Raw genomic sequence first — 57,671 nt, forward strand, 5'->3', positions numbered from 1 at the left:
GTTTAAAAAGCCAGATTTTTCCTGTTTTTGCAGTAATAGCTGAAGAGATTCATCCTGGAAATAGGGCCGAGCTGACTCATCTACATTGAAGCTATTACACCAGACCACCTGATGACCACATTCAGATAAAAGAGCTGAAATGACTCCGGAAAATAAGGTTTTTCCCAATACTGCGACTTTCATAATATTCCTTTTTATTATTTTTTCTTACAAAGCCAGTTCCTGAATCAATGCTTTAAACTCGCTACCGAGTTTAGGATGATCAACACCATAATGTAAAACAGCTTTTAGATAACCCAACTTGCTGCCACAGTCAAAGGTCTGGCCTTTCATACGATATGCTTCTACAGCTTCTGTTTGTTGCAGCATGGCAATTGCATCGGTCAGCTGGATTTCATTACCTGCCCCGCGTGGGGTCTGTTCTAAAAGTTGCATGATTTTGGCCGGCAGAATATAACGCCCGACCACAGACAGATTTGATGGTGCGGTGCCGACTGCCGGTTTTTCGACAATGCCTTGCATGACGATGCTTTCACCTTCCTCAGGCGATACAGCAACATCAACAATGCCATACTGGTCGACCAGATGTTCAGGCACTGCTTCCACCATGATTTGTGACGCTTTAGATTCTTCATAACGCTGAATCATACGCGCCAGGTCATTTTCAGGGTCTTGATCCTTGACTAGCACATCTGGTAGTAACACCGCAAAGTCATCATCGCCAATCACGGCTTTGGCACACAGTACTGCGTGGCCCAGACCCAGAGGCTGTGGTTGGCGTACACTAATCACACTCACACCTGTAGGCAAAATTTCAGTAATTTCTTTGAGTAAGTCCGTTTTGTTTTTTTGCTCAAGGGTGGTTTCAAGTTCAAAGTTACGATCAAAATAATTTTCAATCGATGCTTTAGAAGAATGGGTCACCAGAATAATCTGCTCAATTCCGGCAGCAACCGCTTCACGGACCACATATTCAATCGCAGGGCGATCCACGACTGTCACCATCTCTTTCGGAATGGATTTACTGGCAGGTAAGAAACGCGTACCTAAACCAGCCACAGGGAGAATTGCTTTCTTAATCATATCTATAAAAACCTAGTTCACTTTAATTTCGTTACCGCGTACATAACCATCCACATAATGTTCTAATTGTGCCAGCGCCCATTCAATGTCGGTTTGAGTCGCTGTAAGTTCATGTATGCGGTTAAATACTGCCAGAATTTCTGCTAATGGATAATGTTTTTCGACAGATCGTAGAATACGCGTATGTGAAGTAATTTCTGTATTTTCTTCGTCAATCAGCAGTTCTTCATAAAGTTTTTCGCCTGGACGTAGCCCAGTATATTGAATTTCAATATCACCATTCGGGTCTTTATTATCTCTGACTTTGAGTCCACTGAGGGAAATCATTTGTCGTGCCAGATCCTGAATCCGTACCGGCTCGCCCATGTCCAGCAAGAATACGTCTCCACCAGTACCCAAGGCACCGGCTTGAATCACCAGCTGCGAGGCTTCCGGAATGGTCATAAAGAAACGGGTCACTTCTGGATCAGTGACAGTAATCGGACCGCCTTTGGCAATTTGCTGTTTAAACAGCGGCACCACCGAACCCGAAGAACCGAGGACATTACCAAAGCGCACAATACTGATCTGGGTCTGGTTCTGGGCTTCCGCCATGGCCTGACAATACAGCTCGGCCATACGCTTGGTCGCCCCCATCACGTTGGTTGGACGTACCGCCTTATCGGTTGAAATTAACACAAACGTTTCGACGCCTTTCTTCACCGCTGCATTCACACTAAAGGCGGTTCCGACAGCGTTGTTTTTTAGCCCTGCCAGAGGATTACACTCGACCAGCGGTACATGTTTATAGGCGGCAGCATGATAAATAGTCTGTACGCCATATTGTTCAATCACCCGTTCCAGCTTGGATTCATCCAGTACAGAGCCCAGAATCGGAATAATTTCACAGCTTGCCGTGAGGCGTAACTCTTTTTCAATACTATACAGCGCAAATTCAGTCAGTTCATAAATGATAATTTTGGCCGGCTGGTTTTTAATGATCTGGCGGCAGAGTTCTGAACCAATCGAACCGCCCGCACCTGTCACCATGACCACTTTATCTTTAATGTTTCTGGCCAGCAGCTCGGGAACCGGCGGAACAGGATCACGCCCCAGCAAATCAATAATATCTACTTCCTGAATATCAGAAATTCGGATTTCACCATCCACCAGTTTGGTCAGCCCCGGAATCTCGGTAATTTTTAAATGTGCCGGCTCTAAAAACTTGATGATTTCACTTTTACGTACCCGTCCCACTGAGGGTAAGGCAATCAGAATTTCATCAATTTTTTGCTTGCGCATGAGTTTTAAGGCAGTCTGGGCATCATAGACTTTGAGTCGACCCAGCTGCTGTCCAGTCAAGGAGCGTTTGTCATCAATAAACATGACCGGCAAATGCTCATTGGAACGATACAGTGCAGCAGCGACCTGTTGGCCTGCATTACCCGCGCCATAAATCGCAATACGTTTTTTCTGTACGTCGGCCTGCAAATAGGAACGGATAATAAAACGGATGATGCCCCGGCTAAACCAGATCCAGGCAAACATCATAAAGCCGAACATCAGCGGAATAGAGGTCGGAATAAATGCCGGGGTAAAATAAGCCAGGGCATAAAGACCAGCGACAGTCAATGCCGTCGCCAGCCCCATCTTGATCATAAACACTTCATTATAAGTACGGACAATAAAGCGATAGACCCCACACACGAATAGGGATACGACTGCAATTACACTGACCCAAAGCGCACCAAAAGCCAGATCCGGCACCACTTCTGCGCCTAAATCAAAACGGCGAATGGCATAACACAGCCAGATCAAGACAGGAAAAGTACAAAAATCTAGAATAATTAAAAATGCAAGTTTGGCGGCTCGTGGTGATTCTACGAAAGGCGTAATGATCGATTTCACTGGATGCGTTGTCTCAATTCTAATAAATTTTTAATAAGTCACAATGCGATGAGTAACTTAAAAACATATTCTATATAAGTTAAATGCACCGAACACGGTGCACTTATATTCTTAAAGTTTAAGCAACTATTCTATTAATAACTTGTTGAATTGCGGTGACTGTTTTGTTAATACTTTCATCACTCAAAGTAGGATGAACTAAAAACATCAGACTGGTTTCACCCAATTGCTGCGCATTTTTCAAACGCTGTGCTGGACGCCAGGGCGTATCATCAAAAGCATGCTCCAAATACACCTCGGAACAAGATCCACTAAAACATGGCACACCCAAGGCATTCATCTCTGCCATAATCCGGTCACGTGACCAGCCTTCAGGCAACTGATCTGTATTGACCTGCACATAACATTTATATGCGGCATGGACATACTCATCGGATGGGCGATGCACGCTAAAATATGGACTGTCTGCAAATGCAGCATAAATTTTTTCCATATTGGCCATGCGTTTTGCAGTCCACTCCGGCATCATTTTAAGCTGAATACGTCCAATCACCGCCTGCATTTCCATCATGCGCCAGTTGGTCCCAAATGAATCATGCAACCAGCGGAATCCCGGTGGATGCTGCTTGTTATAGATGCTGTCAAAGTTCTTGCCATGGTCTTTATAAGACCACATTTTTTTCCACAGCTCTTCATCATTGGTGGTGACCATACCGCCTTCACCGCCTGTGGTCATGATCTTGTCCTGACAAAACGACCAGGCTGCGATATGACCGATGGAACCAGCCGACTTGCCTTTGTATTTTGCGCCATGTGCCTGTGCACAGTCTTCAATCACATACAGGCCTTTTGCCTGTGCCAATTGCATGATCGGATCCATGTCACACATCCAGCCAGCCAGATGCACACAGATAATCGCTTTGGTATTTGGGGTAAGTACTGCTTGGATGGTTTCAGCAGAAATATTCTGTGAATCCAGCTCAACATCAGCAAAAATAGGATTTGCTCCAGCCGTCACAATGGAACTGGCCGATGCCAGAAAGGTGCGTGAGGTGACAATTACATCATCCCCTGCTCCAACCCCTAAGGCTTTCAAAGCAACATCGAGTGCCACGGTTCCATTGGCTAAAGCCACTGCATACTGGGTTTCTGCAAACTGGGCAAATTCTTTTTCAAACTCACGGCATTCTTGCCCTGTCCAGTAGTTGACTTTATTCGACAATAAAACCCGGGAAACCGCATCCGCTTCTTTCTGAGTAAAACTTGGCCATGGTTCAAATGCAGTGTTTAACATATTAATTTTCTCTTAAAGCCTTTTGATACACAGTTAAAGTTTTATTCACCATAATATCACTGATGAAGTGCTCTAAAGCATAAGTTTGACCAGCTTGAGATACTTGATTTCTTAACTCTTTATTCTTAATTAGTTCTAAAAGAATATTTGATAATTCAGAATAATTTTCATTTTCAAAAATAAAACCAGTTTTACCATGGGTAATTTGCTCGGTCGCACCTTCAGTATTCGATCGAATAACGCAACACCCCATTAACATAGCTTCAATTGTAGCTAAAGGAAAACCTTCTAGACGTGATGGGAGTACTTTAATATCAATTGAAGGATAGATTTTTAAAGGATCCTGAAATGATAGAAAAGTACACTGTTCGCTTAGCTTTTTTTCTTTAAGTAAATTAATTACAAGATCTTTTTCACCATCTCCTAAAAATAAGATATGCACATTTGATTTAATATGAGAGGGTAATAATGAAATTGCTTTTATAAGAATATCATGACCTTTATTATAATTAATAGAACCAACTAATCCTATTACTATCTCCTCTTGAATATTATATATTTTTTTTAAATTTATAATTTTATCTATCTTTTTTTCAGGTTGATAAAAATCACGCGGAACACCATTATTAATTAAATCAATTGATTCCTCAGTATAATTATACTTATTTATTGCCTCAACATACAATTCTTTACTAATTACTATTTCATAATCTGCTTTACAGTTCAAAACAGAAAGATTTAAGTCCGCAGTATGGATAGTTCTAATAAACTTTCGTTTTAAAATTTTAGGAATAAATGATAATATAGGAGTATGAACATGAATAATATCAAATTCATACCTATCCAAGACTCTCTTAGAATCTATTAAAGAGTAAAGCAATGATAGTAAATATGTATATTTATTATTATTCTTTTTTGGGAAAGGAAGAATAATCGGAGTTACACCAATATCAATAAGATCTTGGAATAATTTCACATTAGCTTCCGATTTTTGATCTTCAGGGCCGGCAGTCATTATATAGACTTGATGCCCTCTCTCAATTAACCCTTTAGCTAAAGAAATTAAATGAGTTGTAACACCACTTAAAAAAATCACCCGAGATAATAATACTATTCTCATTATAACAAAACTCGACTTAAATCTTTAAAACTTTCAACCCAAAAATCCGGTTGATAATTAATAGTTAAACTTCTAGATGGTCTTACAATATTAAAACCATTATTACATATACCGATAGTTCTCCAACCAAGGTTATTTGGTGATATAAAGTCTTTTAAGACATTATCAGCAACATAGGTATATTTTTCACAATTAAATTTATTTTGAATTACTTCAAAGTTCTTTATATCTGGTTTTTCAGAACCTAACTCATCAGAGATAATACATTCATCAATAAAAGCCTCTAATTTTAGAGCTTTAATTTTATTTCTTTGAGTAATAGACCTACCATCTGTAATAATTGCTAAATAATAATTTTTCGATAGTTCATTTAAAAGTTCAACTACTCCATCGAAGGTCTGAATAGTCGGAAAGTGATTTCTATAAAGAAAAATCAAGTCACTTTTCTTATACTCTGGGTAATTATTCACAATATAATCAAATACATCACTTCCTGAGTAATATAAATCCAGCATTTTCTGGTGTATTTTTAGATATCTATCCCTTGCAACCAACAAAGAAATTTCTTTAAAAGCTGATTTCAAAAAATCAATTTCATTATATAAAGTATCATCCAAATCAAATACTATTACTTCATCCTTCATAATTATGAACCAAAACCTCAGCATCATAGCGTAGCATCAGCAAGTTATCACTCCATGCTGCAAACTCTTCAATTTTTTGATTTAATAAATATTCTCTAATAGCCCATTGACTATAGTTAGCACCAGCCAAATAACTGAGTGGATACCCCCCACCAAAACGTGGGTTAATTTCAATCCCTAGAATTTTATCTTCAGTTTTATGCAAGAATACTTGTATGGTTAAACAACCACGTGCACCTGGTATATGTTTTAACTTCTGATTAAACTCAGTCACAATAATATTTTTTTTAGTCACGCCTTTATTGACTTCACCCGCACGAACAAAAATACGCTTACGGGGTACCACACATTTCAATTCCGAAGCTTGATCATAGTAACAATCGACGGTGAACTCATCGTAATTCTCTGGCGCAATGTACTCCATAAACATTAATTTTGGATCTGCATGATGTTCAGGCTTAATGTCTTCTGTGCTATGTGCAGTGAAAATACCTTTGCTTAAACTGCCATCATAAGGTTTTACAAATACAGGGAATAGTAAACTGTCTAAATCATATTGCTGAGGAATACAAATTCCATGATTTTCAAAAAACTGATTAATTTGACGTTTATCACGGCATTGCTGTACTAGCTCAGTGTCGCTCACCAATAAGTGAATACCTCGTTGTTTAAAATATTCAATATTTTCACTTAAAACTAACAACTCTGTATCAATCGTTGGCACAACTAATTTAATCTGATTATTCAAGCAAAGGTGCAATAATTGATCAATATACTCAGGGCTTGTGACACGTGGTACAGTAAAACTTTGATCAGAAACATGGCATGCAGGAGCTAACACAGGGTTTAAATCAGTAGTGAAGACCTGACCATTTTCAAAATACTTTTTTAGTTCTGTTTGGAAAGAACGTACCAATGAAACTCGTTGTCCTGCTGAAGTGATTAAAATATTCATGTTTATTTTTTCAAATTTCCCGTAAATTTTGGCATTGTTGCATCACCCTCAGCACTAATATCGTCTTTAGCAATTACTTTTTTGACCGTTTTTAACATAATTTTAAAGTCTAACCAAAATGATTGGTTCTCAACATACCAAGTATCAAGCTTAAACTTTTCTTCCCAACTAATCGCATTACGTCCATTGATTTGTGCATACCCAGTCATGCCCGGGCGAACATTATGTCTTAATGCTTGTTCTTCGCTATACAAAGGCAAATATTCAACTAATAGTGGTCTTGGTCCCACTATGCTCATATCTCCTTTTATTACATTTATTAATTGAGGAATTTCATCTAAAGAAGTCTTTCTTATAAAAGAACCTACCTTAGTTATTCGCTGAAAATCTGGTAATAAATTTTCAGACTCATCTTTTGCATCATTCATAGTTTTAAATTTTATAATTTTAAAAATCTTTCCATTTTTACCTGGGCGTAATTGAAAGAAAAATGGTGACCCTTTATTAGCTGAACTTAAAACAATCATTACCAACATGAATATTGGACTTAATAAAATGAAGATAATCGTTGCAAAGACTAGATCTATAAATCGTTTTAGATAAAGATTATAAAACATCATCAATCCTTCATTGCTTCAAAAACACTAGAAAATTTATTTAAACTTGCTTGTTTTGATAAATTTCGCTCATAAAAAGCCTTTGAACTTAACCCTTTTTGATATAATTCTGACTTGCTTAACTGTGACATCCTAAGAATAGTCTCAGCGAGTTTATAAGGATTTGATGGTTCAACAATATAACCAGCTTCGGCACTTTCAATCAAATCTGCTGCATTACCTAAAACGGTACTTATTATAGGTTTCCCCAAAGACAAGTAAGCTTGTGTTTTTGAAGGTATTGTAATTTCAAATAATGGATCTTTTTTTAAACTAATCAATAAACAATCTGACTGTTTTAGATAATTTATTACCTCCGAGCTACTTACACGATCATAAAAAATCACATTCTTTAAACTTTTCTTGACCACCAAATCAACTAGACTGTCCTTTTCAAGACCATCCCCAATAAAATTAAATATAATTTCAGGGTGCTCTTTGCTAAGAACTTCTGCTGCATAAATCAGATTTGATAAATCCTGAGCTTTGCCCATATTTCCAGCAAATGTCACATTAAAAACATCGGTTGAATATTTTAATTGATGATTACCTGTTGGAGCCATCCCCTCTAATTCAGACCAATTATAAATAATTTCAATTTTACTTTCCGGAACATTGCGCTGAATTAGCAGATCTTTAAAACCTTCTGATATTACAGTGATTTTTTTTGAATTTTTGTAAGACCAATTACAACAATAAGAAACACATTTCAAAATTTTTTTATTATTAAGCATTCCAGTTGCTGACAAAGAATCAGGCCATATATCTTGTATATCACTCAGCACAGGTTTATTAAAAAGCTTCCCTAAAATTACGCCGACTAAACCAGCATTCAAAGGAGTAGCTGCCACATGAATCGCATCAAATTTCCTTACAATAAACAACCCTACAATTATTGCAGATACGAAAAAGCTGAAATAATTCAAAAATCTTTTGCACACCGAGTCACTATGATCAGGATATAAATAGGCGCGATGAACTTTTATTTCCCCCTGCATCTCTTGTTCATAAAATTTTAGCTTATACCCAGAATAACGCTTTCCGTGTGGAAAATTTGGAAAACCTGTAAGAACTTCTAACTCATGCCCTAGTTTTGACATTGACTCTACAAATCTCAAATCTTTATAGCTAGGCTCAGGATTAAAATATTGTGTAATAAATAAAATTTTCATCAATATGCCTTCCACACTACACGATTCACATAATCGGTATAGCTTAAGACAATACGCACAATTTTTTCACTCACATTTGGCATACTATAGTCAGCAACTAAACGTAATAAGCGTTCTTCACCACGTGATTGATGATCCAGAATATCTAAACCTTGCAAAATGCGTTCAGCAGTCAAGCCTACCATCATTACAGCAGCTTCCTCCATACCTTCTGGACGCTCATGTGCCTGACGCAAGTTCAAAGCAGGAAAGTTCAAAATTGAAGATTCTTCATTAATGGTGCCACTATCAGACAAAGTTGCTTTTGCAGAAAGCTGCAATTTGTTGTAATCACTAAAACCTAAAGGTTTAAGTAATTGTACCAACGGATGGAACTTAACATTAAGTTGTTCAATTCGTTTTCGTGTACGTGGATGTGTTGAGACAATCACAGGATATTGATATTTTTCAGCGACTGCATTCAGCATTTCAACCAGATCTAAAAAGTTTTGATCAGAGTTAATATTTTCTTCACGGTGTGCACTAACGATAAAGTATTGATGCTTTTTTAAACCTAAACGCTCTAGCACATCTGAAGACTCAATTTTTGCTTTATAGTGATTTAACACCTCAAACATAGGACTGCCTGTCTTAATGACTTGATCAGCAGGCAAACCTTCAGCAAGTAAATAATCACGTGCAATTGTGCTATAGGTTAAATTAATATCAGCAGTGTGATCGACAATGCGACGATTAATTTCTTCTGGCACACGCATATCAAAACAACGGTTTCCTGCTTCCATATGGAAGGTTGGAATCTTACGGCGCTTGGCTGGAATGACCGCCATACAGCTATTGGTATCGCCTAAGACCAGCAATGCTTCAGGTTGAACTTCTTCTAGAACTTTGTCGACCGCAATAATGACATTACCAATCGTTTCTGCACCTGTTGCACCCGCAGCATTTAAAAAATGATCTGGCTTACGAATACCTAAATCGGTAAAGAAAATTTCATTAAGTTCATAATCATAGTTTTGACCCGTATGTACCAAAACATGATCGAAGTACTGATCACACGTAGACATGACACGTGATAAACGAATAATTTCAGGACGAGTACCAACGACCGTCATTAATTTTAATTTTTTCACAATTTCCGCTCTTAATTCGTTAATGCCATAGCATAGGTATCTGGTTTTTCACGGTCAAAAATTTCATTTGCCCATAACATAACCACCATTTCTTCATTACCAATATTGGTAATGGCATGCGTCCAGCCCGGCACAGTTTCAACAACACGCGGCTCTTCGCCTGATGTTTCTAACTCATAGAATTCGCCAGTCACTACATGCTTAAACTTAAATAATGCCTTACCTTTAATCACCAAAAATTTTTCTGTTTTGGTGTGATGATAATGTCCGCCACGCGTAATCCCCGGATGTGCAGTAAAGTAGGAGAACTGCCCTGCATCCGGTGTTTTCAGCATTTCAACAAATACTCCACGCTGGTCGCCATATTTAGGTATGCTGTAGTCAAACTGTTCAGGCTTTAAAAAGCTTAAATAGGTTGAATAAAGTGCACGGGTTAAACCTGTTCCGACACGATCGGTAATTAAAGTGTTGCGAGACTCTTTAAAACCTTTCAATGTTCTAGCTAATTCACCGACAGTAATTTGATATTCTGGCTCAATAGTAAACAACTGTTCTATTTGCAACTTACCTTGGATAAGATTCCAGAATGATTCAACGACATCATCGACATACACTAGGCGAATAACCGCATTTTCATCATGAATCTGGATCGGTAAATCATGTGCCGTGTTATAACAGAAGGTTGCCACAGCCGAATTATAGTTTGGACGTGACCACTTACCAAATACATTGGCTAAACGGCAAATATAAACAGGATTGCCCTGCTTTTGCTGAAGTTCCAATAAAGCCTGTTCACCACCCAATTTACTCTGACCATAAGCATTGTCGCGTTCAGCCTGAATAGATGAAGAGAGAATAATCGGGGTTTGCTTTTTCGCTCGCTTAAGAATATCTGCAATTTTTTGCGTCAGCGTAATATTTCCCTCAATAAACTCTTGCTCATTTAAAGGGCGGTTTATTCCTGCTAAATGCACAATCCAATCTGCAGCAAGTACAGATTGCTCTAATTCTTCTGAACTAGACTCTCGGTTAAACTTTAAAATTTCGATTTCTGATTTTTCAGATAGGAATTGAATCAAGTTTTTTGCAATAAAACCATTGGAACCTGTGACTAAAATTTTCATATTTAAGCCTCAGGATCAATATATTGGCCTTGAGTTAAGGCACGAATAAATTCCAGCTTGAGTAAAAGCGTTTTCATGCCTTCAACATCTAAACGTTCAGTATTATGGGAGTTATAATCTTCATATTGAGTAATTTTTAAATCACCATCTTCAACATATTTTGAATAGTTGAGGTCACGCTGATCTGCAGGAACGCGATAATAATAACCTTGATCTAAGGCAACCACCATTTCTTCTCGACTGAGTAATGCTTCATAGGCTTTTTCACCATGACGTGTACCCATAATTGAAATTGGATGCTCTGGTACATTTAATAACTGAGTTAAAGCTTGCGCTAGAACATGAATAGTTGCTGCTGGTGCTTTTTGTACAAAAATATCACCGTTTTCACCATGCTCAAATGCATATAACACCAAGTCGACAGCATCATCCAAAGTCATCATAAAGCGAGTCATATTAGGATCAGTAATGGTGAGTGGTTTACCCTGACGAATTTGATCTACAAATAGAGGAATGACTGAGCCACGTGAAGCCATCACGTTACCATAACGTGTACAGCAAATGGTCGTATCTAATTCTTCTAAATTACGCGATTTGGCGACAATGACTTTTTCCATCATTGCTTTTGAAATACCCATTGCATTGATTGGATAAACAGCTTTATCTGTACTTAAACATACAATACGTTTCACATGGTTTTGAATGGCTGCTTCTAAAACATTTTCTGTACCGAGTACGTTCGTTTTAACTGCTTCCATTGGGTGGAATTCACATGAAGGCACTTGTTTAAGTGCAGCAGCATGATAAATATAATCTACGCCACGTGTCGCATTAAGCACACTATTATAGTCGCGTACATCACCAATATAAAATTTAAGCTTAGACGACTGGTATTTTTTACGCATATCATCTTGCTTTTTTTCATCACGGCTAAATATACGAATTTCTCTAATATCTGTTTCTAAAAAGCGCTTTAGAACAGCATTACCGAATGAACCTGTACCACCAGTGATGAGAAGGGTCTTTCCTTTAAACATTTATATCTCTCTATTTACACAATTAGTCCAAACCTTTTCATATTGGCGACATACTTTTTCTAAGGTATATTCACTTTTTACTTTCCAATATGCATTATCTGCAATTTTTTTAGCTTGATCTGGTTTTGAAATCATAAAATCAAGTGCTTCAGTTAGAGCTTGTACATTTTTAGGCTCTACAACCAATCCTGCAGGGTTAGAATGTCCATCATTTAACATAGTCGCTACAGCACCAACTTTTGTTGCCACTACAGGGCATTGCATAGCCATTGCTTCAATAATTACATTAGGAAAACCTTCTGTATAGCTTGGAAGTACGAGAACTGTAGCTCGTTTCATTGCATTCAGAACTTCAACTTTGTCTAAAGCACCAGTAAACGTAATTTTATCCGATTTTATACCCGCTAATTCAATAATCTGATTTTTAACCTCTAATTCAAAAGGTCCTATTAATATTAATTCATCAACATTACTTAATAAGGAAAAAGATTGGACTAGCTCAAATATACCTTTATTTTTTGTCACATGTCCTACAAAAAGAATGTTTCTATAAACACGTTTATCATTCCATATGCCATCTTCCTGAGTATTCATTACATTTTCTACTGAGTCTGAAATCGGATTAGGAATAGTATATATATGCTTAAAACCTTGATCTTTAAGCGTGTTCCATGAATTATCATCAAGAACAATGACTGATGAACTTAATGAAATAACTTTTTTTAAAATTTTCCACTCCCAATTATTTAATTTACTAATTTCAGGAATACGCCCAAAACGGAAATGTATAGTTAAAGGAATATTAAATAACTTAGCAATATAAACAAAAAGAATATCCTTCCATAAACCAAGGGAGCCACTACTAGTTAAGTGAATTACATCGGGCCTATATTTTAATAAAAAATAAATAAAAATAATAAATGCTCTTGCTCCATCTAGAATCCCAGAGATTAATCTCGAGAAAAAACTAAGCGTCGTGATCCTTCGAAAACGAATTGCTGTGTTTTGATGAATAATATTTACATCAGACTCTTTTTGTCCTTTTAATTCATAATATTTAAGTATATTCACAGTCCAAGTAGCGATTCCTCCAACAGGAGGTGGCAGTGGAGATAATAATAAAACTTTCACAATAATTTACTCAAAAAATTAACTCATTAGATCTAGATACTTATCTGAAATAACATTTCCATCAAAAAGTTCTATAGCCTTTCCCCTATTCTGAAGACCTACTAGTTGAAGTTCATATTTACTCATTTGTAATAGTTTTTTTAATAACTGGCTTAATTCTATTGGGCTCTCAGGATTAAAAATAAAATTTTTATCAATGAGCCTACCTACATCTGATACATTTGACGCTATAATAGGTTTTGAATTAACCATTCCTTCACAGACACTATTTGGAAGTCCTTCATAGAAACTGAATAACCCAACTACATCAGCCTGATTTACTATTTGATTAATTGCTGGAATAGGGTCATAGAAAAAGAATATCTGCTCCAAACTATATTCTGATATTTTTTTAAGTGCATCAGTATAAGAATGATCTTCTACACGACCATACCACTCAATATGCAATTGATATTTTTCCTCATTATTCAACAAATGAACAGCTTCAACCAATACATTTAAATTTTTAAGGTAATGATGTCTTGCTGCAACAACAATTTTTAACTTACCATTTTTTCTGAATATATATTCACTCGGATTAGGAGCCCATTTATCAAAATCTACCATATTGTAAATAACATGACATTTTGAGCTAGATAAATAAGGATTGACCTCTTTCACCATGCTTATATTTTCAAATGAGTTAGCTACTACTGCATCTGCCAAAAAATGAAATTTACGATATAACTTTAACTTTTTAGATGAAAATATTTTAGGGTTGGCACTACGCTCTCCGACAACCAACTTCCAATGCTTAGAAGGAAAGCTTGCTAGTTCGCAAATCAAATTTGGCACTTCTAGAAATGATAAAATAGAATCATAATGACCAGTACGAATAATTTTCCTTATCTTTAATATACGTTTTAAATAATTACTCTCGATAGCCTGAATAACATTTATTTTATTTTCTTCCAAGTAGTCTAAATAGAAATTATCTTTGTAATAAACTAAAAAATTAACATCATGGCCCTTTTTTTTAAAGGAGACTGCCAAGTTAACCAATTGACGCTGTGCCCCTCCTGATCCAAGACTATCAATAATACAAAGTATTTTCATAATTTTCAATCTTAAATTTTATGATTATGAATTTTACGATTTTTTTTACCAAAAACATAGCCTAACAATATCGCATTAAATATAGTTCCACTTGATGTGTAATACATAGAAAACATAGTTTGAAAAGAAGCAATAAGCAAAATTGTTATTAAAATTGTCTTATCTTCCTTACTCATCTTTTCATATAGCAAAAAATAGACAATACTACAAAAAACAGCTAGATAAGATGAAACACCAATCAAACCAAAATTTGTTAACAATTCCAGCCAATCATTATGAGCTAAAAGACCATAACCACTATAATAAATAGTAGATACAAATCCGAAACCAAATAAAACATTAATCACATTATCACTAGCATACCAATTGTTCCACAAATTTCTATATATAATCTCCCGCCCACTAGTATTAGAATCTATACTCTGTAATCTTTCTACTAAATATTCATTACTTTGATAGAATTGATATATTAAAAGTGTTAAAAAGGTTAGACCCACTAGAGATACAACGAATCCTATTTTTCTTTTTTTGGGATTCAGTGATGTTATTTGATAATATACAAATACTAATACTCCTAGCATTCCTAAAATAAACGCCCCTCTTTTAGCCCCCTGAAAAACAAAAAATATTATTAATAACATATTTATTATCGCTAATATTTTTTTCTCCCCCCAAAGAAATACATAGGGAATTAATATAATAAATAGATATGCTATATTTGAAACAACCCTTTCCTCATCTACCATAAATTCATCAATGAAATCTATTTTACTTATATAAAAATTTGCGATAATTATAGGTGTAATTAAAATAGAAAAAATCAGCAAATCTCTTCCTTGAAGATTATCTTTCAAAGAAAAATAGTAAAAAGCAAAAAATGGTAAAATAGCTATACATATATTTTTAATTTGAGAATAGTGCGTACCACTATAATTACCACCAGAGACAAATCCAAAAATATTAATAGATAATAAAAAAAGCCAAGCCCAATAAAATAAAGGTTTCTTATCAGCTCTTAATAAAGTTTTTAATAAATATATAGCAGATATACTCAATATAATAAGTAGTGAAATTTTTGCTATGAAAGAGCCACTTTCATAAATAACCCCCTGTGCAAAATATAGAAATATGAAACACAATATGACATTCTTGAAAAGAATATTAGAATTTACTTTCATTAAACATCCAGTCAACCATTCTTACTACTAAAAATATCTATTAAAATATATTTCAAAATAACTAATTAATATTTTTTTCAATATAACTTTTTAATGAAACTTCTTGAATCCAATACTTACCAGGTATAAATTGATAATTACTTTCATCAAGTCTTTTATATTTTCCTGAAACTCCATTTATACATAATTGCTCACAAGTATCTATACCAATAAATATAGAGGATTCAATAATAAAATATTTTTTCTTTTTTTCACTGTAAACAAAGTCTGTTGCCAGCATAGTAGAACCAAACTTTTCTCGAACCTTATACGCTAATTCTAATGCTTCATTAGGTATTTCTTTTTTTTCATAATTCCCAGCGCCAGATGCTCTAAAATCGCCTTTATTAGGGTAGCGATAGTACCCAAATAGTTCATCACCAATACATATTACACGTAAGTCAAAAGTCGCATCTTCAATATACTCTTGAAAATAAACATAATTTTTTTGGCTTTGATACTTAAAATAAGTATCCTTACCTTTATATGAAAATATTTTATCTACAACTTTTTTGGCTTCATTATAGTCATTAATTTTATCAACACCAAAAGAAGCTGATCCAGTAGAAATTTTTGAAATAATTGGAAACCTTACATGTTTTAGATAGTCTATGGTATCTTGTTTTGAGTGACTAATATAAGTTGGAATAGTTGGCAAATCATATAACTTATATAAATAATTTGCTCTAACTTTGCTTTCATAAGACCATATTTCATCATAGCTCGGAAAACATTTTATTCCCATTTTTTCCAAGATATATATCTTACTTTCAGCTATTTCTTGTGTTGAAGGGTCAGAATCAGTATGCCAAATTATGAGATCATATTTTTCTGCTTCTTCCATCCAGTTTGATCTAAATGGATCATAAAATGAATAAGAAATTTGATTATTTTTTAAGAATCTTTCGTATTTAGGAAAGTAAGCTCTTTCTGTAACTAAACCTTCATTAGCAAAGTTATCACTATCTCTGACTAATCCAACAGATATACAAATAGGCTTATCTAAAAAAAATTTTTCGGCTTCTTCTAAATAACTTTGTAACTCGATTTCATTCATTAAATCTTTTTTCTGTCTAATTCTTCTTTTTATGTAGATTTCTTTAAAAAAAGCATTTGAAAAAATTAATTTAAGTAAATATTTTTTTAACATTATAAAACCTGTACTCAATTGAAAAAACTAATAAGTTGGTCAGTGCTCAAGTTATCTAATCCTAAATCCTTTAAGGTTCTAGCATGCTGTTGAAAATTATACTTTACAAGTGAGGAAGCTATAAAAATTAATGAATCAGTAATTGGGGTTGGTATATTCATTTTTTTTCCAAGCATACTTAAAAGACATAAACCATTTGCAACATCTTCATGTAAATACCTTGTTGCTAAAGAGTCAGGGCCTTTTGGTCCGCCTGTTTCTGCATACCCTTTAAAAACTTCATAAGAATCCATATTCAAATCATCTGCATTACGGAACTTACAAGCATCAAGATAAGATAACTGTTCACCTTTGAATGCTTCAATTATTTTATTTTTTTCAGAGTCTAAATCATGAATAAGATTCCAGATAGCAGGTGAAAATGACTCCTTATACATCCAAAACTCCCCCTTCATCATCTCAATACGACTTGCAGACATAATTACACCTATCGTATGAACAACCAGATTAGGGTTATGCAAAGCTGATTCTACCAAGTTTTGTCTTTTAAACTTATAAGTATCAACTAGAGTAGAAATATACTGAAGACCTTCATCTGCTCTTGCTTTTGGTAAAAACGAAACAGCGTTACGTCTATTTTTAAATAATATTTTCACTACCCCAGGTTTCTCTAATCTTGCGTCATAAGGTGTTGATTCACCTTCAGCATAAATAACTTTATTACCTAGTTTTTTATATAAATATAATGAACCTAAATTTCCAGGAATTGTAAAAATAATTTTACAGGAATCTGGAATAAAAGAAGCTATTTTTTCAGCTACACTTTCATGATGAATACTTTGAGTTAAAATTATGATGATTTCATTATCCTGTAAACCATCTTTAATATCTCTTGTAATTTTAAAAATCTTAACAAAATTTTGACTATCATCTAAATCGTGTAACCAAATACCTTGTTGTTGACTAATTACATTAAAATTTTTTTCATGTAAAGATTTAGAAGTCTTAATTAAACTAACAATATGGCCTTGCTGAGTAAATTTTGCAGCCAATGCACAACCAGCATTACCCGTCCCTAAAATAGCTATTTTCATTTTACTATAACACTCCGTTGAATAGTTTTGGCTTTAAACATTATACTTAATCCAAGAATGGCCCTAGTTAATGCAACTGTAATAGCTGCGCCTAAAAAACTATAAAAATAGATTAATGGAAAACATAATGTAAATCCCATTAAAGAACTTACAATTGTAATATTTCTTAAAGATTTTTCATATCCATGTATAATCATGTAATTAACACCATAAGTATTACTCAATGCTAAAAACACCAAGGAGCATGCTATAATTTGCAAAACAACAATAGATTGATAAAATTCAGGTGTAAAGAAAATCTTTATAATAAAAGGAGCTATTAAAACTAGAATTATAGAAGAAACTATCGATATAGTAATATTAATTTTAGCGTAGACACTATGTTTATTTGACTTTCTTGATAAAAATGGGAAAAATACTCGTGATAATATATTAATAAATTGTTGGGCGATATTTGCAAATTTACTGCCTGCATCCAATAAACCATTTGCTATGCTTCCACCCCAGAAACCAAGAAGCACAGATGAAAAACTATTATAAAAGTTTGGAACAATATTATTTATAAATACATCTTTACTATTCTTTATAGTTATTATTATTTCTCGATATTTAGGGGATGATATTTTAACTTTCCACTTAACCACAATTAGGTAAAGTGAAACCAAGCCTACTAATATTGAGCCTAGACTTAAAAATAAAGGTTGTAAAATAAAGTCGGACTTTTCTTTAACAAATATAAAAATAAATAATGTAAAAATTAATTTAGAAATTAAATCAAAAATTGTAATAAATTTCATTTTTTCTATGGCTTGAAAAAACCAATCTGCAAATAGAATTCTTGCCGGTACAAGCATAAAAGTAATAAACAATAATGTCTGGCTTTCCTTTAAATAAGGAATAAACTCAGTAAGAATAAAAAGTATAATAAAAGAGATTGAAGCAAGTAAGCTTTTGGCCCAAAATACATTAGAAAAAATTTCAGATACTTTTTTTAAATTATCCCGATGACGTGCGACATCACGGGTAGCAGTATAATTAAACCCCCAGTCTGTAATCGTCTGAAACCAAACTACTATAGCTGCGGCAAAAGCAATTTTACCAAAACCCTCTACACCAATGACTCTCGCTAAATATGGAATTGTCATTAATGGGAAAATATAGCCAGCAATTTGCATTACCATCAGATAACCAAAATTACTCGCTAAAGCCTTCCCATCTTTACTGGCACTTACACGATTTTTAAGCACCTTAATTCTATTAAACATATTTACTTACTAAAGCTTATATACCAAGGCATTGCTTGATCAATTCCTTGCGCAATTACAAATTCTGGGCTATATCCCAGTAAACTTTTAATCTTTTCTATACTTGCCTGTGAATGTCGAACATCCCCAGCCCGAAAATCACGGTATACAGGCTCTTTCGTATATGTCACACCATTTTCATTTAAAGCAACTTTAATCGTATTAAACAAATCATTCAGCGTAGTACGATCCCCTACTGCGACATTATAAACTTGATTTTTAGCTTCATCATTTTGTGTAGTGGCTGCCAGAATATTGGCCTGAACCGTGTTCTCAATAAAACAGAAATCACGACTGGTTTCACCATCACCATTAATGAACACATCATCACCGGCAATCATGGCTGCGGTCCATTTTGGAATGACTGCAGCATAGGCCCCATTCGGGTCCTGACGCTTGCCGAAGACATTGAAGTAACGCAAACCAATCGTTTTAAAGCCATAAGTTCGGGCAAAGACTTCAGCATACAGCTCATTTACATATTTGGTGACCGCATAAGGTGAAAGCGGTTTGCCGATATTTTCTTCGACTTTAGGCAGTGCCGGATGGTCACCATAAGTTGAACTACTAGCAGCATAGGTAAAGCTTTTGACTTCTGCATCACGTGCCGCAGTCAGCATATTTAAAAAGCCGGTAATATTGGCTGCATTGGTAGTAATCGGGTCAGCAATAGAACGCGGTACAGAACCTAAAGCGGCTTGGTGCAACACATAATTCACACCTGCACATGCTGTCTGGCAGTCTTCAAAATTACGGATATCACCTTCATAAAACTTGAAGTTTGCCCATTGCTCAGGAGTTACCAAGTTTTTTACTTCATTCAGATTATGCTGATGACCTGTGGCAAAATTATCCAAACCGACTACATTTTGGTTCAGCTTTAATAAAGTTTCCAGTAAGTTTGAGCCAATAAAGCCTGCCACACCGGTAATTAACCAGGTTTTTGGTACTTGTTGTAATTGCTCGCATACAGTTTGATATTGGCTCATGTTTAAGGTCCTTATAATTACAGACGAAGGTCAGATTCAGATTGATCCAGTACATATTTCAGATCATATAAAATATGTGCTGGCTTACCCAGGGCACGTAATGCTTCAGCACCCATGGCTTTAAACTGATCATGTGCAACGGCTAAAATTACTGCGTCATACTGACCCTGTTCCACGTTTTTGACCGGATTAATCCCGTATTCATGTTGAGCTTCGCTTGCATCCACCCATGGGTCATACACATCGGCAACAATATTGTATTCTGTTAGTTCATTGACAATATCAATAATTTTGGTATTACGAATATCCGGGCAGTTTTCTTTAAAACTTAAGCCTAAAACCAGAACCTTAGCGCCTTCGACCTGAATCTTTTTCTTGATCATGGCCTTGACCAGCTGGGTAACCACATAAGCCCCCATACCATCATTTAAACGGCGACCTGCCAGAATAATTTCAGGATGGTAACCGATGGACTGTGCTTTATGGGTCAAATAGTACGGATCGACACCAATACAGTGCCCCCCCACCAGACCTGGACGGAATGGCAAGAAATTCCATTTGGTGCCGGCAGCCTGCAATACTGCTTCGGTATCAATTCCCATTTTATTAAAGATCACGGCCAGTTCATTAATCAATGCAATATTGACATCACGCTGAGTATTTTCAATCACTTTTGCCGCTTCAGCCACTTTAATACTGGTGGCTTTATGCGTACCTGCCTCAATCACCAGGTTATACACCTGATCGACAAATTCAGCGACTTCAGGGGTAGAACCTGAGGTAATTTTCAAAATATTGGTTACGCGGTGCAGTTTATCGCCCGGATTAATTCGCTCTGGACTATAACCGGCAAAGAAGTCCTGATTGAACTTCAGGCCTGACACTTGCTCCAGAACCGGAATACAGGTTTCTTCAGTCGCACCCGGATATACCGTAGACTCATACACCACCACATCGCCTTTTTTCAGTACCTGTCCAATACTGGTCGAGGCCTTAACAAGAGGAGTTAAGTCTGGCTGTTTAAACTCATCAATTGGCGTAGGTACAGTGACAATAAAGAAATTACAGCTTTTTAAATCTTCTAAATTTGCTGAATAGCTAAGCTGATTTGCCTGTTTGAGTTCTTCTTTCGATACTTCTAAGGTATGGTCTTGGCCACTTTTAAGTTCATCAATTCTTTTTTGATAGATATCAAAACCAATTACAGGTACTTTTTTCCCAAATTCAACCGCAAGTGGTAAGCCTACATAACCTAACCCAATGACCGCAATTTTTAAATCTGCAATAGATAGCATTTTAACGCCTTATTTATGTACTGTACTTATGAAGATTAAATCTTTCGGCAGGCATACTAGCAGAAAACTATGAAATTTCCGTTGTGATTTAACACCAAAAAACAAAAAAAATAAGAAAATATTTAACTAGGGCGTGTCCTCATTTGAAAAATTGGTTTTAAATACTTAAAATCCTCCTTTAAGCTCTTTTGATTTCTATATTTTTTCAATGGCACGTACTCTTCTCACCGATGATATCTGGCAGCAAATTCAAGATACTATGCGATTACACGGTTGTTACTGTTCAAAGAATAGTAGAAATATCATGGAAGCGATCTTATGGAAACTGCGTACAGGCGCCACATGGCGTGATATTCCCCAAGAATTTTGTCCTTGGCAAACTGCTTACAATCGCTTTAATCGTTGGGCAAGCAAGGGATTGTGGGATAAATTTTTTTTAGATTACGAGGCGTCTTGGATCAAGAATGGGTATTCATTGACGGAAGTTACATACGCGTGCATCAACATGCAAGTGGAGCTCGGCATGGTTTCGAAAGAGCAATTGGACAATCACGTGGTGGACGAACAACAAAAATACATCTTGCAACCGACGCGAATGGATTACCGATTGATTTTAAAATCACTGGGGGTGACGTCCACGACAGTCAAGTTGCAAAACAACTGATTGATACGGTAGACGAGGCAACTTATCTCATTGCTGATAAGGGGTATGATGCTGAGCACATTAGAATATATGCCAAGAACAAGAATATGATTCCCATTATTCCATTGAGATCAAACAGTAAGAGATCGAATAAGGAATTTGATAAATATCTATATAAATTAAGACATTTAGTTGAAAATGCTTTTGCGAGATTAAAACATTTCCGTGCTATTGCAACTCGATTTGATAAACTGGCACGCAATTATAAATCTATGATTCGTATAGCCTGTATATTTATTTGGTGCAAAGCCAAATGAGGACACACCCTAAGCTTATGAAAGAAGACTTTGGAAAAAGATTTTATTGAGCGAACAGGCTTTTCTCTCTTCATTCACTATTCAGTTAAAATCAGATACATTTTGTTATAATAAAATCAAAGTTCTCAGGTAGAATATCGCAGATTTAACAAATTAAATATTAAAAACGGGATTTCATGTGCGACAAATTCAACTGGCTTTTTTACTGACTTGCGGTCTCACTTTGACCGGTTGTGCAGTTACCTCTGGTCTGCAAACTTATGACCTACCAGCAGAAGGTGTTTATCAAACTGAACTCGGCACTTCAGTCAATGTGATTAAACTCACCCAGGACTCTATGCTGGCCGTTCAGCCTGCTGTACAGAATATTCAACAACAATATGCCCATCTGTTTAACACACAGCATCGTAACTACAGCCTGAGCCCAGGTGATATTTTGTCAATTTATTTATGGGCTTATCCTGAACTCACCTCTCCTAGCAATAGTATTAGTAATGATCAAGCTGCTCAGGCCAGTGGCTTCCAAATCGACTCAGAAGGTTATATTCAGTTTCCCATTATTGGCCGTTATAAGGCTGCAGGGAAATCACTGACACAAGTCAATCGTGAATTGCGCAGCCAATTATCACGTTACCTGAAAAACCCAGATGTGATTGCGCGAGTATTGTCTTATCAAGGCCAGCGTTACTCAGTACAAGGTAACGTAATGCAGGGTGGTCAATTTTACTTAAGTGATCAACCTGTGAGTGTTTATACTGCTTTAGGTATGGCAGGTGGTGTGAATGCACAACAAGGTGATAATGCCTCTATTACCCTGGTGCGTCAGGGACGTTCATATAGTTTAAACACCGTAGAACTAGAAAAAGCAGGTTTTTCGCTGCATAACTTATTGATTCAGCCAAATGACACATTATATGTAAACAACCGCGAAAACCAGAAAATCTATGTCATGGGTGAGTCGGGTAAAAACCAATCTTTGCCATTACGTGATCAAGGCATGAGCCTCAGTGATGTACTAGGCGAAAGTCTGGGCTTAAATCCACTTTCTGCCAGTCGTAGTAAGGTTTATGTGGTGCGTAGCCAACCAAATACTGCCCACACTGAAGTCTATCAGATGGACTTGACCAGCATTGCTGATTTTGGTCTGGCCAACCAGTTTAAAATGCATAGCAATGATATTGTCTATGTCGATGCATCCGGCCTGGCGCGCTGGCAGCGTGTCGTAAACCAGATTATTCCATTCTCAAATGCGTTGTATAATCTAGATCGTTTGGGGAATTAATGAAAATTAATAATATTTTGGTAGTCTGTATTGGCAATATTTGCCGTAGCCCCATGGCAGAATACTTTTTAAAACAGCAGTATCCGCACTTAAAGATTGAGTCTGCAGGTATTGCTGGCGTCGTCGGACATGCAGCCGATGAAAAAGCCAGTCTATGCATGCAACGCTTTGAGATTGATATGAGTGCGCATATTGCAAAAAAACTCAATGCTGAACTGATTAAAAAAGCCGACTTGGTTCTGGTCATGAGTCAGAACCAGCAAAAGCATATCGAACAGACCTGGCCATTTGCCAAGGGTAAAACCTTCAGGCTGGGGCATTGGCAAAGTAAAAATATTGCCGACCCTTATCAGCATGATCAGACATTTTTTGATGACACCTGTCAATTAATTCAAGACTGTATTGCTGACTGGAAAAAATATATTTAATTTTTTTAATATTTTCACTTTTTGATATTTAAATTATGAGCCAAACCGCCAACACCGAAGATACCATTGACCTCAAGGAATTGTTTTTTTCCTTAATTGCGCAATGGAAACTGATTGCCCTATGCATTATTTTAAGCTTGATCTGTGCCTTACTCTACTTAAGAACCACACCAGATACATATACAGTAGATGCCTTGGTACAAGTCGAAGATAGTAAAGGTACTTCAGCTGCACTACTGGGTGATCTATCAAGCATGATCGAACAAAAATCTCCAGCGCAAGCCGAAATTGAGATTTTAAAATCGCGTTTGGTGCTCGGCGAAGTCATCAATCATTTAAATTTAAATATTCGCATATCTGGTACAGAAGACAGTTTCTGGAACCGGTTAATGGCCAAGCATAAGTACAGCACTGAATACTCAAAAAAATCAGTATTATTTAAAGATAATCAGAATAGTTTTGATGTTCGCCAGTTTGATATTCCACAATATTTCCAAGATAAAAACTTAATTTTAAGTTTTAAAGAAGGCAAATATAGCCTGACTGATGAGACAACTGAACAGGTGGTTTTTTCTGCGCCTCTAAACCAGATCAGTCAATCCTCATCTGAATACGGCCTTTGGAAAGTAGGTGTTTTTAGTCAAGACCGTTTCGATGCCGCTTATAATATCCGAAAGCAAAGCTTGCCTGCTGCTATGCAGACTTTAACCGCCAGCTATTCCGTCGCTGAAAAAGGAAAATTGACTGGCGTATTAGGTCTCAATTATCAAGGTGAAGATAAAAAGCATATTACGCAAGTACTGAATGCTATCCTTACCGCCTATAGCCAGCAGAATATTGAGCGCCGCTCTGCAGAAACGGCTCAAACACTCAAGTTTTTAGAAGATCAGTTACCTGAGCTAAAACAGCAACTGGATGTTGCAGAGCGTGAATTTAACCGTTTCCGTCAACAATCAAATACAGTTGATGTCACTAAAGAATCAGAATTATATCTAACCCAGAGTATTGCTTTAGAAACACAAAAAGCTCAGATAGAACAGCAAGTTGCAGAAGCTTCATCCAAATATACCAATGAACATCCCATGATGCAGCAAATGAATGCACAACTCGGTGCAATCAATAAAAAAATTGCAGAGCTAGATGGGACTTTAAAACGTTTACCTGAATTGCAACGTCAATACTTACAATTTTTCCGTGAAGTTGAAGTTAAACAACAGCTCTATACAGGTCTATTGAATTCATACCAGCAACTTCGTATTGCCAAAGCAGGTGAAATCGGTAATGTCCGTATTGTCGATACTGCGGTCGAACCAATTCAACCGATTAAACCAAAGAAATTACAGATTCTGATTTTATCGATTTTCCTTGGTGGCTTCTTAGGCACATTATTGGCATTGTTACGCAATATGATGCGCTCAGGCATTAAAGATGCTGCTCAGATCGAGAATGAGCTGGATCTGCCAGTGTATGCCACCGTACCGCGTTCTTTAATTCAAGAAAGTTATATCAACCTGCTGAAAAAGAAAAAGAATATTCCTATTCTTGCGGTTAAAGACAGCGGTGATATTGCGATTGAAAGCCTGCGCAGTATGCGCACCGCAATTCACTTTGCCTTAATGAATGCCAGCAATAATGTGATTGCATTGTCAGGCCCTGCCCCTGAGATTGGGAAATCTTTTATTACTGTTAACCTTGCAACCATTTTGGCGCAAGGTGGAAAACGGGTACTCGTCATTGATGGTGATATGCGTCGTGGTTATTTGCATAAATATTTCAATGCAGAGCTAAGCCCTGGCTTAGCAGAACTGTTAAATCTTCAAAATAGCTATGAAGATATTGTCCAAAACTCGACTGTAGAAAACCTGTTCTTTGTTACTCGCGGCAAGAGTCCAGTCAATCCGTCTGAACTGTTAAGTACCGATAAATTCAAGGCTTTCCTGGATCAGGCATCTGCTCATTTTGATCACATCTTAATTGATACTCCGCCAGTACTTGCTGTGACTGATGGTATTATTATTGCGCAATATGCAGGGGTCAATTTATTGATTGCCCGTCATGCTCAGACGCAAATCAAAGAGCTTGAAATTACGGTGAATCGTTTTGAACAGGCCAATGTAAAAGTCAATGGCGTGATTCTCAATGATGTACAAAAAGGTGCAGCGGGTAGTTATGGTTATAATTATGCCTATGCCTATACTGCACATAAAGATAATGACTAATCTATTCTAAACTCAAATTTCACACTCTGTCTGAGCAGGGTGTGAAATTATCCTTCCTTACATTTATTGCAAATGATTGTTGTTGAAAAAATCAACTAAAAAACCTATCGTGGTTATAGTTTAAAAGTCCTGAGAATATACAAGAATGTTATCCAAAACACTGCTCGCTACCTTGGCATTAAGTTCTTCCTTCGCCTTTGCACAAGGCATCGTTTTAAATGACCAAAACTTACGTACCGATTTAAACTGGCTCAATCAGCAGGGTGTGATTCAAATCAGTACTTCCACTTGGCCCATCAGTGGTGATGAAATTCAACGTGCTCTTGCCCAAGCTAAAATCAACAATAATATTCAGCAAAAAGTCATTGATACTGTATTAGCACATTTGAATGCCAATAACCAGTCGCTCAAAGCATCCTTATTTGCAGAAACTGATCAAAAGAATATTCCTCAAGCCTTTGGCGATCAGCAAAAAGCGCAATATCAGGCAGGTATCGAGCTAAATGCGGGTAACGAGAACTGGGATGCCAGAATTCGTGTGAATGCAGAAAAAGATCTACAGATTGACAATGATCAAGATTTGAATCTTGAAGGCTCATATATCGCTGGAAAATTATGGAATCAATGGCTGATTGCTGGACAGATCCCGACCTACTGGGGTCCTGCACATGATGGCAGTTTAATTCGTGGTGATGCCAGCCGCCCTGTCTATGGCGTGACGATGCAGCGTGCCGAACAGAATGCTTTTGCAAACAAATGGTTGGCCTGGATTGGGCCTTGGCAATATCAAGCTTTTGCAGGGCAGTTGCAGGATTATGATGCTGTGCCTGATACCAAACTGATTGGCTTACGTATCACTGCACAACCTTTACCCTCTTTGGAGCTTGGTGCATCACGTGCTATTCAATGGGGTGGTGAAGGACGACCTGAAAATTTTAACTCATTTTGGGATGCATTAATTGGTAAAGATAATGTATATGGCGATACCATTAATCCGTCAAATCAAATTGCCGGTTTTGATGCACGCTTAAATCTACATCCCCTCATACAAGTCCCGATGGGTATCTATGCACAATATGTCGGTGAAGATGAAGCAGGCGGCTTGCCGGCCAAAAAAATGTATTTAGCTGGAGTCGATTATTCATCAAGTTATAACAATATGCCTTTCCAACTGTATACCGAATGGGCAGACACTCGTACCAATGGCAAGGTACAGGGCATTTCCTATAATCATAGTGTATATACAGATGGTTTTTACCAACATGGCTATCCCCTAGCGCATGCCATAGGTGGTGATGGTCAAATGCTGTCTGTAGGTGGCGATATTCGTTTGGATCATCTCAATCGTGTTAATACACGCATCCTATTTGCGAAATTTGATCAAGCAGCTAATCGACGTGATAGAGGCATTACTAATTTAGCTTTTCCAGCGCAGGATGAATTAAAAGCGCTAGATCTAACCTGGACACATTATCTACGCCCAGATATTCCACTTAAACTGAATGGGTGGGTGGGTGACTCTGATGTACACGGTAACGATGGCGGTGTATCAATTGGTATCGAATTCCCCTTAGAAAAGGGCTTATTTTCCTATTAAGACCTATTCAACACTCAAGTTCGGGTGATAGCGACAACTTTTCCATACCTTCCAAAATACTGATGAAACTGAAAATAAAAAAACCAGCACTTGCTGGTTTTTTTATATCTTCAAACTTCAACATAACTGCGGTGTCCACTTGCTAAAAAACCACCCATTCTGCAAGATTTCTCAAAATTTTCTGCTAAGATGGAATGAACCTCAACGATAACATTAGATTGGAATAATACATGAGCAAGGCCTTACCGATTGCTGTCGCTGTTCTTCTAGGCGGTGCCGCGCTAGTACCTGTTTACTATGCAACTCAAAACCCAGCTGCTCAAACGACTAAAGCATCTAAAGATGCCTCTGCTGTTTCTAAAATCAGCTATGCTCTCGGTTATGAAGTGGCTCATCAAACCCCACCTGAACTCGATATTAATAGCTTTGTGACAGGCGTACGTGAAGGACATGCGCGTACTGAACCGGCGTATACTGAAGAAGAATTACAGGCAGCTTACGAACAGTTCCAGAAAGAAATGCAGCAAAAGCAACTCGATAGCACTAAACAGGCACAAGCATCGAGTGACAGTTTCCTGACAGAAAATGCCAAAAAAGCGGGTGTAAAAACCACAGCTTCCGGTTTGCAATACCTAGTGACCAAAGAAGGCACGGGCAAACAGCCAGCTGCTTCTTCAATCGTGAAAGTCCATTACACCGGCAAACTGGTGGATGGTACTGTATTTGACAGTTCGGTTGAACGTGGCGAGCCGATTGAGTTTCCACTCAATCAAGTGATTCCAGGCTGGACTGAAGGTCTGCAACTGATGAAAGAAGGCGGTAAAGCGACCCTGTATATCCCATCTCAACTTGGTTATGGTGAACAAGGCGTGCCAGGGACGATTCCTCCACACAGTACTTTGATTTTTGATGTGGAACTCATTGAAGTCAAATAATCTATAAATAAGGAGAGCAATGCGCTCTCCTTTATTTTGAGAATAAATATGAAAATACAAATAAGCTTGATGGTTTTACTGCTAAGTTCTGGCAATCTGCTTGCCAAAGATGTGACCAATAAAAGCCCGGAAGCTGAACAGGTCGGTTATAGCTTTGGTTATCTGATGGGAAAAAGTAATGCCGACTCTTTGCAAGGGATTGATCTGGATGCTTTCAGTGCCGGTTTAAAAGCTGCTGCTGCCGGAAAACAATCCACTTTAACTGAAGAAGACATGGCTCGAGTGCTGACCCAGTTTAAACGTCAAAGTGAAGCCAAAGAGCTGATTGAATTAAAACAAAAAGCTGAAGAAAATACCAAAATCGGTCAGGCTTTTCTGACAGAAAATGCCAAAAAAGCAGGGATAAAAACGACTAAATCTGGCCTGCAATATCAGATTCTTCAGCAAGGCAAAGGCAAATCGCCAAAAGCCGATAGCAATGTCCGCGTACATTATGAAGGCCGTTTGATTGATGGTACGGTTTTTGATAGTTCAATTGCCCGCAATCAGCCTGTGGTCTTCCGTACCACCCAAGTGATTACCGGTTGGACTGAAGGCCTGCAACTGATGAAAGAAGGTGCCAAATACCGCTTCTTCATTCCTGCAGAACTGGCCTATGGACAAATTGGTTCAGGTGATGTGATTGAGCCAAACAGTACCTTAATTTTTGATGTGGAATTACTGGAAATTATGAAGTAATCAATACTGTTTTTTTAAATACTCAATCAGAGAGGCGCGATAGCGGCCTCTCTTTTTTATATGGATGAAGCATAATTAATCGAATGTTTTCATGTCACATTCAGATCAGTTTTGCTATGTTATATGTTAATTAAACGGTTCAACAAGAATAGAGGACGTCAGCATGGCAGCAATCAAGACCCGTGAAATTCATTATACTGCGCCGGATGGTAGCGTATTGATTGGCTATTTTGCCGCTCCAGAAACAGATGCACCCCTTGCAGGTGTGCTGGTCGCACCAGAATGGTGGGGTCGTAATGAATATACCGAACAGCGCGCTCGCGAACTTGCAGAACATGGCTATGCGGCCTTGGCGATTGACATGTATGGTGACAAAAAAGTGACCACCCATTCTGATCAGGCCTACCAGTGGATGATGCAGACCTTTGAAGATCCGGACACCATCGTTGATCGTGCGACAGCAGCTTTAAATACCTTGGCAGCACAGGATGAAGTCAATGCAGAGAAACTTGCTGCCATCGGTTTTTGCTACGGCGGTAAAGTAGTGCTGGATCTGGCGCGTGCCAATGCCCCTTTAAAAGCAGTGACCACCTTCCACGGGACACTTACTGCCAAAGCACCGGCTCAAGAAGGTCAGGTTCAGGCCGAAATACTAGTCTTGCACGGTGAGCTAGACAGCATGGTCACCTTAGATGATGTCGCCAGTTTCCGTGAAGAAATGCATGCGGCCAACGTCGAGCATGAGGTGATTGTCTTTGAAGATGCCAAACATGGCTTTAGCAACCCGCTCGCCGACGAACGGGCCAAAGCCAATGGCGTGGATCTTGGTTACAATGCTGAAGCGGAACAAAAAAGCTTGGCGGCGATGTATGCCTTATTGGAACGTCATTTGGCTTAAATAGATATAAGTGCTCGACTTGAAATCAAGCTGAGCACTTTAAAGAATCATTGAAGAAAAGAACGATAAATCCTACCAGAGGAGAATGCTGACTATGGCTGAAACCAACTGCCCTTACTGTAACTATGACGAATATGATGTCATTGCCAAAAATGATTATGGTGTAGTGCTGCCTGAACCGAATTCATTATCCGAAGGTCACTGTGTAGTGATTCCACTCCGGCATGTGGCTTCATTTTTTGAAGTGACGGACAAAGAACGTAAAAGCCTAATGTCTTTGCTCGAACAGGCACGTAATGAGCTCAATTTACGTTACCAGCCCGCCGGTTTCCATGTCGGTTTTATTGATGGTGAGGTATTTCAGGAAAAGGTCGAACATCTGCATATTCATATTATTCCGCGCTATAAAGACAAAGTATTGAAGCTGGATGAACGCTGGGGGATTAGCGACTAAATCTTTGCTGTTTTAAAATAAATGCTCTTCGGAGCATTTATTGTTTGTGTTATTAAGCTGATATTCATACACACTACTCGCGCAGTTTTTATCTACTTTTCACATTTCAGACCTGCCGATTCCGCTATAATGGCTGCTGCTTATTCGGTTGCTATTTATCCATGTTTGTATTTTCAGATGCCCTGTTAGAATGGTTTGATGTGCATGGTCGTCATGACTTGCCCTGGCAGGTGACAGATGATCCCTACAAAGTCTGGGTCTCTGAAATCATGTTGCAACAAACCCAGGTCAAAACTGTGCTGCAATATTATGAACGCTTTATCCAGCGTTTTCCCACTGTACAGGACTTGGGTCATGCCTCTTGGGATGAGGTCGCGCCGTACTGGGCAGGACTGGGCTATTATGCCCGTGCCCGTAACCTGCACAAAGCTGCCGGCATGGTGACAGCACAACAGCAGTTTCCACAAACACTGGAACAATGGATTGCCTTGCCGGGGATCGGCCGTTCCACCGCTGGTGCCTTAATGTCACTGGGTTTACGCCAATACGGCGTGATCATGGATGGCAATGTCAAACGGGTGTTGTCGCGTTTCTTCGCAATTGAAGATGATCTGTCCAAACCGGTGCATGAACGTGCTTTATGGCAACTGGCTGAAGAATTATGTCCGGTCGAACGTAATCATGATTATACCCAGGCGATTATGGATCTCGGGGCTACAGTCTGTACCCCGAAAAAACCACTGTGCCTATATTGTCCGATGCAGCAACATTGCAAAGCGCATCAGCAAGGTCTGGAAAATGAATTACCATTCAAGAAAGCCAAAAAACCGGTGCCAGTGCGCTCAGCACAAGTATTATTAATTCAGTCCGGTGAAGAATGGCTCTGGCAACAACGACCGAACAGTGGCCTGTGGGGCGGACTCTGGTGCTTGCCAATTATTGAAAATGCCCATGAATTCGAACAGCAATGTCAGCAGCTTGGCCTAAAAAATATCCTCAAAAAAGTCCAGATCAGCCACAGTTTCACCCACTTCACCTGGCAGCTTGAAGCAACCGTTTTCGCAGTGGATCAGGATCAGCAGGAACATCTGGCAATTGAACTGCAAGGCAACTGGATGCGTCCAGAGACAGCCATTGATTGCGGTCTGCCGACAGCAATGAAAAAATTGATCTCTGCCGTTAACCTATGACATAGTCTGGACAAAGCATCATATCGATCAGCTCAGAATGAGCATTGCCAATATTTAAGGATGAATAACGTGCGCCAATACCTTGCTTTGACCTGGGTGGCTTTGATTGCCATATTACTGACCGCCTGTAGCAGTACGCCAAAACAACCTTCTTCTGCACAGTTAAATCCGCTACTGGTACAAAAAATGCAAAATAAGCGAATGCCTTCTTCACTGCCCATCCCGGTGGCACGTGTACAAGCACGTGAATTACAGGATACCTGGGGTGCTTCGCGCAGTCACGGACGTTTGCATGAGGGCATTGATATCATGGCTCCACGTGGAACCAAAGTCTTTAGTGCCACAGAAGGTCTGATTGCAGATTTACGCAATAACAATTTGGGTGGTAAAGTAGTCTGGATTCTGGGTCCGGGCGGCTCCTGGCATTATTATGCGCATCTGGATGGACATAAACGCGGCCTGAAAGTAGGTGATGCTGTCAAAAAAGGCCAACTCATCGGCTATGTCGGCAATAGCGGTAATGCCCGACATACTGCACCACATCTGCATTATGGTATTTATTTACAGGGCAAGGGGCGCGGTGTGGTCAACCCCTACCCCTATTTACGTTAATTTTAGGATATTTACATGTCAGAAACGTTGATCAACCGTCTGGTAGAATTTGCTGAATCAGGCAATCAACAAAAAATCGTACTGAATGGTCAAAGCTATCAGGGCTGGGTGATGGAAATTACCGAAGATGCGCTGCTGATCAGTACCGGTTATGCCGACAAAAGTGGTAAAGACATGTGGATTCAATTTAGCGATCTGGATCAGGCTGAACTGTCTTACTGGGATAATCAGCAAGATCAATGGGCTGTGTTTAAATTATAAAACTATAAAAATAAGGAGCATGGCATGACTCTGCAACGCTGTGGCTGGTGCTCCAATGATCCGCTGTATATCACCTATCATGATCAGGAATGGGGACAAGCCCTGCTGGATGAAAATCGCCTGTTTGAAATGCTGTGTCTGGAAGGACAGCAGGCCGGTCTAGCCTGGATTACCGTACTCAGAAAACGTGAAGCGTATCGTGAACATTTTTTTCAATATTCCATTCAGTCGATTGCAGCACTTACAGATCAACAACTCGAACTCAAGCTTAAGGATGCTCGCCTGATCCGTCATCGTGGCAAGCTGCATGCCATTCGCGAGAATGCCCAAGCATGGCTCAGGCTGCAACAGCAAGACATCAATTTAGGGCAATGGCTCTGGTCTTTTGCCCAGCAACCACGACTGAATAATGATGTTGCGGATTATCGTCAGGCACCCGCACAAACCATTGAGAGCCAGATCATGTCAAAAGCCTTAAAAAAGGCCGGTTTTAAATTTGTTGGACCCACCATTTGCTATGCCTTTATGCAGGCCGTCGGTATGGTCGATGATCACGAAAATCATTGTCACTTTAAAACAATATCCTCCCATTCAAATAAGAGCTGAATTTATGTCGAATAATATTATCCACGCTTATGCTGCAATGTCAGCAGGTGCTGCACTCGAACCCTATCAATTCGATGCTGGTGAACTACAGCCACATCAGGTCGAAGTCAAAGTAGAATACTGTGGCCTGTGTCATTCTGATATTTCAGTCCTCAATAATGACTGGGGTTCATCCGTTTATCCGGTCGTGGCTGGACACGAGATTATCGGCATCATCATGCAACTGGGTGGCGAAGCCAAAGGCCTGAAAGTGGGACAACGGGTTGGCATTGGCTGGACTGCGGAAAGCTGCCAGTATTGCGATCCGTGTATTTCAGGTCAGCAGGTACTCTGTACTGGCGGCCAAGTGGCGACTATTGTCGGACATGCCGGTGGTTTCGCCGACAAGGTCCGTGCTGGCTGGCAATGGGTCATTCCTCTGCCTGAAGATCTGGATCCTGAAAGTGCCGGCCCTCTGCTCTGTGGCGGGATTACCGTATTTGATCCAATCCTGAAACATCAGATTCAGGCTATTCATCATGTTGGCGTGATCGGGATTGGGGGTCTGGGTCATATCGCAATTAAACTGCTCAAAGCTTGGGGCTGTGAGATTACGGCTTTCACATCAAATCTGGACAAGACCGATGAGCTGAAAGCCATGGGCGCAGATCATGTGGTGAATAGTCGTGATGTTGCTGCCCTAAAGGCACAGCGTGGCAAGTTCGATTTATTGCTGAGTACGGTCAATGTCACCTTGAACTGGCAGGCTTATCTGGCCACTCTGGCACCGAACGGTACAGTACATATGCTCGGTCTCCCTTTAGAACCGATGCAGATTCCGGCGGGCATGCTGATTGGTGGTGCCAAGTCAGTTACTGGTTCACCAACCGGTTCGCCGGCGGCACTGCGTCAGTTACTCCAATTTGCCGCACGTAAAAACATTGCGCCACAAATTGAAGTCTTCCCGATGTCACAGCTGAATCAGGCCATTGAACATCTGCATTCCGGTAAAGCGCGTTACCGGATTGTACTTAAAGCGGATTTTGAAGCTTAAACTCTGACTGTTTCAATCTGTCAAAAAGACCCAGCAATTGGGTCTTTTTTTTATTGCAATACTTCCGGCAAAACTGCAAGGCCTGCAGGCTTGGCCAGCTCTGCTTTCATCTTTTGTAGCATCTGATAAGGCTGTTGCTGCACGAACATATTTACAAAAGTTAAGGGAATCGAGCCTTCCGGATTGGCATAACCATAAGTTGAAACCTTGACCTGATTATTGGCCAGCTTTTGAAAAGTCCAATCCCCCTGATAATCGGTCAAACGCACATAATTCGGATTTAAGGGATAACCGGTCTGAATGGCTTTATTCTTGATACTAATCTGTCCATTGGCTTGCTTGATCATCTTGCCCTGTACAATCAGGTCGCGGTCTTTTAAGGGAAATGGAAAATCCAGCACCATATACAAGGTAAATTCGCCTTTTTTATCATCACGTGATAAGACCTTGATGCTGCCCATATAAGGCACCCATTGCACGGCATGCTCGATATCCAGAATCAGCGACACGGCATTTTCAATTGGTGCATGGTAGGTAGTTTCTGCCTTATATAGAAAGACCGGATTCTGCTGATCCTGATAGGTCCAGACCTTGATATTATTTTTATCAATACTCAGTTTGGGCGTATGTAGCGGCTTTGCCTGCGCAATGGTGCCAAGCACCACTGCACAGAGCAGGAAGATCATTTTTTGCATTTTATTATTCGTCTTATTTTCGTTTTAGATCTTTTTTATAAATGATTTTGACTGGATTTTAAACCTGAATATCGTTAAAACCCAGCACGTCTTTCATGTCATATTTACGTGCATCACGGCCGACCACCCAGGCAGCAGCACGTACTGCACCGCTGGCAAAGTTCATGCGGTTGGTGGCTTTATGGGTAATTTCCACACGTTCACCATCAGCAATAAACATGGCGGTATGTTCACCGACGATATCACCACCACGAATGGTCTGGAAACCAATGCTTTGACGCTCACGCGGACCAGTATGACCTTCACGGCAATACACTGCATCTTCTTTTAAGTCACGACCCAAAGTTTCCGCAATCGCCTCACCCCACATCAAAGCTGTACCCGATGGCGCATCTACTTTATGACGGTGATGTGCTTCAATCACTTCGATATCAACCGTATCACCAAAAACTTTAGAGGCCAGTTCAAGTAGTTTGATCGAGACGTTCACACCCACTGAATAGTTTGCTGCATAAACTACAGGAGTTTCTGTCGCAGATTGATCGAGATAGGCTTTTTGCTCGTCATTCATACCCGTCGTACCAATCACGATGGCAACACCGGCTTCACGGCAGATTTTCAGATGATTGACGGTCGCTGCTGGCGCAGTGAAATCAATCACGACATCACAGTCTTTGACTACATCGGTAAGGCTACCCACGACCTTAACACCTGTTGCGCCAATTCCGGCAAGTTCGCCAGCATCTGCGCCTAATAGTGTACTTTCAGGGCGTTCTACCGCAGCCGCCAATTGATAACCTGCTTCATGCACAGCCTGAATAAGGATACGCCCCATACGACCGCCTGCACCCAAGATCCCAATGCGTGGTGTAGCTGACATAACATAGTCCTGATGTTGATCCAAAATTGCTCTTACTATAGCAAAACTGCGGAATAACACTAAGATGCATTGCATAAAAATCAATGAAAATACTCAAAGATCGAAATCACTGATATTGATAAGAGTTTCAATCCGGTCTTTGGAATTATGGGCTAGATCTCATCCAGGTCGTCGGATATGGATCAATAGCACGCATGAACCTAACCCTCTTCAAAAAGCAGCTTTCAAATCAGATGAAGAACATTCAAGCTTCGGGGGCAGATTAGGATCGTCTAGAGTTTTTATTGTCTTTCAATTCAGCTCAGCTTATCTCTCACTGAAGCGATGAACCTAAGTCACTTAGGAATGATCTATACGATTTTGAAAATTTTTCCACTTAAGGTACTTTGAAAGCACATTTCAAAACTGGGACGAATATCTTCACCATCTACAGTGATATGTTTTATATTGGAATGAGATTGTGTTTTAGAAAAATGATGATCGACTGTTGCTTGAATAGCCTGTTGAGCCCCAAACTGATCCTTTACACTGATACTTTGTTTAAGCATATCTATACCTTTAATAATAGTTAAAGTGGCAAAATATCCACTAAAAATTTGATGTTTGTTAATTTTATCTTTAAATAACTTTATGATTTAGCTTAAATAATTGATTTAGAGAAGTATAGAATGTACGACCATCTAAGTTTAAATCTACCTCAACTCCAGAGGAAAGAAGAACTCTTTTACCCACTTCAATTCTTTTTAAACCCTGACGTGTATTTTGCATTTTATTGAGAGGAATTAACGAAACAATAATTTCAGTACCATTTTTAGATTTTGCAATTAAATCATTTATTTTTAACAACTTGAATCCTGTTTTTCTAAAGATTTTTCCAATTTGGAAAATAACTTAAAATTAAATTTTGAACGATAAAAAAAGCACTTATTAAGTGCTTTTTTTACTGTTTATTCTTGCTTAGATAGCAACAATATTTACAGCATTCGGTCCTTTTTGACCTTGAGCTACACTGAATTCAACCAGTTGGCCTTCCATTAAGGTTTTAAAACCTGAACTCGCAATTTCGCTGAAATGAGCAAAAACATCTGGACCTGATTCTTGTTGAATAAAACCAAAACCTTTAGTTTCGTTGAACCACTTTACAGTACCTTTAACAACATTTGAGTTTGACATAATATATCCTACTAATTTTTTAATAATTTTTAGTCAATTTATTGACTGAATATAACTTTGAAATAATAAAGAATGAGACTTAAAATCTGAAAAAAACGAAGGATTATGACTAAAACTGCGATACTTAAAGAAGATTTACCGAAACAAGACTTTTTTCTAGTTAAGTTAACTATACACGAAAAATTTAATTAATCAAGTTTTCTTATATATATATTTATTTTATTTATTAAAAAATGAAATTTTAAAAATTTATAGTGATTTCAACAAGATTAAGCTTTCATTGTCATGATAATAAAATAAGAGTATTCTGCTGTACTGGTAAATTTGATAAGTAATGAATGCGATTATATAGCTCGGTAATAACAATATTGGCCTTTTTAATTTCGGCAATGATGCTTTTTTCTCACTTACAAAATATCTATCACCCTCCAAATTTGGACTCATACTTTCTATTTAGATAGTCAAATATAAAAACAGAAACCGCTTTTTAGGCGGTTTTTATGTTTAAGCGATACCTATCAAACAATAAGATAACTATCAACTAATAAATAGCATCTTCTAATCTAGAGTATCTTATCTACATAATAAAAAAGGACGCCGCAGCGTCCTTTTTTACTTTCACTCAATTAATCAAACAAACGATCAAAGAATGATTTTTTCTTTGGTGAGGATTTGCTGTCTTCCCCATCCATGGTTTCTTGCAGTTCTTTTAACAGTTCACGTTGACGTGCACTTAAGTTCACTGGAGTTTCCACCACAATACGGCACAGCAAGTCACCTTGCATGCTGGTACGTACCGGTTTAACACCCTTACCACGTAAGCGGAACAGTTTACCCGTTTGCGTACCTTCAGGAATTTTCAAGCTAACACGGCCATCCAGCGTAGGAATCTGAACTTCCTTACCTAAGGCTGCATCAGCAATCGATACCGGCACATCCATATACAGGTCAGCGCCATCACGCTGGAAGATTTCGTGCTCACGCACCACCACTTCTACGTACAAGTCACCTGACTGACCATCACGGATCGCTTCACCCTTACCGGTCAAGCGTACGCGGTCGCCATTGTCCACACCCGCAGGAATAGTGACTTCCAGAGTTTGCTGACGATCCGACACACCCGAACCATGACATTTATTACATGGGTTCTTGATGATCTTGCCCTGACCACGACAGGTGCTACAGGTTTGCTGTACCGAGAAGAAACCTTGCTGCATACGCACTTGACCGGCACCATGACAGGTACGGCAGGTTTCCACATCATTTGGATTTTTTGAACCCTTACCATCACAGGCATCACACGGTGCCGGTGCAGTAAAGGTAATAGTTTTCTTGACGCCTTTGACCGCTTCTTCCAGGGTCAGTTCCATCACATAGCGTAAGTCAGAACCACGGCGTGCACGTTGCTGGCCACGACCACCGCCGCCACCAAAAGCGCCACCGAAAATATCACCGAACTGGCTAAAAATATCTTCTGCGCTGAAACCACCGCCGAAGCCGCCACCACCGCCCATACCACCTTCAAAGGCCTGATGGCCCATACGGTCGTACATGCTGCGCTTTTCACCATCAGAGAGCACTTCATAGGCTTCTGCTGCTTCTTTGAATTTATCTTCAGCTTCAGCATTGTCCGGGTTACGGTCTGGATGATATTTCATCGCCAACTTACGGTAGGCTTTTTTGATTTCATCATCACTAGCGGTTTTAGCGACGCCCAAAACCTCATAATAATCACGTTTAGCCATGTCTGGCGATGCTCCTCACGGAATTTTGTTTAATATTCAACTGAGGTCTGAAATTGGGGTCAAACCGAGTTTTACAAGGGGAAATATGAAAAAAATTATACGCTTTAGAACACAGCTTTATTTTGAGAGAATTTATAGATACCTTTAAACCAGGCATTGATCAGGAAAATAAAGGCAATAAAGCTGAAAATCACCCCGGTCACCACACAGGCTTTGACCCATAACTGGCTGTCCCAGGCAAAGAAAAACAGCGGAATAAACCACAGCGCAGCAAAGAGCGCCAAAATGGTATAAATCACGATATTTCGCATGATCCACAAGGCCTGTGCTTGTAACCAGACTTCGGCATAATCGACTTGTGTCACTTTACGGGCCAACCAGTAGGCAAAAAGTCCACTAAATAGCGTAAATAAGGCCAAAAACATGAAGACATAAGCCATCGCTACGGAACGTCGCATCTTGGTTAATGTAGTTTGAGTCATGTTGGTTTAACCTCATTACCGGATTGGCAGTTCGGCCAATGCAGTAGTTACTTATTTTTTTAAATTATAAAAATCTCAGCTGCTACTATATTGAAAATTTCAATATTTCGCACCTGAAATTATGACAATTTTAAACAGAATTTAAACTTTTTTTCACTTTAAACCATTGTGCATATAAGGCAGGCAGGAAAAACAGGGTCAGAAGTGTTGCCACAATTAAACCGCCCATAATGGCCACTGCCATCGGCCCGAAAAAAATACTGCGAGACAAGGGAATCATGGCTAAAACTGCGGCCAATGCGGTCAAGACAATCGGGCGACAACGGCGGACTGTGGCATTGATAATGGCATCCCATGGGGATTCTCCGGCCTGAATATCCTGCTCGATCTGGTCAATCAGAATCAGGGAATTTCGCATGATCATTCCAGAAAGCGCAATCGTCCCGAGCATGGCCACAAAACCGAAAGGTTTATTGAAAAGTAATAGGAATAACACCACCCCGATAATGCCTAAAGGTGCGGTCAGGAATACAATAAAGGCCCGTGAGATGCTCTTGAGCTGAATCATTAACAGGGTCATCACTACCGCCAGGAATAAAGGCATGCCAGCATTGACCGAGTTCTGTCCACGCGCGGATTCTTCGACCGTGCCGCCGACTTCCAGCAGATAGCCATTCGGCAACTCAGCTCGAAGTTGGTGCAGTGAATCGTGTAATTCATTCACCACAGTGGCCGGCTGTAAGGCCGTGCGAATATCGGCACGCACTGTGATGGTCGGTAAACGATTCCGATGCCAGATCAAGCCTTCTTCAAAGCTATATTCAATGTTGGCAAGCTGTGCCAACGGTACCGAAGTACCACGTGACGTCGGTATCGCCAGACTGCTTAAAGAAGCGACATCAACGCGTTCAGCCTGCGCACCACGTAAACGGATTTCAATCAGTTCACGCTTTTCCCGATACTGATCAATGCCGGCCCCCAAAATCGAGCTGTTCAGCATATTGGCCAGTTCGCTGCTAGTCACGCCCAACTGACGGGCACGATCCTGATCGATCTCCAGTTTGATGACTTTGCTCGGCTCACCCCAGTCCAGATGTACATTGGTGGTATTCGGATTATCGCCCACGGTTGCGGCGACTTTCTGCGCCCATTCACGAACCAGTCCCAGATCTTCACCAGAGACCCGGAACTGCAATGGATAACCGACTGGAGGGCCATTTTCCAGCAGGGACACCCGGGTACGGACTTCCGGTAATAACAGCCGAATCTGGTCACTCAAGGATTGACGGATTTCGTTACGATCTTCCAAAGAGGATGCCAGCACCACAAACTGGGCAAAACTGGTTTGCGGCAGCTGCTGATCCAGCGGTAAATAGAAACGCGGAGAACCAATTCCGACATAGGCCACATAGTTATCAATGCCCTGCTGTTTCGACAAAAAGGCTTCAACTTTTTTCACCGCAGCTTCGGTGGCTTTCAGAGAGGCGCCTTCTTCAAGTTTGAGATCCACCAGAATTTCAGCCCGATTCGAGGGCGGGAAAAATTGCTGTGGCACCAGCTTAAACATTAAAATGGAGAGAATAAAAATTCCTACCGTTGCTGTAATCACGGTCTTACGATAGGTCACACAGGTATTTACCCAACGGCGAAAACCTTGATAAAACCGGGTTTGATAAGGGTCATGCTGTTCGCCGGCATGATGTACGACCGGCTGAGGTTCGGGCTGCTTGCGCAAACGCGCCCAAAGGCGCTGATACCACGGCGCTTTTTGTATCAAGTCTTTGTTGAAATTGGGCAGCAGTTTATCGCCCAGATAAGGCACAAATAACACTGCGGCAATCCAGGACATCAACAGTGCAATCGTGACCACCTGAAAAATAGAACGGGTATATTCACCGGTACTCGATGCTGCTGTGGCAATCGGTAAAAATCCGGCGGCGGTAATCAGGGTGCCGGTCAGCATTGGAAAGGCGGTGGTTTTCCAGGTAAAGCCTGCCGCTTCAAGCCGGCTATAGCCCTGCTCCATTTTAATCGCCATCATTTCAATGGCAATAATGGCATCATCGACCAGAAGACCAAGTGCCAGAATCAGGGCACCCAAGGAAATTTTATGCAGGCCGACATCAAATAAATGCATGCCGGCAAAGGTCATGGCCAATACTAGCGGAATCGAAAAGGCCACCACCAGTCCGGTACGAAAACCCAGCGAGAAGAAACTGACCAGCAGCACAATAATTACTGCCTCTGCCAGCACTTTCATAAATTCGTTAATGCTGCGTTTGACTGCCACTGGCTGATCGGAGACTTTTTGCAGCTCCATGCCAAGGGGCAAGGTTTTTTGCAGACGGGCAAATTCCTGTTCCAGATGTTTGCCCAGTGCCAGAATATCGCCGCCTTTGCGCATGGACACGGCAATACCAATGCCATTTTCAGCCATAAAACGCATCCGGGGTTGGGCCGGATCACTAAAGCCACGATAGATCTCAGCGACATCTCCCAGCTGAATGGTTTTGCCATTTATCAAAAGTGGCAGTTGCTGTAATTCTTCAATACTGTTTAAGGCACCGCTGACCCGAACCTGAATCCGGTCTGAGCCGGTTTCAAAAAAACCGGCATGGGTCATGGCATTTTGCTGCTGCAAAGCCTGCTGAATGGCGCTGACTGGAACTCCGAGCTGGATGGCTTTGGTGTTGGAAATCTCAATCCAGATTTTCTGGTCTTGCAGGCCGATTAAATCGACTTTGGCGACATCTTTGACCCGTTGCAGTTGTAGCTGCAAACGGTCGGCGTATTCCTTGAGGGTCGCATAATCGAAGTCTTTGCCTTTGAGCACATAGATATTGCCAAAGGTATCGCCGAATTCATCATTAAAGAATGGGCCTTGTACTCCTTGCGGCAATTCATGCCGGATATCGCTGACTTTCTTGCGCACGTTATACCAGACATCGGCCACATCTTTCGAAGCCAGAGAATCCTTGGCAATAAAGGTCACCATGGATTCACCCGGACGCGAATAGGCCATGATGCGGTCATATTGCCCCGTGGTCATCAGTTCCTTTTCAATCCGATCCGTGACCTGTAAGGACACTTCTTTGGCACTGGCACCCGGCCAGTAGGTCTGAATGACCATCACTTTAAAGGTAAAAGGCGGATCTTCACTTTGCGACAGCTGGGAATAGGACACGATGCCAATCAGCCCGAGCAGGATCATAAAATACAGTACTAGGCCCTTATTCTTTAAAGCCCATTCCGACAGGTTAAAGTTCATATTTAACTCCCTGCCTGAACGGTCACAGGACGGTTTTCACGATTAATCGGATTGATTTTTTGCTGGTCACGCAGCAAATGTACGCCGCCAATCACCACATAATCTTCCGCTTTCAGGCCACTGAGTACCGGTACGTTATCGCGACCATAAGCCCCTAAAGTCACCGGGACTTTGTGTACAGTATGATCCGGCTTGACCAGCATCACATAGGCTTGTTGATCTGTGGCTGAGACACTGGACAGCGGTACACTGAGTCTATTGTCCCGGCTGTGCTGAAAAAACACCCGGGCACTTTGTCCGAGCTGGATCTGAGCATTGCCTTCGCGCAGTGAGACTTTGACCCGGAAGGTACGGGACTGATCCGCAGCTGGTGATATTTCACGGACAAAGGCACTAAATTTTTCTTCAGGTTTGGACCATAAAGTCACCGTGGCAGGCTGTCCGACCTTGACCTCTGAAATGGCCTGTTCCGGCACGCCAATCACCACTTCACGCTCACCGGAAATGGCTAACTCATATACCGCTTGCCCGGCTGCGACCACCTGACCCGTTTCGATATTGCGTGCCGTGATCACGCCATTTTTAGTGGCAATCAGCTGGTTATAAGTGGTCTGGTTTTTGGCAGTATCATAATTGGATTGCGCCTGTTTCAGACTCGACTGTGCAGCTTTATATTGATTATCGATGGCATCATATTGCGAGCGACTCACGGCATTGACCGGTAACAGCTGCTTGAAGCGCTGTAGTTCATCCTGAGTAATTTTACTGGCAGATTGCGCATTTTCCAGCTGGGCACGTGCCGCATTCAGCTGCAACTGGGCATCTTTTACATCCAGTGTGGCCAGCACCTGTCCGACTTTGACTTGGTCCCCGACATCAACGAAACGCTGGGTCACCTGTCCCGCTACCCGAAAGGCCAGTGCTGTTTGCTGACGCGCCTGCACATCGCCGGCATAACTTTTCAGTTCATGCTGTGAAGTGCTTGGTGTGGTCACCATGACAAAGGGAATTTCCTGTTCTGCGGCGATTGTATCTTTACTGCATCCATTTAAGGTCACACTGCAAAGCATCATCATGCCAGCCAACACGCTGTAAATCCTGCTCATCTTATTCGCTCTTATCTGATCATCTTTTTTCGGGCAAACTATGCTGATATATTAAATTGCTTGTTTTTTAATTAATATACCACCCGGTACACTAATTACAACAGAACCCTCAAGCAATGACCAAGTTGACTTTTTTTGGAAGAAATTGTGCAAATACCTGTAGGACGACCGAAAGATCTGGAGAAGCGCCAACGCATCCTGAGCGCGGCCAAAGCGCTATTTTTAGCGCATGGTTATCATGCCTCCAGCATGAACCAGATTGCCCGTGAAGCCGGGGTGAGCAAACTGACGGTCTATAACCATTTTCAGGACAAGGCGACGCTGTTCAGCTGTGCCATTGAAGATACCTGTGAAGCCATTCTGCATGAGCATCCGCAGGTCTTGCAGCCAAGCAGTGACTTTGCTCAGGAATTTTATCGGGCCTGTTTACGCGCTTTGAATATTATTAGCCTGCCTGAAGCCATCAAACTGGACCTATTACTCATGGAGCTGGCCTCGCAGCAAAGCCCGCTGGCAGAGCAGTTTTATCAGGCCTCGCATGCCAAACTGGAGGCGGTCTGGCATGATTTCTTTGCGCTGGCGCAGCACTACCAGTTTATTCAGGTCGATCGACCCGAGAAACAGACCGAACTGATCGTGTCCCTATTGACCGGAACACGTCATCAAAAAATCCTGCTCGGACTTACAGCTCCGCCCTCCAGTACAGAACAGCAGCAGATCATTAGTCAGGCGATTGAATTGTTTATGCTGAAATATGCCATTGCTGATTAAATTCCTTCTGATCGCTTGAGTGCTGGCGACAGGATACTGGCTAAAACTTGCTAAAAAACCTGCAAAATATCTGCAACTTTTGTCTGTAAAGGACTTGGATTGTCCTACAGTCGCGGTATAGTCAAAGCAAGCATTTAAGGGAATATAAAAATGATTCAACAAATTGATGCACCACTACGCGAAGACGTACGCTTACTGGGTAATTTGCTGGGGGAAACCTTAAAATTACATGCGGGGCAGGATTTGTTTAATCAGATTGAGCAGATTCGTGCTTTATCTAAAGGCGCACGTGATGGACAGGTCGAAGCAGAAAAACAGCTAGAACAATTATTTTTGAGCCTGGAAGATGCGGAAATCCTGCCTCTAACCCGTGCCTTTACCCATTTTTTGAACTTTGCCAATATTGCCGAACAATATCATGTGGTGCGTCGTCGCCGTCAAAGCGAATTCGATGACACGGCAGAATCCCCTAATCCTCTGGTACCGTTATTTGAAAAATTTAAACAGCAGGAGATTTCTGCCGACACGCTGTACCAGCAAATCTGTGAATTAAAAATTGAACTGGTACTGACCGCGCATCCGACAGAAGTCAGCCGCCGCACCCTGATCCAGAAATATGATGGTATCAATAATGCCCTGTCCAAATTCGACCAGCAGAAACTCACGCCGCGTGAACGTCAGGCGGTGTTGGCAGATCTGAAACAGCTGATTAGCTCGGCCTGGCAAACCGATGAAATCCGTCAGCATCGCCCGACCCCGATCGATGAAGCCAAATGGGGCTTTACTACCATTGAACAGACCTTGTGGAATGCGGTTCCGAAATTTATCCGGGAATTAAATGGCATGGTCGAACAACAATGCGGCCAGAACTTGCCCTTAGATATTGCACCGGTACGTTTTGCTTCCTGGATGGGCGGTGACCGCGATGGCAACCCGAATGTTACCCATAATGTGACGCAAGAAGTGTTATGGCTGTCACGCTGGAAAGCTGCCGATCTGTATTTACGCGATATTGAGAACCTGCGCTGGGAACTCTCCATTCAGCAATGTAGTACGGAAATCTCCGAGGCATTGGGTCTGGATCATCCGGAACCCTACCGTGAATATTTACGTGACACCCGTAGCCGCCTGAAAGCGACCCGACACTGGCTGGCAGAAAAATTAAAGGGCAATGATGCCGATGATAGTTTAGTCATTAAAAGTAAAGATGAGCTATTACAGCCACTATTGACCTGCTATCGCTCCTTAATGCACTGCAATCTGGCCGAAATTGCCAATGGCAGCCTGCTGGACTTTATTTACCGGGTCAACAGCTTTGGAATTGAGTTACTGAAACTGGATATTCGTCAGGAATCAGGACGTCACCGTCAGGCGATCTCGGCGATTACCGAATATTTAGGGCTGGGAAATTTTGAAACCTGGACCGAACAGGCACGTCAAAACTTTTTACTGCAAGAATTGCAAAGCAAACGTCCCTTGCTCCCAAAACATCTGAATGAACCAGCCGGCAGTCTGATTCAGCACCCGGATGTACAGGAAGTCTTTGCCACCATGCGCACCCTGGCAGAACAGCCAAGTGAGTCTCTGGGTGCCTATATTATTTCCATGGCGGAATATCCAAGTGATGTGCTGGCGGTATTGCTTCTACAAAAAGAAGCGGGTATCAAGCACGCATTACGAGTGGTACCGCTGTTTGAAACCCTCAAAGATCTGGACGGCGCAGCCGAGACCATGTCGACCCTGTTCAATATGCATTGGTATAAACAGCATATTCAGGGCAAGCATGAAGTGATGATTGGCTATTCGGATTCAGCCAAGGACGCCGGTTTTATGTCGGCCAACTGGGCGCAGTACCGTGCCCAGGAAGAACTGACGACGATTGCCCAGCAACATGGCGTTCAGCTGACCCTGTTCCATGGCCGGGGCGGTTCGATCAGCCGTGGCGGTGCGCCAACCCAGCAAGCCTTGTTCTCACAGCCACCGGGGTCGATTTCAGGCACGATTCGGGTGACTGAACAGGGCGAAATGATCCGCTTTAAATTCGGACTGGAAGAGATTGCCCTGCAGAATCTGGAAATTTATACCGCTGCGACCTTAGAAGCGACCTTGCTCCCGCCACCCGAGCCGAAACAGGAATGGCGCGACTTGATGCATCAAATGACCGAACTCTCGGTTCAGGTCTATCGCCAGACCGTGCGGGAAAACCCGCATTTTGTCAAATACCTGCGCACTGTCACTCCTGAACTTGAACTGCAAATGCTGCCGCTGGGGTCACGGCCGGCGAAACGTAAAGTCAGTGGCGGGATTGAGTCCTTGCGTGCGATTCCGTGGGTATTTGCCTGGACCCAGATTCGTCTGATGTTACCTGCCTGGCTGGGTACCGGTGCCGCGCTGAATAAAGTACTGGATCAGGGGCAACGGGCGGTACTCGATGAGATGCTGGCAGAGTGGCCATATTTTCAGACCCTGATTGATATGCTGGAAATGGTGCTATCCAAAGCCGATGCACATGTGGCCTTGTACTATGAATCACATCTGACCCAAGATGAAGATCTCAAAGTACTCGGCACAGAGCTGCGCCAGCGTTTGCAAGATGCTGTACAGACCTTACTGACGTTAAAGGGTGAATCCAAATTGCTCAGCAGCAACGGCGTCCTGGATCAATCCATGAAAGTCCGTAAACCGTATTTGTTGCCACTACATTTGCTGCAAGCCGAGCTGATGAAACGTCGCCGTCTCTATCTGCAACAGCAGCAAGCTGAAAATACCCCGGTCGATCATGCCTTAATGGTCAGCATTGCCGGCATTGCAGCCGGTTTACGTAATACCGGCTGATTTTTCGCCCTCGCATTCAAAGCACATCCTGGTGATGTGCTTTTTTTGTACATGAATTGGCCAAAACCACTCACTGCATCGTATTTTTTATAACTAAAATAACAAATCTTTATGAGTGAATTTTAAGCATAGCTATATGATTAATCCACTGATTTAACGCTACTTTTATATTAAAAATATTTACCAATTGATAAAAAATAAATAAAAGTCAATGAATTAACTTGAACAAAAAGTTGAAAGGAGTGATTAAAACTTCCAAAAAACCGGAGTATGATGTGCACAATTTATCTTTTGAGTGCTCATTTTATGTCCAGTTGGTTTCCCAAATGGCGCCCTTATGAGGGCAGTATCGATGCACGACCAGTAGGTACCGCAGAGTATTTGCCACCCGCACAAACGGTAGTTTTGGGTGTACAGCATGCCTTTGCCATGTTTGGCGCGACTGTACTGGCACCTTTTTTAATGGGCTTTGATCCTAACCTGGCGATTTTAATGTCAGGGATCTGTACTATTCTGTTCTTTTTAATCACCGGTGGCCGGGTTCCAAGTTATCTAGGTTCAAGCTTTGCCTTTATTGGTGTGGTCATCGCAGCAACTGGTTATGCGGGTGGTGGCGGACTGAATCCGAATATTGGCGTTGCAGCAGGCGGGATTATCGCATGTGGCATCTTCTATGCGCTGATGGGCTTTCTGGTCATGGCGACGGGCACCCGCTGGATCGAAAAGCTGATGCCACCGGTAGTGACCGGTGCCGTGGTGATGATCATTGGCCTGAACCTTGCTCCAGTCACGGTTAAAAGCGTCATGGGCAACACCTTTAATATGTGGATGTCTCTCGTTACCGTGATGTGCATGGGCTCGATTGCCGTCTTTACCAAAGGCCTGCTGCAACGCCTGCTATTATTGGTCGGTCTGTTACTGGCCTATCTGATCTATTTCATGCTCAGCAATATCATGGGTTATGGTACTGCAATCAACTTCCTTCCCATTCAGCAAGCGGCCTGGTTTGGGTTACCGACTTTCCATGCACCGACCTTTGAATTGAATGCGATGTTGATCATTGCGCCAATTGCCTTGATTCTGGTGGCTGAAAATCTGGGCCATATTAAAGCCGTAGGCGCGATGACCGGTGAAAACCTAGATCCGCATATTGGTAAAGCCTTTGTAGCAGATGGTATTGCAACCACTTTAGCCGGTGGTGTGGGTGCGCCGGGTATGACCACCTATGGTGAAAACATTGGTGTAATGGCCGTGACACGGGTTTACTCGACCATCATCTTTGCAGTCGCGGGTGTCTTTGCTGTGTTCCTGGGTTTATCGCCTAAGTTTGGTGCGGTGATTCATACTATTCCTACGGCGATTCTGACCGGTGCTTCGATTATAGTCTTTGGTTTGATTACTATTGCTGGTGCCAAAATCTGGATTGAGAACAAGGTCGATTTTTCGCAGAACAAGAACCTGATGGTGGCTGCGGTGACCATTATTTTAGGTACGGGTGATTTTGCCCTGACTTTTGGTAGCTTCAATCTGGGTGGTATTGGTACGGCAACGTTTGCAGCCCTGTTCTTAAACTGGTTCTTCAGTCTGGTCGATAAAAAATAAAATTCAGCGATGACTGGGCACAGCCTGTTGCAAGCAAAAAGACCGAACATATATGTTCGGTCTTTTTTGTAGCCTAAAACAGTCTGTCTAGAATGAACTGTTTTAAGTGACTGGCAATTGATTCACGTTGGCTTATTTCTGTTTTTTAAGCGCTTGCTTCAGTTGCTTCAATTTGCCTTTATGTTTTGAAATCTTTTTCAAACGTGCTTTGATTTCTTGCTTTAAAGATTTAACTTGCTTAGCCATGGTATTACTCCCTAGTAAGGCTATTCGTTAGGCTTGTGTTGTTTCACAAAACCACGAATAAATTTTCTTAATTCACGAGCAGCACTAGTATCCAGTTCTTCGCAGAGACGAATAAATTCATCACGCTCCGTACTCTGAATACGAATTAAAAGTTGTCCATCTTTCTTGCCTGTCTTTATTTTTTTGATTTGCTCGCTCATTGCTTATCTCTCCAAAATAAAGACTACTTTGCAAAAGATGTATATACAATATATATACTTTTTAAATTAAATCAAACTTACATTGTAAAAATATTTAATAAAATCAATTTCTTTTTTTTACCATAATTTCTATAAAACCGTGCAAAGCCCGTCCAGGCAAGGCTTTAGGCACTTGGCTGAATGGGCTTTTTATGGATAAATTATTTTTGCAAAAAGGCGATGTTGTGCTTAAAAATCACCATGGCTACAGCAAGATCTCCTGCATAGCTTGAAGATCGTCCGGCGTAGTTGAACTGAAATGAGCCCGTTTAAGGACGAAACTCTTTCAGTTCACGTTGAATAAAGTATTGGAACATTTCACGGTATAGATGTTCAATAAACTCCTGATCGAGGCCCTGCTTTTGCGCCAATGCCCTAACATTTTCTACAATCTGTTCCATACGTTCTGGTGACTGCAAATCGGTTTCGGTTTTTTTGAAACGGGTGGTTTGATCAACATAAAATTGACGCGCAGCGATCAGCTCAACTAAAGCTGTATCAATGGCATCGATCTGTTGACGTGCATATTCTAGTGATTCAGCTTTGATCTTTTCCATGTTTTTTCAGTTCACTTTCAGTTTGATTATTACTCTTATACTTTTCTTCTAACACATTACTGAAAATACTTTCAATCATCCAGACCCGATATAAGCTATTAAATGTATAACTTTGATCATCTATCCGCAGTTCCAGTACCGGAAAGTTCGGCTGCGACTTCATTTCACAGAGCATATCATTGTCCTGCAGCTTCACCAGAATATCGTCCTGGGTCAGATCTACAATATTTAACTGTTGCTGCAAAAGTTTGAAATGGGGTGCATAAGACAGGTCTTCACCACGGGTCCAGACGGCCTGCAAGATCTGGTACATCGCCTCAATCCGCTGCTCCTCGGGACAGCTATAAAATAACTGTGCAATTGGCACGATTGCCTGCTCGGTCGGCCGGCAGAACGGGGTAAATTCGACCTCAGTCCGTTTCGACAAACGCGTGGCCAGACTCCAGTCAAACTCATCCCGGCCACGGTAAGACAAAGGATAGACTTTCAGCTGGATATTATAATAATCCGCCAGTTCTTCTTTGATATAGGCCAGCAACAACCAGGAAATCGGATCTTCCAGCGCAATATATAAATCCAGTTCCGGGTCCATCGACTGGATCTCGTTCAGCTCTTCGGCATCACTGATCAGATGCTCACGCCATTCAATGTGATCGATCATAAAAATCGGATTACCGGTCAGCAGTTTTTGCTGCTCCAGACGCCGGGTCAGACGCAACAGGTCATCGACTGCCTGATACTGGCGTCCGCCTAAATTAAAATAGCTGGCCAGAATCGGGGTCTGGTCAAAAATACGTTCGGGAAAGTCCTGTGGCTGATGATGACGACTGGCCATGGCATAAAGGGTTCGTAATTTTCCGGTCTGTTTTTGCCACAACATATGAAACACATCTTCCAGCAAATACAGAAAATCCTGCCCGCGCAGCGGGGTATGCCGTAAAATCAGTTCCGCCTGTTGCAAGGCTTCAGCGCTGGGCAATTCTGGCGTGTCATGAAAACTAAAACGATGCTGTTTCGACAGAATCTTGGCATCATTTAGGGTGTAGTGCTGCCATTCATCAAAAGACATCTGATTTGGGGGGGCTGCATGCGAACTGGAAATAATTACTTTCAGCGGCTTGAGCTGCGGACTTAAAATTTCTTCGAGCTGGGGCAGCTGCTGTACCGCCAGATAGCTGTACACATCATCCAGTCTTAAATGGATACTCAGCCCATCTTGAATAGATAACACCGTTTGACGGATTGGTTTCTGGTAAAACCAACTCGATCGGATTGGATCAAACCAACGGCGTAACAGGGACATGAGTTCGGCCTCGACAAAGATGACGGTGTGCAGTTCAAAAAATTGAATCTGTACAGAATAATCTATTTTTAAGATCGCAGAGCCAAAGCCCTGCATGGTGTAAAAACTTATATCAAGTCTTGACATACTCCCCCCACTTTCGACTAGCTCAAGTGGGGGATTCTAAAAGCAAAAGCTCTTAGGTGACTTCCTCACGGATTTCACTTGCTTTCTGCTTCACAGGGCGATCTTTACCGCATCTTCCCTCGACAGACAAAACGGTGTGTCCCACCGCTAAAATGTTGCGAGAAGCATTAATATCTGCATTCTCGCTAAAACCACAACTAACACACTCAAACTTAGCCTGAGTGAGCCTATTTTCTTTTGCAACGTGACCACATGAACTACAAGTCTGACTTGTATATTTAGGGTCAACTTTAACGAGTAAACCACCTCGCCATTGCTGTTTGTACACCAACATATTAACAAGCATTGACCAACCTTGATCTAGGATTGATTTGTTCAAGCCTGATTTAGCTTTAACATTCTTTCCTTTTTCTTCGATTGAGCCTTTGGCTGACTTCGACATATTGGCTACTTTTAAGTCCTCAACTACGATCATTGCGTGGTTTTTGCTGAGAGTTGTCGTGACTTTGTGCAAGTAGTCATGCCGAATATTGGCAATATGATGATGTAATTTATTGATCTTTAAATTAAGTTTTTTCCAATTTTGACTAAATTCGGTTTTCTTTCTCAACTTACGTTGAAGCCTAGCCAACTTTACTTGATTGGCTTTAAAACTATTGATTGGGTCAAATACCTGACCTGTTGATATTGTAATTAATTTCTTAATGCCAAGATCAACACCAATTGCAGATTTTGATGGATGAATTGGTTGTTCGATTTCACGGTTAGTACAAAATGAAACATACCAAAGCCCACAAATTTTCTTAATTGTAATACTTGTGATTTTACCAACAATTTCTTGTGATTTTTTAAATCTTATCCAACCTGTTTTTTTAGGCAAAGAAACTCGATCACCAATAACCTCACAATCTGCAAATGGAAGTCTAAAAGATTGCTCACCATCTGATTTCTTCTTGAATCTTGGCATGAGTGGTCTAAGCTGAATCTCACCACCATCAGCCAATTTAAAAAAATTGGCTGATGGTGGTTTCCGCTTGTTTTGCTTTAAACGAGCTTGTTCTTTTTTGTTGTAAAACTTACCCCATGCTTGAGCAAGATCACGTATTTTTTGCTGTAAGCAAGCTGAATATGTTTGACCAAGAAAAGAAAATTCAGGTGTTTTTTTAAGGGGTACTAATTTTTTTTCAATGCTTTCGTAACGAATATATTCATCTTTAGCAAACATTTCAAATGATTTAGCGAGAATTTGATTCCACACAAAACGAGCAGAACCTATTGCTTGATTAAGCAATATTTCCTGTTCTTGGTTAGGCAGAAGCCTAAACTTGTAGTGTTGTAAAATCTTCATTAAATCATTGTTTATAAAAGAATTGTAGTGTTTGAATTATAGCAAAAATAAGCAATAAAACCAAGAAAACATTATCTTTAATATGGCTATCGCCACTCGCTTGTATCCCCCACCTGACTGTCGGTGAGGGTCTTACGCCCGATTAAGATAAACAAATGTTCAATGTTTAACAATGGATTAGAGGTCAAGATTCAAGTCAGTGACCGCCCCGGTTTCTGCACCTGAGGTCAGTTTGGCGAATTTGGCCAGTGCTCCATGGGTATAGTTCGGTTTTGGTTTGATCCAGGCTGCTTGACGTGCTGCAATCTCCGGCTCATCCACATGCCAGGTCATTTCCCGGGTTTCCGCATTAATTGAAATCTGGTCGCCATTTTGTACCAGACCAATCGGGCCGCCATCATAAGCTTCGGGGGTGACATGACCAATCACAAAACCGTGACTGCCACCCGAGAAGCGTCCATCGGTAATCAGGGCAACTGAAGCGCCTAAGCCCTTCCCGATAATCGCAGAGGTCGGTTTCAGCATTTCTGGCATTCCCGGGCCACCTTTGGGACCAACGCCACGAATCACCACCACTTCACCCGGCTGGACTTCGCCATCCAGAATACCGCGCATGGCACCCTGCTCACCTTCAAACACGCGAGCCGGGCCAGCAAAATGCAGTCCTTCCTTACCGGTAATTTTGGCGACCGCGCCCTTCGGTGACAGATTGCCTTTTAGAATCACCAGATGTGAGTCTTTTTTCACTGGCGCATCAAAAGGCAGAATAATCTGCTGGCCTTCCGGATAGTCCTGCACATCGGCCAGATTTTCTGCCAGCGTCTTACCTGTGACCGTCAGACATGAGCCATCCAGCATGCCGGCATCCAGCATGCGCTTCATCAGTGGTTGAATGCCGCCAATCGCAATCAGTTCTGACATCAGATATTTACCTGATGGACGCACGTCGGCCACCACCGGAATATCTTTACCAATCCGCACGAAATCATCCAGACTCAATTCCACTCCTGCGGTATGTGCCATGGCTAAAAGATGCAGTACACCATTGGTCGAACCACCCAGCACAATCAAGACTTTAATCGAGTTTTCAAAGGCGGCTTTGGTCATGATGTCGCGCGGCTTAATATCCAGTCGCAACAGGTTCATCACCGCTTCACCGGCCCGGGCACAGTCAATTTGCTTGTCTTCCGATACCGCTTCCTGTGCCGAAGAACCCGGCAGGCTCATGCCTAAAGCTTCAATCGCAGAGGCCATCGAGTTGGCCGTGTACATACCGCCACACGAACCCGGACCTGGCAAGGAAACCTCTTCAATATGCTTGACCTGAATCGCGTTGATTTCACCTTTGGCATATTGACCCACCGCTTCAAACACCGAAATCATGTCGGTATGGCCTTCGCCCGGTTTAATGGTTCCACCATAAATAAACAGCCCCGGACGGTTGAGGCGCGCCAATCCCATGATGCAACCGGGCATGTTTTTGTCACAGCCACCAATGGCAATCACACCATCATAAGCCTGACAGCCGACCACGGTTTCAATCGAATCTGCGATCACTTCCCGTGACAGCAGGGAATATTTCATGCCTTCGGTGCCATTGGAAATGCCATCTGAAATGGTAATGGTATTAAAGATAATGCCCTTGCCACCCGCCGCACTCACGCCCTGCTCTACGGTTCTGGCCAGACCATCAATATGCATATTACAAGGCGTGACATTGGCCCAGGTCGAAGCAATGCCGATAAATGGCCGGTTAAAATCGGCATCCTGAAAACCGGTGGCACGCATCATGGAACGCGCCGGTGCATTTTCAATACCTTCATAAACGGGGGCAGAATGCTCGCGGATATTATCTTTACTCATTATTCTCTTCCTGGGCGATGACCGATTTTAAGCGTCGGTCTTGGACAATTTATTTTAAGATCATTGTTTGACATACTCCCACCACTTTCACTTTATTCAAGTGGGGGATTCTAAAAGCATCAGCTCTTAGGTGACTTCCTCACGGATTTCGCTTGCTTTCTGCTTCATCGGGCGACCTTTACCGCATCCACCCTCCACAGACAAAACGGTGTGTCCCACCGCCAAAATATTACGAGAAGCGTTAATATCCGCATTCTCGCTAAAGCCACACGCAACACATTCAAAATGTGCCTGAGTAAGCCTATTTTCTTTTGCAACATGACCGCAGGAGCTACACGTTTGACTTGTGTATTTCGGGTCAATCTTAACGAGTAAACCACCTCGCCATTGTTGTTTGTACTCCAATATATCAACAAGCATTGACCAACCTTGATCTAGGATTGCCTTGTTTAAGCCCGACTTGGCTTTGACATTCTTTCCTTTTTTCTCGATTGTGCCACTTGCTGACTTCGACATATTGGCTACTTTTAAGTCCTCAACTACGATCATTGCGTGGTTTTTGCTGAGAGTTGTCGTGACTTTATGTAGGTAGTCATGCCGAATATTAGCAATATGATAATGTAGCTTGTTAATTGTGGTGTTCAACTTTTTCCAATTTTCACTAAACTTCAATTTTTTGCTCAACTTACGTTGAAGTTTAGCTAATTTAATTTGGTTGGTTTTAAAACTGTTCTTTGGGTTAAATACCTCACCCTCAGATGTTGTGACTAATTTCTTGACACCTAAATCAACACCAACTGCGGTTTTGGATGGATGTACTGGATTTTCCAATAACTCTTTTTCACTGCCAAATGAAATATACCAATGACCTGATCTCTTACTGATTGTCACATTCTTAATTGTGCCTAGAATATCTTGTGATTTTCTAAATTTCACAAATCCTATGCCATTTGGCAGCTTAACTCGATTACCCTCAATTCGACAATATTTATCAAATTGCACCAATCTAATTGAATCGTAACCATCTGATTTTTTCTTAAATCTAGGCATCAGTGGGCGTAACTGGATTTCAGAACCATCAGTGAGTTTGAGGAATTTGGGCTTGCGTGGTTTACGCTTATTTTCTTTTAATCTTGCATGTTCTTTTGCATTGAAAAACCTTGTCCAAGCCGAAGCCAGATCACGAATTTTTTGCTGTAGGGAAACAGCATTAGAATGATTTGCTAAAAAAGCATATTCAGGATTCTTTTTAAGACTGGTGATTTTATTCACCAAATTGGTTGCATTGATAAATTCATTCTTTGCAAACATTTCAAATGACACAACTAAAATTTGATTCCAAACAAAACGCGCAGAACCAACAAGATTGTTTAAAATAACCTCTTGCTCTTCATTAGGCTCAAGCCTAAATTTATACGCCTTGTTGATTTTCATTTTTTTTAAAACTTATTTAAATACAATGTTATATTTCTTTTATTTTAACATAAAAACGAATTAAAGCTAAATTAAAAAACTTACGAAATTCACCTCCACCCTGACTGTCGGGTGGAGTCCTCTTTCATTTTAAGATAGTTTCTTGTATAAAAAAAGCACCCCATCTGGAGTGCTATTTAAATCTGTAAAATTACAGCTTAGATATCACGTACCGCACCTTTCGCCGCACTGGTGGCATGCATTGCATAGGCTTTCAGCGCTTTAGATACTTTACGTGGACGTTCCTTTGCAGGCTTCCAACCTTTGGCTTCTTGTACTTCACGGCGTGCTGCCAATACATCTTCAGCAACGGCTAAATGAATGCTACGGTTTGGAATATCAATTTCGATACGGTCGCCATCTTCAACCAGGGCAATTGTGCCGCCTTCAGCTGCTTCTGGGGAAACGTGACCAATGGAAAGACCTGAAGAACCACCAGAGAAACGGCCATCAGTGACAAGTGCACAGTCTTTACCTAAACCTTTCGATTTTAAGTAGCTGGTTGGGTACAACATTTCTTGCATGCCTGGACCACCCTGTGGACCTTCATAACGGATCAGCACCACATCACCTGCCACGATTTTCCCACCAAGAATGGCTTCAACTGCATCATCCTGGCTTTCAAATACACGTGCTGTGCCGTTGAATTTCAAGATAGAGTCATCTACACCCGCAGTTTTGACGATACAACCATCCAGTGCAATGTTGCCGTAAAGCACTGCCAAACCGCCGTCTTGCGAGAAGGCATGTTCAACATTACGTATTACACCATTTTCACGGTCGCCATCTAGACGGGTGTAATAACGATCTTGTGAGAACGCTGTTTGGGTTGGTACACCGCCCGGTGCCGATTTGAAGAAGTTATACACCTCTTCATCTTCAGTACGGATGATGTCCCACTTGTCTAAGGCATCTTTTAAGGTCGCTTCATGTACAGTAGGTACAGAAGTATCCAGTAAACCACCACGGTCTAGTTCACCGAGGATCGACATAATGCCGCCGGCACGGTGAATATCTTCCATATGAACGTTTTTAACCGCAGGTGCCACTTTACACAGTACAGGCACTTTACGAGATAAACGGTCGATATCGTCCATGGTGAAGTCTACTTCTGCTTCGTGAGCAGCTGCCAACAAGTGAAGAACGGTGTTGGTTGAACCACCCATCGCGATGTCCAAAGTCATGGCATTTTCATACGATGCTTTGGTCGCAACATTACGTGGCAACACGCTGTAATCATTTTGCTCATAATGACGCTTGGTGATTTCCACAATCAACTGGCCTGCACGCTCGAATAATTTTTTACGGTTGGCATGCGTTGCCAGCGTAGAGCCATTACCCGGTAAAGATAAACCAAGCGCTTCGGTTA

The 57,671-nt window shown here is 40.9% G+C and carries 53 protein-coding genes (2 of these 53 cut by a window edge); 17 read left to right on the forward strand and 36 right to left on the reverse strand.

From position 1 onward, the window contains the following. From FTT75_RS06245 to tviB, 20 genes are all read right to left on the reverse strand, one after another. On the reverse strand, positions 1 to 183 hold the 5' portion of the coding sequence (locus FTT75_RS06245) for a nucleotide sugar dehydrogenase (protein WP_180186087.1). 1,074 nt of this gene lie to the left of the window's left edge; only the first 183 of its 1,257 coding nucleotides appear in the window; it begins with the start codon at positions 181 to 183; the stop codon falls past the left edge of the window. Between the two features lie 24 nt (positions 184 to 207). Then, positions 208 to 1,083: a UTP--glucose-1-phosphate uridylyltransferase GalU gene (gene galU, locus FTT75_RS06250; protein ID WP_180186088.1), complete on the reverse strand. Its 876-nt coding sequence runs from the start codon at positions 1,081 to 1,083 to the stop codon at positions 208 to 210. A 12-nt stretch (positions 1,084 to 1,095) separates the two neighbouring features. Beyond that, on the reverse strand, positions 1,096 to 2,970 hold the full coding sequence (locus FTT75_RS06255) for a nucleoside-diphosphate sugar epimerase/dehydratase (protein WP_180186089.1): 1,875 nt from the start codon (positions 2,968 to 2,970) through the stop codon (positions 1,096 to 1,098). Positions 2,971 to 3,088: 118 nt separating this feature from the next. Further along, positions 3,089 to 4,264, reverse strand: a complete 1,176-nt coding sequence (locus tag FTT75_RS06260) for a DegT/DnrJ/EryC1/StrS aminotransferase family protein (protein WP_180186090.1) — start codon at positions 4,262 to 4,264, stop codon at positions 3,089 to 3,091. Position 4,265: 1 nt separating this feature from the next. Then, entirely contained in the window at positions 4,266 to 5,384 is a 1,119-nt protein-coding gene (locus tag FTT75_RS06265) for a glycosyltransferase family 4 protein (protein WP_180186091.1), read from the reverse strand. After that, the gene (locus FTT75_RS06270) at positions 5,384 to 6,028 is read right to left on the reverse strand and encodes an HAD family hydrolase (RefSeq protein WP_180186092.1); all 645 of its coding nucleotides are present in this window, start codon (positions 6,026 to 6,028) and stop codon (positions 5,384 to 5,386) included. Before FTT75_RS06270 ends, FTT75_RS06265 begins: the two co-directional genes overlap by 1 nt. Continuing rightward, complete coding sequence (locus FTT75_RS06275) at positions 6,018 to 6,983, reverse strand: ATP-grasp domain-containing protein (RefSeq protein ID WP_180186093.1); 966 nt, start codon at positions 6,981 to 6,983, stop codon at positions 6,018 to 6,020. Before FTT75_RS06275 ends, FTT75_RS06270 begins: the two co-directional genes overlap by 11 nt. Before the next feature lie 2 nt (positions 6,984 to 6,985). Then, the gene (locus tag FTT75_RS06280; protein ID WP_180186094.1) at positions 6,986 to 7,600 is read right to left on the reverse strand and encodes a sugar transferase; all 615 of its coding nucleotides are present in this window, start codon (positions 7,598 to 7,600) and stop codon (positions 6,986 to 6,988) included. Between the two features lie 2 nt (positions 7,601 to 7,602). After that, positions 7,603 to 8,811 (reverse strand): glycosyltransferase family 4 protein, encoded by a 1,209-nt coding sequence (locus tag FTT75_RS06285; RefSeq protein ID WP_180186095.1) that lies wholly within the window; start codon positions 8,809 to 8,811, stop codon positions 7,603 to 7,605. After that, on the reverse strand, positions 8,811 to 9,941 hold the full coding sequence (wecB, locus tag FTT75_RS06290) for a non-hydrolyzing UDP-N-acetylglucosamine 2-epimerase (protein WP_180186096.1): 1,131 nt from the start codon (positions 9,939 to 9,941) through the stop codon (positions 8,811 to 8,813). Before wecB ends, FTT75_RS06285 begins: the two co-directional genes overlap by 1 nt. Before the next feature lie 11 nt (positions 9,942 to 9,952). After that, positions 9,953 to 11,065, reverse strand: a complete 1,113-nt coding sequence (locus FTT75_RS06295) for an NAD-dependent epimerase/dehydratase family protein (RefSeq protein ID WP_180186097.1) — start codon at positions 11,063 to 11,065, stop codon at positions 9,953 to 9,955. Between the two features lie 2 nt (positions 11,066 to 11,067). Then, complete coding sequence (locus FTT75_RS06300) at positions 11,068 to 12,102, reverse strand: polysaccharide biosynthesis protein (protein ID WP_180186098.1); 1,035 nt, start codon at positions 12,100 to 12,102, stop codon at positions 11,068 to 11,070. Beyond that, positions 12,103 to 13,233 carry a glycosyltransferase family 4 protein gene (locus tag FTT75_RS16025; RefSeq protein ID WP_180186099.1) on the reverse strand — a complete coding sequence of 377 codons (1,131 nt, stop codon included), beginning with the start codon at positions 13,231 to 13,233 and terminating at the stop codon, positions 12,103 to 12,105. An 18-nt stretch (positions 13,234 to 13,251) separates the two neighbouring features. Then, positions 13,252 to 14,328, reverse strand: a complete 1,077-nt coding sequence (locus FTT75_RS06310) for a glycosyltransferase (protein ID WP_180186100.1) — start codon at positions 14,326 to 14,328, stop codon at positions 13,252 to 13,254. 11 nt (positions 14,329 to 14,339) lie between these two features. Beyond that, a complete protein-coding gene (locus tag FTT75_RS06315) occupies positions 14,340 to 15,506 on the reverse strand; it encodes an O-antigen ligase (protein ID WP_180186101.1) in 1,167 nt (388 codons plus the stop codon). Between the two features lie 61 nt (positions 15,507 to 15,567). Further along, positions 15,568 to 16,695: a RimK family alpha-L-glutamate ligase gene (locus tag FTT75_RS06320; protein ID WP_180186102.1), complete on the reverse strand. Its 1,128-nt coding sequence runs from the start codon at positions 16,693 to 16,695 to the stop codon at positions 15,568 to 15,570. A 14-nt stretch (positions 16,696 to 16,709) separates the two neighbouring features. Then, positions 16,710 to 17,789, reverse strand: a complete 1,080-nt coding sequence (locus FTT75_RS06325; RefSeq protein ID WP_180186103.1) for an NAD/NADP octopine/nopaline dehydrogenase family protein — start codon at positions 17,787 to 17,789, stop codon at positions 16,710 to 16,712. Next, positions 17,786 to 19,054 carry a flippase gene (locus tag FTT75_RS06330; protein WP_180186104.1) on the reverse strand — a complete coding sequence of 423 codons (1,269 nt, stop codon included), beginning with the start codon at positions 19,052 to 19,054 and terminating at the stop codon, positions 17,786 to 17,788. Before FTT75_RS06330 ends, FTT75_RS06325 begins: the two co-directional genes overlap by 4 nt. A gap of 2 nt (positions 19,055 to 19,056) precedes the next feature. Continuing rightward, positions 19,057 to 20,082: an NAD-dependent epimerase/dehydratase family protein gene (locus FTT75_RS06335; RefSeq protein WP_180186105.1), complete on the reverse strand. Its 1,026-nt coding sequence runs from the start codon at positions 20,080 to 20,082 to the stop codon at positions 19,057 to 19,059. Positions 20,083 to 20,099: 17 nt separating this feature from the next. Next, positions 20,100 to 21,377 carry a Vi polysaccharide biosynthesis UDP-N-acetylglucosamine C-6 dehydrogenase TviB gene (tviB, locus tag FTT75_RS06340; protein ID WP_180186106.1) on the reverse strand — a complete coding sequence of 426 codons (1,278 nt, stop codon included), beginning with the start codon at positions 21,375 to 21,377 and terminating at the stop codon, positions 20,100 to 20,102. A 208-nt stretch (positions 21,378 to 21,585) separates the two neighbouring features. Here tviB and FTT75_RS06345 point away from each other — a divergent pair. The 14 genes from FTT75_RS06345 to FTT75_RS06410 all read left to right on the forward strand — a co-directional run bounded on the left by FTT75_RS06345 (position 21,586) and on the right by FTT75_RS06410 (position 34,590). Next, a protein-coding gene (locus FTT75_RS06345) for an IS5 family transposase (protein ID WP_370981754.1) occupies positions 21,586 to 22,337 on the forward strand; the annotation gives its coding sequence in 2 pieces (ribosomal slippage) (positions 21,586 to 21,820 and positions 21,820 to 22,337; 753 coding nt in all). 178 nt (positions 22,338 to 22,515) lie between these two features. Next, positions 22,516 to 23,619, forward strand: coding sequence for a polysaccharide biosynthesis/export family protein (locus FTT75_RS06350; RefSeq protein ID WP_180186107.1), 1,104 nt, complete (start codon positions 22,516 to 22,518; stop codon positions 23,617 to 23,619). After that, complete coding sequence (locus tag FTT75_RS06355) at positions 23,619 to 24,047, forward strand: low molecular weight protein-tyrosine-phosphatase (RefSeq protein WP_180186108.1); 429 nt, start codon at positions 23,619 to 23,621, stop codon at positions 24,045 to 24,047. Before FTT75_RS06350 ends, FTT75_RS06355 begins: the two co-directional genes overlap by 1 nt. 35 nt (positions 24,048 to 24,082) lie before the next feature. After that, on the forward strand, positions 24,083 to 26,266 hold the full coding sequence (locus tag FTT75_RS06360) for a polysaccharide biosynthesis tyrosine autokinase (RefSeq protein WP_180186109.1): 2,184 nt from the start codon (positions 24,083 to 24,085) through the stop codon (positions 26,264 to 26,266). A 145-nt stretch (positions 26,267 to 26,411) separates the two neighbouring features. Next, positions 26,412 to 27,863 (forward strand): capsule assembly Wzi family protein, encoded by a 1,452-nt coding sequence (locus tag FTT75_RS06365; protein WP_180186110.1) that lies wholly within the window; start codon positions 26,412 to 26,414, stop codon positions 27,861 to 27,863. A 230-nt stretch (positions 27,864 to 28,093) separates the two neighbouring features. Next, complete coding sequence (locus FTT75_RS06370; RefSeq protein WP_005094756.1) at positions 28,094 to 28,798, forward strand: FKBP-type peptidyl-prolyl cis-trans isomerase; 705 nt, start codon at positions 28,094 to 28,096, stop codon at positions 28,796 to 28,798. A 48-nt stretch (positions 28,799 to 28,846) separates the two neighbouring features. Then, the gene (locus tag FTT75_RS06375) at positions 28,847 to 29,536 is read left to right on the forward strand and encodes an FKBP-type peptidyl-prolyl cis-trans isomerase (protein WP_005268184.1); all 690 of its coding nucleotides are present in this window, start codon (positions 28,847 to 28,849) and stop codon (positions 29,534 to 29,536) included. Positions 29,537 to 29,699: 163 nt separating this feature from the next. Then, the gene (locus FTT75_RS06380) at positions 29,700 to 30,434 is read left to right on the forward strand and encodes a dienelactone hydrolase family protein (RefSeq protein ID WP_005268187.1); all 735 of its coding nucleotides are present in this window, start codon (positions 29,700 to 29,702) and stop codon (positions 30,432 to 30,434) included. A 94-nt stretch (positions 30,435 to 30,528) separates the two neighbouring features. Next, a complete protein-coding gene (locus tag FTT75_RS06385) occupies positions 30,529 to 30,888 on the forward strand; it encodes an HIT family protein (protein ID WP_005268188.1) in 360 nt (119 codons plus the stop codon). A 161-nt stretch (positions 30,889 to 31,049) separates the two neighbouring features. After that, on the forward strand, positions 31,050 to 32,078 hold the full coding sequence (mutY, locus tag FTT75_RS06390) for an A/G-specific adenine glycosylase (RefSeq protein ID WP_180186111.1): 1,029 nt from the start codon (positions 31,050 to 31,052) through the stop codon (positions 32,076 to 32,078). Between the two features lie 69 nt (positions 32,079 to 32,147). After that, positions 32,148 to 32,690 carry a M23 family metallopeptidase gene (locus FTT75_RS06395; protein WP_180186112.1) on the forward strand — a complete coding sequence of 181 codons (543 nt, stop codon included), beginning with the start codon at positions 32,148 to 32,150 and terminating at the stop codon, positions 32,688 to 32,690. A 15-nt stretch (positions 32,691 to 32,705) separates the two neighbouring features. After that, on the forward strand, positions 32,706 to 32,951 hold the full coding sequence (locus FTT75_RS06400) for a hypothetical protein (RefSeq protein ID WP_074383759.1): 246 nt from the start codon (positions 32,706 to 32,708) through the stop codon (positions 32,949 to 32,951). Positions 32,952 to 32,975: 24 nt separating this feature from the next. Next, on the forward strand, positions 32,976 to 33,557 hold the full coding sequence (locus FTT75_RS06405) for a DNA-3-methyladenine glycosylase I (protein ID WP_100357662.1): 582 nt from the start codon (positions 32,976 to 32,978) through the stop codon (positions 33,555 to 33,557). A 4-nt stretch (positions 33,558 to 33,561) separates the two neighbouring features. Beyond that, positions 33,562 to 34,590 carry an NAD(P)-dependent alcohol dehydrogenase gene (locus FTT75_RS06410; protein ID WP_180186113.1) on the forward strand — a complete coding sequence of 343 codons (1,029 nt, stop codon included), beginning with the start codon at positions 33,562 to 33,564 and terminating at the stop codon, positions 34,588 to 34,590. 50 nt (positions 34,591 to 34,640) lie between these two features. Here FTT75_RS06410 and FTT75_RS06415 read toward each other — a convergent pair whose 3' ends face one another. From FTT75_RS06415 to FTT75_RS06455, 9 genes are all read right to left on the reverse strand, one after another. Next, on the reverse strand, positions 34,641 to 35,285 hold the full coding sequence (locus tag FTT75_RS06415) for an START domain-containing protein (protein ID WP_005094773.1): 645 nt from the start codon (positions 35,283 to 35,285) through the stop codon (positions 34,641 to 34,643). 58 nt (positions 35,286 to 35,343) lie between these two features. Then, on the reverse strand, positions 35,344 to 36,165 hold the full coding sequence (gene dapB / locus FTT75_RS06420) for a 4-hydroxy-tetrahydrodipicolinate reductase (RefSeq protein WP_180186114.1): 822 nt from the start codon (positions 36,163 to 36,165) through the stop codon (positions 35,344 to 35,346). A gap of 350 nt (positions 36,166 to 36,515) precedes the next feature. Further along, entirely contained in the window at positions 36,516 to 36,713 is a 198-nt protein-coding gene (locus tag FTT75_RS06425; RefSeq protein WP_004728908.1) for a hypothetical protein, read from the reverse strand. 70 nt (positions 36,714 to 36,783) lie between these two features. Further along, positions 36,784 to 37,011, reverse strand: coding sequence for a hypothetical protein (locus FTT75_RS06430; protein WP_004647679.1), 228 nt, complete (start codon positions 37,009 to 37,011; stop codon positions 36,784 to 36,786). A gap of 111 nt (positions 37,012 to 37,122) precedes the next feature. Beyond that, positions 37,123 to 37,338 (reverse strand): cold-shock protein, encoded by a 216-nt coding sequence (locus FTT75_RS06435; protein WP_004280856.1) that lies wholly within the window; start codon positions 37,336 to 37,338, stop codon positions 37,123 to 37,125. Positions 37,339 to 37,964: 626 nt separating this feature from the next. After that, entirely contained in the window at positions 37,965 to 39,083 is a 1,119-nt protein-coding gene (gene dnaJ, locus FTT75_RS06440) for a molecular chaperone DnaJ (RefSeq protein ID WP_005094779.1), read from the reverse strand. 104 nt (positions 39,084 to 39,187) lie between these two features. Then, positions 39,188 to 39,565 carry a hypothetical protein gene (locus tag FTT75_RS06445; protein WP_180085948.1) on the reverse strand — a complete coding sequence of 126 codons (378 nt, stop codon included), beginning with the start codon at positions 39,563 to 39,565 and terminating at the stop codon, positions 39,188 to 39,190. Between the two features lie 130 nt (positions 39,566 to 39,695). Next, positions 39,696 to 42,833 (reverse strand): efflux RND transporter permease subunit, encoded by a 3,138-nt coding sequence (locus tag FTT75_RS06450; protein WP_180186115.1) that lies wholly within the window; start codon positions 42,831 to 42,833, stop codon positions 39,696 to 39,698. Between the two features lie 2 nt (positions 42,834 to 42,835). After that, on the reverse strand, positions 42,836 to 43,939 hold the full coding sequence (locus FTT75_RS06455) for an efflux RND transporter periplasmic adaptor subunit (protein ID WP_180186116.1): 1,104 nt from the start codon (positions 43,937 to 43,939) through the stop codon (positions 42,836 to 42,838). A gap of 147 nt (positions 43,940 to 44,086) precedes the next feature. On the opposite strand from FTT75_RS06455, the gene FTT75_RS06460 reads away from it, so the two are divergent. From FTT75_RS06460 to FTT75_RS06470, 3 genes are all read left to right on the forward strand, one after another. Next, positions 44,087 to 44,710, forward strand: coding sequence for a TetR/AcrR family transcriptional regulator (locus tag FTT75_RS06460; RefSeq protein ID WP_100329647.1), 624 nt, complete (start codon positions 44,087 to 44,089; stop codon positions 44,708 to 44,710). A 150-nt stretch (positions 44,711 to 44,860) separates the two neighbouring features. After that, a complete protein-coding gene (gene ppc, locus FTT75_RS06465; protein WP_180083564.1) occupies positions 44,861 to 47,545 on the forward strand; it encodes a phosphoenolpyruvate carboxylase in 2,685 nt (894 codons plus the stop codon). Between the two features lie 306 nt (positions 47,546 to 47,851). Beyond that, entirely contained in the window at positions 47,852 to 49,147 is a 1,296-nt protein-coding gene (locus FTT75_RS06470) for a solute carrier family 23 protein (RefSeq protein WP_148334914.1), read from the forward strand. Positions 49,148 to 49,413: 266 nt separating this feature from the next. Here FTT75_RS06470 and FTT75_RS06475 read toward each other — a convergent pair whose 3' ends face one another. The 7 genes from FTT75_RS06475 to ilvD (FTT75_RS06505) all read right to left on the reverse strand — a co-directional run. Then, a complete protein-coding gene (locus tag FTT75_RS06475; RefSeq protein ID WP_004280844.1) occupies positions 49,414 to 49,593 on the reverse strand; it encodes a hypothetical protein in 180 nt (59 codons plus the stop codon). A 308-nt stretch (positions 49,594 to 49,901) separates the two neighbouring features. Beyond that, a complete protein-coding gene (locus FTT75_RS06480) occupies positions 49,902 to 50,189 on the reverse strand; it encodes a chorismate mutase (RefSeq protein WP_159516534.1) in 288 nt (95 codons plus the stop codon). Beyond that, entirely contained in the window at positions 50,170 to 51,492 is a 1,323-nt protein-coding gene (locus tag FTT75_RS06485) for a hypothetical protein (protein WP_180186124.1), read from the reverse strand. The genes FTT75_RS06480 and FTT75_RS06485 overlap by 20 nt, the downstream gene beginning before the upstream one ends. 178 nt (positions 51,493 to 51,670) lie before the next feature. After that, complete coding sequence (locus FTT75_RS06490; protein ID WP_180186117.1) at positions 51,671 to 52,966, reverse strand: RNA-guided endonuclease TnpB family protein; 1,296 nt, start codon at positions 52,964 to 52,966, stop codon at positions 51,671 to 51,673. A 177-nt stretch (positions 52,967 to 53,143) separates the two neighbouring features. Beyond that, positions 53,144 to 54,829, reverse strand: coding sequence for a dihydroxy-acid dehydratase (ilvD, locus tag FTT75_RS06495; RefSeq protein WP_180186118.1), 1,686 nt, complete (start codon positions 54,827 to 54,829; stop codon positions 53,144 to 53,146). A gap of 126 nt (positions 54,830 to 54,955) precedes the next feature. After that, positions 54,956 to 56,263 (reverse strand): RNA-guided endonuclease TnpB family protein, encoded by a 1,308-nt coding sequence (locus FTT75_RS06500; RefSeq protein ID WP_005173589.1) that lies wholly within the window; start codon positions 56,261 to 56,263, stop codon positions 54,956 to 54,958. 197 nt (positions 56,264 to 56,460) lie between these two features. After that, positions 56,461 to 57,671 carry the 3' portion of a dihydroxy-acid dehydratase gene (ilvD, locus tag FTT75_RS06505; RefSeq protein WP_100357653.1) on the reverse strand. It continues 619 nt past the right edge of the window, so only the last 1,211 of its 1,830 coding nucleotides appear in the window; its start codon lies beyond the right edge, outside the window; its stop codon occupies positions 56,461 to 56,463.

Origin of the sequence: Acinetobacter sp. YH01008 (assembly GCF_013420435.1) — a bacterium.
GTDB lineage: Bacteria > Pseudomonadota > Gammaproteobacteria > Pseudomonadales > Moraxellaceae > Acinetobacter > Acinetobacter pseudolwoffii.

What these genes read in the sequence shown, in the direction of transcription:
- FTT75_RS06265 (WP_180186091.1), bottom strand. Translation starts at nt 5,384, where the DNA reads ATGAGAATAGTATTATTATCTCGGGTGATTTTTTTAAGTGGTGTTACA.
- FTT75_RS06365 (WP_180186110.1), top strand. Translation starts at nt 26,412, where the DNA reads ATGTTATCCAAAACACTGCTCGCTACCTTGGCATTAAGTTCTTCCTTC.
- FTT75_RS06455 (WP_180186116.1), bottom strand. Translation starts at nt 43,939, where the DNA reads ATGAGCAGGATTTACAGCGTGTTGGCTGGCATGATGATGCTTTGCAGT.
- FTT75_RS06490 (WP_180186117.1), bottom strand. Translation starts at nt 52,966, where the DNA reads ATGAAGATTTTACAACACTACAAGTTTAGGCTTCTGCCTAACCAAGAA.
- FTT75_RS06475 (WP_004280844.1), bottom strand. Translation starts at nt 49,593, where the DNA reads ATGAGCGAGCAAATCAAAAAAATAAAGACAGGCAAGAAAGATGGACAA.
- FTT75_RS06450 (WP_180186115.1), bottom strand. Translation starts at nt 42,833, where the DNA reads ATGAACTTTAACCTGTCGGAATGGGCTTTAAAGAATAAGGGCCTAGTA.
- FTT75_RS06280 (WP_180186094.1), bottom strand. Translation starts at nt 7,600, where the DNA reads ATGTTTTATAATCTTTATCTAAAACGATTTATAGATCTAGTCTTTGCA.
- FTT75_RS06400 (WP_074383759.1), top strand. Translation starts at nt 32,706, where the DNA reads ATGTCAGAAACGTTGATCAACCGTCTGGTAGAATTTGCTGAATCAGGC.
- FTT75_RS06405 (WP_100357662.1), top strand. Translation starts at nt 32,976, where the DNA reads ATGACTCTGCAACGCTGTGGCTGGTGCTCCAATGATCCGCTGTATATC.
- galU (WP_180186088.1), bottom strand. Translation starts at nt 1,083, where the DNA reads ATGATTAAGAAAGCAATTCTCCCTGTGGCTGGTTTAGGTACGCGTTTC.
- FTT75_RS06310 (WP_180186100.1), bottom strand. Translation starts at nt 14,328, where the DNA reads ATGAAAATACTTTGTATTATTGATAGTCTTGGATCAGGAGGGGCACAG.
- FTT75_RS06315 (WP_180186101.1), bottom strand. Translation starts at nt 15,506, where the DNA reads ATGAAAGTAAATTCTAATATTCTTTTCAAGAATGTCATATTGTGTTTC.
- tviB (WP_180186106.1), bottom strand. Translation starts at nt 21,377, where the DNA reads ATGCTATCTATTGCAGATTTAAAAATTGCGGTCATTGGGTTAGGTTAT.
- ppc (WP_180083564.1), top strand. Translation starts at nt 44,861, where the DNA reads ATGATTCAACAAATTGATGCACCACTACGCGAAGACGTACGCTTACTG.
- FTT75_RS06385 (WP_005268188.1), top strand. Translation starts at nt 30,529, where the DNA reads ATGGCTGAAACCAACTGCCCTTACTGTAACTATGACGAATATGATGTC.
- FTT75_RS06275 (WP_180186093.1), bottom strand. Translation starts at nt 6,983, where the DNA reads ATGAATATTTTAATCACTTCAGCAGGACAACGAGTTTCATTGGTACGT.
- dnaJ (WP_005094779.1), bottom strand. Translation starts at nt 39,083, where the DNA reads ATGGCTAAACGTGATTATTATGAGGTTTTGGGCGTCGCTAAAACCGCT.
- FTT75_RS06360 (WP_180186109.1), top strand. Translation starts at nt 24,083, where the DNA reads ATGAGCCAAACCGCCAACACCGAAGATACCATTGACCTCAAGGAATTG.
- FTT75_RS06370 (WP_005094756.1), top strand. Translation starts at nt 28,094, where the DNA reads ATGAGCAAGGCCTTACCGATTGCTGTCGCTGTTCTTCTAGGCGGTGCC.
- FTT75_RS06285 (WP_180186095.1), bottom strand. Translation starts at nt 8,811, where the DNA reads ATGAAAATTTTATTTATTACACAATATTTTAATCCTGAGCCTAGCTAT.
- FTT75_RS06500 (WP_005173589.1), bottom strand. Translation starts at nt 56,263, where the DNA reads ATGAAAATCAACAAGGCGTATAAATTTAGGCTTGAGCCTAATGAAGAG.
- FTT75_RS06485 (WP_180186124.1), bottom strand. Translation starts at nt 51,492, where the DNA reads ATGTCCCTGTTACGCCGTTGGTTTGATCCAATCCGATCGAGTTGGTTT.
- FTT75_RS06295 (WP_180186097.1), bottom strand. Translation starts at nt 11,065, where the DNA reads ATGAAAATTTTAGTCACAGGTTCCAATGGTTTTATTGCAAAAAACTTG.
- FTT75_RS06435 (WP_004280856.1), bottom strand. Translation starts at nt 37,338, where the DNA reads ATGTCAAACTCAAATGTTGTTAAAGGTACTGTAAAGTGGTTCAACGAA.
- FTT75_RS06445 (WP_180085948.1), bottom strand. Translation starts at nt 39,565, where the DNA reads ATGACTCAAACTACATTAACCAAGATGCGACGTTCCGTAGCGATGGCT.
- dapB (WP_180186114.1), bottom strand. Translation starts at nt 36,165, where the DNA reads ATGTCAGCTACACCACGCATTGGGATCTTGGGTGCAGGCGGTCGTATG.
- FTT75_RS06355 (WP_180186108.1), top strand. Translation starts at nt 23,619, where the DNA reads ATGAAAATTAATAATATTTTGGTAGTCTGTATTGGCAATATTTGCCGT.
- FTT75_RS06415 (WP_005094773.1), bottom strand. Translation starts at nt 35,285, where the DNA reads ATGCAAAAAATGATCTTCCTGCTCTGTGCAGTGGTGCTTGGCACCATT.
- FTT75_RS06375 (WP_005268184.1), top strand. Translation starts at nt 28,847, where the DNA reads ATGAAAATACAAATAAGCTTGATGGTTTTACTGCTAAGTTCTGGCAAT.
- mutY (WP_180186111.1), top strand. Translation starts at nt 31,050, where the DNA reads ATGTTTGTATTTTCAGATGCCCTGTTAGAATGGTTTGATGTGCATGGT.
- FTT75_RS06470 (WP_148334914.1), top strand. Translation starts at nt 47,852, where the DNA reads ATGTCCAGTTGGTTTCCCAAATGGCGCCCTTATGAGGGCAGTATCGAT.
- FTT75_RS06380 (WP_005268187.1), top strand. Translation starts at nt 29,700, where the DNA reads ATGGCAGCAATCAAGACCCGTGAAATTCATTATACTGCGCCGGATGGT.
- ilvD (WP_180186118.1), bottom strand. Translation starts at nt 54,829, where the DNA reads ATGAGTAAAGATAATATCCGCGAGCATTCTGCCCCCGTTTATGAAGGT.
- FTT75_RS06330 (WP_180186104.1), bottom strand. Translation starts at nt 19,054, where the DNA reads ATGTTTAATAGAATTAAGGTGCTTAAAAATCGTGTAAGTGCCAGTAAA.
- FTT75_RS06300 (WP_180186098.1), bottom strand. Translation starts at nt 12,102, where the DNA reads ATGTTTAAAGGAAAGACCCTTCTCATCACTGGTGGTACAGGTTCATTC.
- FTT75_RS06480 (WP_159516534.1), bottom strand. Translation starts at nt 50,189, where the DNA reads ATGGAAAAGATCAAAGCTGAATCACTAGAATATGCACGTCAACAGATC.
- FTT75_RS06425 (WP_004728908.1), bottom strand. Translation starts at nt 36,713, where the DNA reads ATGCTTAAACAAAGTATCAGTGTAAAGGATCAGTTTGGGGCTCAACAG.
- FTT75_RS06320 (WP_180186102.1), bottom strand. Translation starts at nt 16,695, where the DNA reads ATGTTAAAAAAATATTTACTTAAATTAATTTTTTCAAATGCTTTTTTT.
- FTT75_RS06270 (WP_180186092.1), bottom strand. Translation starts at nt 6,028, where the DNA reads ATGAAGGATGAAGTAATAGTATTTGATTTGGATGATACTTTATATAAT.
- FTT75_RS06335 (WP_180186105.1), bottom strand. Translation starts at nt 20,082, where the DNA reads ATGAGCCAATATCAAACTGTATGCGAGCAATTACAACAAGTACCAAAA.
- FTT75_RS06410 (WP_180186113.1), top strand. Translation starts at nt 33,562, where the DNA reads ATGTCGAATAATATTATCCACGCTTATGCTGCAATGTCAGCAGGTGCT.
- FTT75_RS06325 (WP_180186103.1), bottom strand. Translation starts at nt 17,789, where the DNA reads ATGAAAATAGCTATTTTAGGGACGGGTAATGCTGGTTGTGCATTGGCT.
- FTT75_RS06260 (WP_180186090.1), bottom strand. Translation starts at nt 4,264, where the DNA reads ATGTTAAACACTGCATTTGAACCATGGCCAAGTTTTACTCAGAAAGAA.